The sequence below is a fragment of the Burkholderia sp. RS01 genome, from assembly GCF_039748055.1.
Classification (GTDB): domain Bacteria; phylum Actinomycetota; class Actinomycetes; order Actinomycetales; family Micrococcaceae; genus Arthrobacter.
The window spans coordinates 56,584-108,161 of the sequence record NZ_JBDLAK010000019.1 but is presented as its reverse complement, the minus strand read 5'-3'; the positions used below and the strand labels follow the sequence as shown (position 1 = coordinate 108,161).

The following is a 51,578-nucleotide window of genomic DNA, read 5'->3' as shown; positions in this document are numbered from 1 at the left end:
GGGCATTACGGTGGATCATGAAGACCTCTTAGTCGTTGGCTGTGTGTGGTAACCACCAACCTAAGAGGTCTTCACCTATTCACGATGTAACCAACGTCCTGACTCAGTACAGCTAGGGCGTTGGCCGCCGTCGCGCGGCGGACGGCCCGCGGTATCTTGGCCGGGGCGGCGGGCTGCGTACTCCGGGAAATTTTCGGGTAGTTCCGGCCCGGAAAGACGGGTAGCTGCCTCGCGTGACTTGAGCACGCGGCCGGCCGTTGAATGGTCCTGGCAGGCAACGATCCAGATCGGCGGCGGGGGGCAACACCATGACCGGTTCAAGAGATCCGGCTGCGCCCGGCCAGCGGTTCACGGCGGCCGGTCCTGAAGCGGCCGGTCCTGCGGCGCCAGTTCCTGAAGCGTCCGGTCCTGCACCGTTCGGGAACGGGCCATGAACGCCGGGCTGGCATCGGCCGTGCAATTCGCGGGCTCGCTGCCGGGTTCTATACTGCTGACCCTGGGCCAAGCGCTCGTGGTCGTGTGCGCCTGCTTCGACATGGTCCGGCTGCTCTCGGTGCCTCGTTCTCACCGCCGGTACCTGGCTAACACGGTGTTCAGGACCCTCGCGCCGCCGTCGATCCTGTTCACGGCCATCAACGTGCTGATCGCCGCAGCGCGCGGCGCCTGGCCCGACGTCACTGCCGGGATGTTCGTGCTGGTGGTCGTGACCTACCGCTGGCGCACCGACAACGACGAGGACAACTGGTGGAAGGGCAAGGGCAAGGCGCTGGGCCGGTGGATCCGGACGCGGGCCGCGCTCCCGCCCGTGGCGTCGCCGGCCGCGGCGTACTCGCCGCCGTCAGTCGTTGAAGAGCCCCGCCAGGTCCTCGGCCGTCAGTGAACCGCCGGAGAGCGCATCGCCCTCCATGACGTCCGCGAAGAGCTGGGACTTCTTGGCCTTCAGGGCCATGACTTTTTCTTCGATGGTGTCCTTGGCGACCAGCCGGTAGACCATGACGTTCCGGGCCTGGCCGATCCTGTGCGTGCGGTCCACCGCCTGCGCCTCGGACGCCGGGTTCCACCACGGATCGAGCAGGAACACGTAGTCGGCCTCGGTCAGGTTCAGGCCGAAGCCGCCGGCCTTGAGGCTGATCAGGAACACCGGCGCCGCACCGTTCTTGAACTCGTTCACCACATCGGTGCGGTTCCGGGTGCTGCCGTCGAGGTAGCAGAACTCGATGTTCTCCTCCACGAGGCGCTCGCGGACCTTGCCCAGGAAACCCGTGAACTGGCTGAAGATCAGCGCGCGGTGGCCCTCGGCCACCAGGTCTTCGAGCTGCTCGAACAGTACGTCCAGCTTGCTGGACCTGACCCCGCTCAGGGACTCGTCCACCAGCGAGGCGTCCAGGCTCAGCTGCCGGAGCAGGGTCAGCGACTGGAAGATGGTGAAGCGGTTCTTGTTGACGTCCTCGATCAGGCCCAGGATCTTCTGGCGCTCGCGCTGCAGGTGGGTCTGGTACACCTTCTGGTGCCGCGGGTTCAGCACCACTTCCAGGATCTGCTCCTGCTTGGGCGGCAGGTCATGGATGACCTGCTCTTTGGTGCGGCGCATCATGAGGGGACGGACCCGACGGCGGAGCTTGTCCAGCTGCCCCTTGTCACCGTTCTTCTCCACCGGCTTTTGGTAATACTCGGCGAACCGCTTGGGGCTCGCGAACAGTCCCGGTGCCACAATCGAGGTCAGCGCCCAGAATTCCATGAGGTTGTTTTCCAGCGGCGTTCCTGTGATGGCCAGCTTGAAGCCGGCCGGCAGCTTCCGGGCGCACTGGTAAGCCTTGGACTGGTGGTTCTTCACGAACTGGGCCTCGTCCAGGACCAGTCCGGCCCAGTGCCGTGAGGCGTAGGCGTCGTAGTCGATCCGGAACAGCGCGTACGACGTGATGACCACGTCCGCGCCCGCCATCGCCTCGGCGGCGTCGGTCCCGCTTTTCGCAAACGTCTCGCCGATCGCACGCACCGTCAGTCCGGGCGCGAAGCGGGCGGCTTCGGCCTCCCAGTTGCCCACGACGCTCGTGGGGGCGACCACCAGGAAGGGAGTGCCGCCGTCGGGCGCTGTACCCGTACCGACGACGGACGGCGCCCCCTCAGCCGGCGGAGTCGCGCCAACCGGAGGGTGCTCCTTTGCGGCGCACATCAGGGCCAGCGCCTGCACGGTCTTGCCCAGGCCCATGTCGTCCGCGAGCACGCCGCCGAGCCCGTGCCGGTACAGGAAGCTCAGCCAGTTGTAGCCCTCCAGCTGGTACGGCCGCAGTTCCGCGTTCAGGGTGGCCGGCAGGGGCAGGCCGTTCACGCCGCCTTCCAGCAGCCCGCCCACCGCCTCGCGCCACGCTGCGGCCTGCTCGTCCACGATCCCCAGCTGCGCCAGCTCGTCCCACAGGCCCGCCTGGAAGCGGCTGATCTGCAGCGGGGCGTCCTTGTTGTCCTGAAGCTCGCGGGCCTCGTCGATCAGGGCGCGCAGCTGGTGCAGTTCCGGCAGGTCCAGCGAGAAGTACGCGCCGCTGGGAAGCAGCATGCGAGTCTGGCCCGCTGCCAGGGCGGAGAACAGCGCCGCGAAGGACACCGGCTGGCCCTCGAGGGTGATCACGATGCCGAGGTCGAACCAGTCCCGCTGGTCGGTCGCCTTCGTCGAAATCGCCACCACCGGAGCCTCGTCGGCCTCGCGGTAGTCCGCGATGTCGCCGGAGGTGTCCACGTCGACGCCGGGGGTGTCCCGGAGCCGGGGGAGGACCTCCTCGGTGAACGCAAGGGTGTCCAACCCGCTGAGTTCGGACGTGGCCGCGAGCCGCGGCGTGCCCCAGCCGCCGCTGGCCGATTCGCCGAGCTTCGGCACCACGTCCCACGGCTGGCCCACCGCTTCCAGGATCCGCGCCTCGGCGGGATCGTCGCGGTAGCCGTGATCGCCGGGGTGGCGCCACAGCGGCTGCGCGGTGACGAGGTTTCCGGATGTGTAATGCCACTCCCAGTGCAGCCGGACGCGGTGGTCCGCTCCGTAGTTGGCCAGCAGCGACAGCTTGGGCACGGCCAGGGTGGGCAGCTCCACCGATTCGTCGGCAGCAGTGACCCGGGCGGTCTGCTTGAGCTTGGGGTAGAAGCCGGTGAGGAAGCGGCCTTCGTCCCGCGCCGGGATATGCAGCGTGCTGCCCGCCGTCACGAACGTCAGGAGCTCCTCGCTGAGCCCGCTTTCCAGCGGGGCGAGCGTGATCACGGTGTCGGCGGCGACCCCCGGCAGCGCATCCCCGCCGGAGGTGAGGAAGATGCCGTGCGCCGGGCGTCCGATGGTACCCACCGACGCCGGGTCCACCTCGGCCCCTCCAACGCTGATGGTGGGCGCGAGCTCCAGCCCGCCGCCGTCGGGCGCGGTGCTGCCGAAACGGCCCAGGCTCAGGCCCACGGCGGCGGGATCGTCCGCGACCCGGACCGGCTCCTGCCCGCGGCTGTGGACCAAGGCGACGCCGATTTTCCTGGCCTCGGCCAGCAGACTCCACAGGTTCTTGCCGGCGAACGTGTTCATGCCCAGCCAGAGCGCGGAGGACAAGTGTGCCCTGTTCGCGGCGGCGGTGTGCGCGGCGAGGAAGGCCTGCATCCATTCCACATGGGCCTCGTTGCACTCACGGCGGAAATTCAGGTAGCTCAGGGTGTTCCAGGAGACGTCGCCGCGGATCCACTTGCCTTTGGCGCCCATGATCACGGGCCTGGCCTTGAGCTGGCGGACGCTGCGGAGGGGGTCCCTGCGCCCCGTGTAGGAGAAGTGCGGGGCGGGTTCCTCCACCTCGAACTGCAGGGCCAGCGGGATGCCGCCGGTGGACGGGGTGATGCCGGGCTGCGAAATCAGCGGGCTCAGGGCCTGTTCCCAGTCCGCGAGCTCGGGCTGCAGCGGCTCGCGGGATAACCGTGACACCTCGGACGGGGCCAGCAGTTTTACCCGGATCGCCGGGTTGTCCTCGGCGGCGAACAGCAGCGCCGCCACATGTTTGCAGTCCTTGCGGACAGGGCAGCTGCACACGCCCACCGTGCAGCTCCAGCCGCCGGCCTTCCGGACCAGCTTGGCGGTGGTCGAATACGGCACGTCTGATCCGCCGCGCACCTTGCCCAGCATCAGGCCGGTGGCGGCGTCGAAGGAAATCCCGGAGACGCGGCTGCCCATGGCATACGCGAGCCCGGCCGCGAGGGAGCGGTCGTTGATCGCGGGGGTCTGGATTGCCAGTGCCGCACTCTCGTCCGGTTGGGATGGCATGGTGCGCGCTACTTTCAGCAGGTCAAAAATCTGCAGGTTATCTGACCCATCTTAGTCAGCCGGCAGGGGCCCTGAAACTTCGCCTGACGTTCACCTGCCTCTCAACCCGCGGGCGGAGGCGGCGCGTACGTTGAAAGGGTCCTGAGCACCACCGGCTTTTCAGCAGTAAGGAATTCCCATGACTTCCAGCGAATACCCAGTCGTCCTGACCGTCGACGGCGCCAACGCCGGCAACGGGGAGGTTGTTGACGCCAACGTGACCGTGGTGAACACCATGTACCAGGAGCTGCTCAACTCCGAGGAAATCGCCCCCAACGCCCTGCGCAGCTTCTTTGTCGACTTCTACCTCGCCCAGTCGCTCGGCGGCGGGTTTGCGCAGTACGTGTTCACCGCACCGGAGCGCGAGGAAGTGGACGCCTACATCCGCGAAGGCCTCGAAGGGATGGGCGCCGCCGCCCACCTGGAGCTCTTCGACCGCACCGTGGAGGCCTTTGAGTCCCTGTCGGAGGAGGAAGAGGGGATCTACCTGGACGGCGAGTCCGACGACGACGCCGAGCTCCCGGAGGCAGTGCAGGCGATGGAAGACCTCGACGCCGAATTCGAGTCGCTGCTCGAAACCGAGGACATCATCGCGCTCAACGCGGCCTGGCTCCGGGCGCAGGAGGGCCTGCTGATCCTGAACGAGGACGAACTGACCGCCCACATCGCCAAGCGCGTCGCCCGGATCCCGGACCTCGAAGAACGGCGCGCCGAAGCCGAGGAGGAGGCACTGGAGAACGCCCCGGAATTCGAGGTCATCATCCGTGAACTCTGCGACATCGCCGGCTATGAGCTGCAGAAAATCACCATGGGCGACCCCAACTACGAGCACAACGGCGAGACGGTCCTGGCCTGGCACTTCAACACCGACCACGGCGACTTCGTCATGCTCGAGGAGGACGACGAGGCGTTCATGCTGAACCCCGTGACCAAGGAAATCGTGGCAGCCGTGGAGTTCGAGGAGCTGGACGAGGACCTGGTGGACGCCTAGCGCCGGGCGGCAGGCCGGCGTCGGGCGGTTCAGCCCGGCGGCGGGCTGCGGCGGCCCCCCTGAGGGGGGCCGCCGCGCGGGGGTTAAAGGTTTCCGCAGGGTCGCCTCCCGATACTGGCATCCACATCGGGCCATGGACCTGATGTGCATCACCGACGGGCTGGGGTTCAGCCAGGTGAAGTCTGGGGCCTTTGGAGGGGAGCTTTTCCATGAAATCTGCAAAAAATCGTCAGCGCTTGGCGGTCGCCATCACGGCCGGTGCGCTGGCCGCACTGGCCGTACCGACCGTGGCTGTTCCGGCGTTCGCCGTCGTCAACCCGGTGCCTGTCGCGCCGCACTCAATTATTGTTTTCCCGGTCCGGGACTTTGTCTCAGCAGACGGCTACGCGGCCACTGACCGGCCCACCATCCAGGTGCTGCGCGCCAACGCCGTCATCGGCACGGCATCCAACCTCACCCCGCAGGACGACCCCGGCACACCGGGCTTTGACGGGCTCGTGGAAGTGAACCACCCCGGCGGAGGATGCTGGGAAGGGGTCACCCCGGACATCCGCCCGGGTGACGTCGTGCGCGTTCTCACGGCGCCCGACGTCGGGGACCAGACTTCAACGGCCAACGTCACCGTCACGCAGCCGGCCACGAAGACCGCTGCCGGGACCGTGGTGATGAAGGGGACCGCAGTCGCCCCCGGCGGCGGGCAGATTCCCGTCGATCAGCTGGAGGCCAGGATCGTTGCGGGCAACCAGTCGTTCGCCCTCAACGGGAAGCGGACGCTCCGTGCCAGCTCCGCCGTCGGCGACGACGGCACCTTCGCCTATGACGGTCCGGGCCTCACCACCTGGACGGCAACGTGGAACGGGCTGACCGGCGTCGGCGCTGACGGCATTTCCGACGCGGACAGGGCATCGAACCCGACAAGCTCGCAAAGCCGCAGCCTGTGGCTCGGCGCCAATCCCGCGGTCGGCACCGAGATCACCATCTACGAAGACGGCGAGATCGCCGGTCCGTCCGCGCCCTGCACCGCGCCGCTTGCCAAGGGTCCGTCCGTTCCTGACCTGACCGCCGTCTCCGACACGGGCAGTTCCACCACGGACAACGTCACGCGCAGCACCACGCCCACCTTCACCGGAGCCGCCGCGCTGCCTGATGCCACTACCGTGAACCTCTACATAGACGGCATCGCCAGCGGAAGCGCAGCAGTAGCCGCAAACGGCAGCTACTCGGTCACGTCCAGCAGGGCCTTGGCCAACGGGCGCCACACCGTCACCGCCGGTGAAGTTGCGGGCGGTGGAACCGAGACCATGTCCGCGGCGGGCCTCACGGTCACGGTCGACACGGTGGCGCCGGTCCTCACGTCGAAGGTCCCGGCTGCCGGCTTCCTGGGAGCCAGCCAGTCCACCAACATCCTGGCAACCTTCAACGAACCGATCGCCGGCCTGAGCACGTCGTCGTACACGGTGAAGAACTCGGGCGGGGCGACCCTCGCGGCCGCCGTCAGCTGGAACGCGGCCACCCGGGTCGCCACCCTGAACCCGGCTGCGAATTTTGCCGCCGATGCCAGGTACACGGCGGGCCTCACAGCCGGAATCAGGGATCTCGCCGGGAACACGCTGGTCCCGACCTCCTTTGCCTTCACCACGGGCCCGCGCCCGGTGGTGACCGCGAAGTCGCCGGCAGCCAACGCGACGGGGGTCAGCCGCACGGCCAACGTCACGGTGACAATCAGTGAAAGGGTCACGGGTGTAGCCAACGGCACCTTCGCCCTCCGCAACGCCGCAACGGGGGCGCTTGTGAGCTACGCCGTCAGCTACAACGCCACCACCCGGGTGGCAACGCTGAACCCGAACGTGACATTGGCGGCCAACACGAGGTACACGGCCACGGTTTCCGCGAGCATCAAGGATGCGGGAGGCAACCCTCTCAGCGGACAGTCCTGGAGCTTCACCACAGGACGGTAGTACATCGAGACATCCGGCCCGGCGCCGCCCGAGAGGCAGCGCCGGGCCGGACCCATGCCCGCGCCGTGGAGCTGCCAATGTCCCCGCTGGTTGCGCCTGTCGAAACCCCGCGGACCACACCTTCCCAAGGTGACGCTTGACACATGCAAAACGTTTTGTGTATGGTATTTCACATCAAGCCCAAAACGTTTTGCAAAGGATGTCGATGACGACGCGAGTAGGGATACGCGAGGTGGCCAAAGCTGCCGGGGTCTCAGTGACCACTGTGTCGCACGCCCTGAACGAGGCCACCAGCTCGCGGGTCAAAGCCGAAACCCAGCAGCACGTACGGGACGTCGCCAGGAACCTTGGCTACGCCCCTAACCGGTTGGCCAGCGGACTGCGCAACCAGCGCTCCCAGATCCTGGGCCTGGTCAGTGACGAGATCACCACCACTCCGTTCGCCGGTGCCATGATCCGCGGAGCGCAGGACGCCGCCTACGAGCGCGGCTACGTGATGATGGTGGTCAACTCCGGCCTGGACAGCGAGCTCGAACACCGCGAAATCAGCATGCTTCAACAGCACCAGGTGGACGGCGTGGTGTACGCCAGGCTGTACCACCAGAGTGTGCAGCTCCCGGAGGAGCTGGCCGGCATGCCCACCGTGCTCCTGGACGCCGTCACCGAAGACCCTGCCGTCTCCTCCGTTGTCCCCGACGAGGTCAACGCCGCTGAAACCGCGGTTGAAGCCCTCATCCGGGCCGGCCACACGCGGATCGGCATGATCAACAACGTGGACGACATCCCTGCGACGCACGGCCGCCTCGACGGATTCCGCAACGCGCTCCGGCGCCACGGAATCGAGCACGATCCGAGGCACCTGGTCATCGGCGTGCCCGAGACCGCCGGCGGCCGTGAAGCCGCGCTGGAACTTCTCAGCCAGCCGGGACGTCCCACCGCGCTGTTCTGCTTCAGCGACCGGGTTGCCATGGGCGCGTACCAGGCAGCAACGGCGCTGGGGCTCCGCATCCCGGAGGACGTCTCCATCGTGGGCATCGACAACCTTGAGCTCATCGCCGGCTCCCTGTGGCCGGGGCTGACCACCGTGGCCCTCCCGCACTACGAGATGGGCCGCTGGGCAGTCAACCGGATCCTCGATGACATCGAGATTCCGGGCGCACCGGCCGAACAGGAACGGCTCACCTGCCCCCTCATTGAACGGGGTTCAGTGGGGCCGCCCCGGTCCGGGACCTAGCCCGGCAGTACCAACCGCCAACCGTTACACCACCCGGCGTCCGCACAAAAAAGAGACGCAGCCGTTGCACCGGCCGCGTCCCTTCCGGACCCCCGGGCCAATCATCCACGCGCAAAATCAGCAGAAAGACTGGACCATCATGAACAAGCGATTCACACGGATCCTGGCCACCAGCATAGCCGCGGCGGCACTCGTGGGCAGCCTCGGCGCCTGCGGCAAGGGCAGCGCCTCCGCCACGTCCGACGCCAGCGAGATCACCATGTGGACCCACAACGCGGGCAACCCGGAGGAACTCGCGGCCATCAAAGCCGTGGTGGATTCCTACAACAAGAGCGGCGCCGCCAAAGCGCAGATCAAGGTTCAGGCGTTCCCGCAGGAGTCCTACAACGACTCCGTGGTCTCCGCGGCGGCGGCCGGCAAGCTTCCGTGCATCGTGGACATCGACGGACCGAACGTGCCGAACTGGGCCTGGGCCAAGTACCTGACCCCGCTGAAGCTCTCGGCCGACCTGTCCAAGAACCTGCCCAGCACCGTGGCCAAGTGGGAAGGCGAAACGTACGCCGTGGGCTACTACGACGTCGCCCTCGCCATGATGGCCCGGGCCTCGGACCTGAAGGCGGCCGGCGTGCGCGTGGCAACGGTCGAGAAGCCGTGGACCAAGGAGGAGTTCCAGGATGCGCTGACCAAGCTCAAGGCGCTGGGCAAGTGGCAGTACCCGCTGGACATGGGCACCGCCGGCTCGGGGGAGTGGCTGCCGTACGGTTACTCGCCGTTCCTGCAGTCCTTCGGCGCGGACCTGATCAACCGCGACGGCTTCCAGTCGGCGGACGGAACGCTTAACGGCGATAAAGCCGTCGCGTGGGCCGAATGGTTCCGCGGCCTGGCGGACCAGGGCTTCATGGCCAAGAAGAGCGGCAAGGACTCCACCCAGGACTTCCTGAACAACAAGAGCGGCCTCCTGTACACCGGCTCGTGGGCGGCTGACAAGGCAAGGAAGGCCCTCGGCAAGGACCTCGTGGTCATGCCCACCGTGGACCTCGGCAACGGCCCGAAGATCGGCGGCGCCTCCTGGCAGTGGGGCGTGACCAGCGGCTGCAAGAACGCCGACGCCGCCATGGACTACCTTTCCTACTCCCTGAAGCCGGAAAACCTGGCCGCCGTGGCAAAGGCCACCGGAACCATCCCGGCCACCGACGCAGCCGCGGCGCTGCTCCCGGCGTTCGCCGAAGGCGGCGCCAACCGGATCTTCATGGAATTCTCCCGCAACTACGCGGTCATGCGGCCGGAAACGCCCGCCTATCCGTTCATCGCCACCGAGTACGGCAAGGCGGTCCAGGACATCCTGGCCGGTGCCGACCCCAAGACCGTGCTGGACAAGGCGGTCAAGGCGATTGACGCCAACATCAAGTCCAACGGCGGCTACAAGAGCTAGCCAGCCGCCCCAACGGCACGACGACGGCGGACGGCAACTGCCGCCGTCGTCGTGCCCCGGCACTGACTGTCAACGGAGACTCCCATGACAACCACCCAGCTTCCCTCCCGACGCCCCGCTGTTCCGGCGACGTCCGCATCCCCCGCCGCCCCGCGCCACCGGCGCCATGGCTATCTGCGCGAACAGCTCAGCGGCTGGGGCATGATCGCGCCGGCCGCCGTCCTGCTCCTCGCCTTCGTGTTTCTCCCCGCCATCCTCGGCTTCGGCCTGGCGTTCACCAATGCCCGCCTCATTTCCCCGCGGCCCGTGGAGTTCGTCGGCACGGACAACTTCGCCCGGCTCTTCGCCGATCCCACGTTCTGGCGCGCGCTCCTGAACGTCAGCTACTTCGCCGTCGTGGTGGTGCCCGTCCAGTCTGCCCTCGCGCTGGCCATGGCGCTGCTCATCAACAAGAAGTTCCGCGGCGTGAACTTCTTCCGCACCGTCTACTTCCTGCCCGTGGTCACGTCCATGGTGGTGGTGTCGCTGCTGTGGCTGTTCATGTACCGCAAGGACGGGCTGATCAACGAGCTGCTGTCCACCTTCAGCTTCGGACTGATCCCGGGCGCTGACTGGCTCAACGATCCCGCCACCGCCATGCCGGCCATCATCGCGCTGTCCATCTGGCAGGCCGCCGGGTTCCACATGATCATCTGGCTCGCCGGGCTGCAGAGCATCTCCGGTGAACTGTACGAGGCCGCCCAGCTGGACGGCGCCAGCCGCTGGCACCAGTTCCGCTACGTGACCTGGCCTGGCCTCAAGCACACCCGGAGCCTGGTCCTGGTGACCATCACCATCCAGGCGCTCGGACTCTTCGACCAGGTCAGCGTGATGACCCAGGGCGGACCGCTCGACTCCACCACCACCATCATCTACGAGGCGGTGCGCTCCGGCTTCAAGCAGCAGGAGACCTCGTACGCCTCGGCCATTTCCCTTGTTTTCTTTGTCCTCGTGCTGCTGATCTCCGCGGTGCAGCGCTACCTGACCCGAGAGAAGGACTGACGTGAAAAACGCACTTCGACTCAGCTCGTTCGGCACCATGCTGGTGCGCATCGTGTTCGCCGCCGTCGCCGCGTTCCCCATCGTCTTCATGCTGGTGTCCTCGCTCAAGCCGGACCAGCAGATCTTCGGTGACATGTCCTCCGTCTCGGCGTTCCTGCCGATCGGCAACATCTCGCTGGACAACTACACCGCGGTGTTCGACCGCGTCCCGGCAGCCCGCTTCCTGATCAACTCCATCGGCGTCTCTGCCGTCACCGTGGTGCTCGGAATCTTCATCAACAGCCTGTGCGCCTTCGGCCTGTCCCGCATGGAGGTCCGCGGCAAGCGCGTCGTGTTCACGGCCATCCTGGCCACGCTGATTGTGCCGTTCCAGACGCTGGCCCTCCCCTTGGTCTGGTGGGTGAACCAGCTGCCGTACTTCGAGCTCAACGGGTTCAGCCTGGAGGTTTCGAAGGGCTGGCTGGACACCTACCAGGTCCAGATCATCCCGTTCATTGCGAACGCGTTCTCCATCTACCTCTACCACCAGTACTTCGAGTCCATCCCGAAGGAACTCGACGAGGCCGCCAGGATCGACGGCGCCGGCTGGTTCAAGATCTACCGCCAGGTGGTCATGCCGCTCGCCGGCCCCGCCACCGCCACCGTGGCCATCCTGACGTTCCTGCCTGCCTGGAACTCCTACCTCTGGCCGCTCATGGTGGTCCAGTCCGAGGAACTGCGCCCGGTGATGATCGGCATCCAGTACTTCTTCCAGCTCAACGTCTCCTGGGGCGAAGTGATGGCCTACGCGTCCCTGATTACGGTGCCCGTGGTGATCCTGTTCATCGCGTTCCAGCGCTCCTTCATCAACAGCATCGCCTCCAGCGGTGTCAAAGGCTGATTCCGTTTCTAGTTCGAAAGCGAACCATGACTTCCCTGAACACCACCGCCGAGATCGACTGCCGGTACCGGCCCAAATGGCACTACGCCGCGGAACGCAACTGGCTGAACGATCCCAACGGCCTCGTGTACTCCAACGGCGTGTACCACCTCTTCTACCAGCACAACCCGCATGCCGACGTCTGGGGCAACATGTCCTGGGGCCACGCGACCTCGGCCGATCTGCTGCACTGGGACGAACAGCCCGTCGCCATCCCCTGCGACGAGCAGGAGGCCATCTTCTCCGGCTCCGCCGTGGTGGATGTCCGCAACACCAGCGGGTTCGGTGTGGAGGGAGTGCCGCCGCTCGTGGCCATCTACACCAGCGCCTATTCGCCAGCCTCCCCGCTCGCGGGCCGGCAGGCGCAGTCCCTCGCCTACAGCACGGACGACGGCGCCACCTGGACGAAGTTCGCGGGCAACCCGGTGCTGGACCGGGAGTCCGCGGACTTCCGGGACCCGAAGGTCTTCTGGTACGACGGCGCGGCCGGTGGCTACTGGGTGATGGTCGCCGTCGAGGCACTCAAGCATGAAGTGGTCCTCTACAAGTCCCCGGACCTGAAGTCCTGGGAGTACCTCAGCACCTTCGGCCCGGCAAACGCCACCGACGGCGTCTGGGAGTGCCCGGATCTGTTCGAACTGCCCGTGGACGGCGACGCGCAGAACACCCGGTGGGTGCTGGTGGTCAACCTGAGCCCCGGCGGAATCGCCGGCGGTTCAGGCGGCCAGTACTTCATCGGAACGTTCGACGGCGTGGCGTTCCGTTCCGAAACCACCGTCACCGAAGGCCCGCAGGCCGGCGACAGCCGGATGGCCGACTACGGCTGGCTGGACTGGGGCCGGGACTACTACGCGGCCGTGTCCTTCAGCAACGTCCCCGGCGGCCGCCGCCTCATGATCGGCTGGATGAACAACTGGCAGTACGCCGCCGCCACGCCGTCGGACGGCTGGCGCAGCGCGATGTCACTGGTCCGGGAGGTACGGCTGGAAACCCGCGGCGGGCGTCCGGTGCTTGTGCAGGAGGCCCTGGATCCGCTGGCGGACGCCGGCACGGAGCTGCTCGCCGTGGACGGGCAGGAACTGGCCGACGGCGTCACCTGGCTTCCGGCTGCCGCCGCCGGGGACGTGCTGCGGATCGACGCCGAATTCCGGCCCGGCGCTGCCGGCAGGGTGGGCCTCGTGCTCCGCGCGGACCGGGATGCTGTAGGCGGGTTTGCCAGCGGCTCTGCCGGCGCGTCCGAACGGACCGTGCTGGCCTATGATGCGGCGTCGGGCGAACTCAGCCTGGACCGGACGGCGTCGGGCAATGTCGGCTTCCACGAGTCCTTCCCGTCAGTGGACCGGGTGGCCGTTCCCCTGCTTGACGGCCGGCTTCGGCTCCGGGTGTTCCTGGACCGCTGTTCGGTGGAGGTCTTCGCCCAGGACGGCCTGGCCACCATCACGGACCAGGTGTTCCCCGGCGATTCAAGCACGGCCGTCGGACTGCTGGCAGAGGGCGGCGCCGGCACCCTGGTGAGCCTCACCGTCACCGGCTAGGTGGCCCCGATCCGCGCACCACATAGCAACGCGGGGTCACTTACGGCCGCATGGGCACGCCCGATTGGGCCGTAAGTGACCCCGCGTTGCGGTACCCTGACCTACTCGAGACGACCCTGGATTTGCACGCCCCGGTGGGCTGCGGCCCATGCCAGGAGGGTGTTGGCTATGGGCCGCAGGTGCGGATGATCCTCATACTGGCCATCGATGAGTTCGTCGGCGTCGCGCATGCAGGCGCGGAGCTCGGCGTCGCTGGTAGTGCCGGCGCCTGCAGGCAGGCGCCGGCGGCCAGGATTGCTGGCTGTTACTTCATCATGGTGCCGTCGGGCGCCACCAGGTACCAGACGTTGCCCACGCCCTGGCCCGTGACGTCACCGGGGGCCTTGTCCTTCTGCCAAAGGTAGACCGGCATGCCATCGACGGTCACCTGCTTCTTGCCGTCGGCCGTGGTGATGGTTCCGACCTTGCCGGTCACGCCTTCAACCTTCGGGGTGTCGTTGGTGGTGATGACCGGCGGCCACTTGACCAGGCAGTCACCGGTGCAGTTGCTCTTTCCGGAGTCCTTTACGTCCTTGGTGAAGTAGTAGACGCTCATGCCCTTGCCGTCAACCACAATGTTGCCTGCGCTGGACGATGCCGTCTTAAGGTCCACCGTGGCCGAATCGCTGGACGTGGCCGACTCGCTGGCACTGGTGGCGGGTGAAGCGGTTGTGGTCGCCGGGGCGGCCGTGGTGGGTGAGGTGCCGGATCCGCCGCCACAGGCGGTCAGCGATGCGGCAAGGGCCAGAACTGCGAGGCCAACGCTCAGTTGCTTGTTCATGTGCTGCTCCTTGGCTCAGGCCGGCAGACTGGGAACCGGCGCTATCTGGAATGACGCACAAAGGTGAAGAATGGTTCAAAGGATTTGCGACTGTCTGAAATGAACTTTTCAGCGGCCGCCGACGTCGTATTTGCCAGGAACACCGGTTCGCGCGAACCGGCTTCATCGTGTCGCTGCAGGGAGGTCGTCATGCCACTGGATGAGGACGTGGTGGCCGCGATCTACCGTGAGCACGGAACAGCCCTGCGCCGATTCGTGCTCAGCGCCTCCCGCGATCCGCACCTGGCTGATGACATCGTGCAGGAAACGGTCCTGCGCGTCTGGCAGCAGGCGCCCAAGATCACGGGCAGCATGCGCAGCTACCTGTTCCGGACCGCCCGGAACGTCATGATCGACAACTACCGGAGATCCCAGCGCAGGCCGCAGGAGGCGGATGACCGGGACCTGGCGGACCCGGCGGAGGTCACCGGCCGGGTCGATGAGCTGTTGAACAGGGTGCTGATGGAGGAGGCGCTGCTCCGGTTGAGTGCGGAGCACCGCGATGTGCTGGTGGCGCTGCACTACCGGCGTTTCACGGTGAGCGAGGCCGCAGTCCAGCTCAACATTCCGAGCGGCACGGTTAAATCGAGGGCCTTCTATGCGGTGAAGGCCCTGCGGACAATTCTTGATGAAATGGGTGTGGAACGGTGAACGGCAAGGAACTCCATGAGTTGCTGGGGGCATACCTGCTGGGAGGACTGGATAACGCGGACAAGACGCGCTTCGAGGACCATCTCCAGCAATGCGGCCTGTGCCGCCGCGAACTGGCGGATCTGAAAAGCCTTCCCGGGCTGCTGGCCGCCGTGCCGGTGCCCGACGCCGTGGCGCTCGCCGTCCCTGCGTACCGGGGGCCCGGCTCGACCCCCGGTACCGGGGAACCGGCGGCCAGCGTTCCGCAGCCCGTCTTCGACGAACTGGCCGCCCGACGTCGGACTTCCCGACGGCGGATCGCGGCCCTGATCGGCGGGGTCGCTGCCGCCTGCCTTGCCCTGGGCTTCGCGGCCGCGCCGCTTCTGGACCCGGCGAAGAAACTGGACGCGAGCTATTCCGTGCAGGCGGACACCGGCATCCAGGTCACCGTGGGCATGGTGAAGAAGACGTGGGGCACTGAGTTGGACGTGGACGGACGGAGGCTGCCGCAGGACGGAAAGCTGTCGCTCTGGGTGAAGGACCGCACCGGGGCCGAGGACCGCGCCTGCGCCTGGATGGCGACACCCAGCGGCCGGGTCAAGGTCACGAGTGCCACGCCTGTTCAGTACACGAGCATCGCCAGCGTGGAGCTACGGAACGACCGGCAGCAGACCATAGCCGTCGTGGCCGTGCCGGGTGGCTGAGCGGGCCTGACTACATCCGTGCCAGTTTCGCCCGCACCACCATGTACACGCCGTAGCAGATGAGTCCGACGCCGACGGCGGCCAGGACATAGATTCCGAACGGCTGCTCACGCAGCGCCTTGAGCCCGCCGTCGAGTCCCGTCGATTCCTCCGGATGTGCCGTGACGGAGGCGATGACCACCAGCAGGCCGGTCACGAAGAGGGCCACGCCCTTGGCCACATACCCGGCGACGCCCAGCGCGGTCACGGCCGTCCGTGCGTTGGCCGAGCCGGGCATGTTGATGTGCTTCTCAAAGGACTTCTTGAACCCACGGATCGCGTAGATGATCCCTGTGATGGCCACGGCCGCTCCGATCAGCACCAGGAGCAGGACGCCGCCCGGCGCTTTCAGCAGGGTGACGGTCATGTCGCTGGCGGACTCCCTGTTGTCCTGGCCTGCGCCGCGTGCGTAGGCTGCCATAGTGAAGGCGAGGCCGGCGTAAACAGCGGCCTGCAGCGCGGCCTTGAGTTTCTTGGCCGTTTTGTCCTTTGCCGGCAGGTGCTCGAAGTCGAAAACGGCGTCACTGGTCTGCCACAGGGCCAGGGCCACGCACGCCGCGAAGCTGCCCCAGAGAAGCACAGGCCCGAAAGGCTGGCTGGCCAGCTGCCCGACTGCGCCGCTGACATCGGCCCGGCCGCCCTTTCCGGTGGCCAGTCCGATGGCGATCGTTCCGATCAGGAAATGCAGGACGCCGCTGACGGCAAATCCTGCCCTGGCCAGCATCTCGAGCGCGGGCGAATTCGTGGCATCCTCGGCCTTGTCCGCTGCGCTTCTCAGTTCTCGTTTGATGATCGTTCCTTTGCGCCGGCACGCTCCGTGCATCTCCCGCGGCTACCCGCCACACGTTTATCGTGCCACGGGACCGGGTTCCGGAACAGACGTCAGAGCGAGCAACTGCGGCAGGCTCCTGACCGGGTTGCCGGCCCGGCTAGAGCCGCCGGTAGCAGAGGTCGAAGATCAACCGTCCGGCCTCGTGCGCCTTGCTCTCGAAGCTGGTGCGGATGCGGCCCTCGAACCGCGGCGCCCACCCGCCGGTTTCGTCAATGCCCTCGTTGGGGCCGGTGTGCTCCGTGCTCACCGGGGCGCGGCCTTCCTTCACCGGTGCCCCGCCCACGAGCGATTCGACGCCGCTCTGCCAGACGTGGGTGAGGGGGCTCTCCGGACCGCGGCGCTCGCCGTCGTGCAGGTTCTCAAAGGCGGCGGAGCCGGCGAGGACGTCGCGGACGTGCACCGCATAGTTGGACCAGTCCGTGGCGATCCGCCAGAGGCCGCCCGGCTTGATCGCCCTTGCGGCGAGGTCGGCGAACTCGGGCTGGATGAGCCGGCGCTTGTGGTGCCGGGACTTGTGCCAGGGATCGGGGAAGAAGATCCACAGTTCGCTGACGGATCCCGGCGGCAGCATGGTGGCCAGGACCTCAGGGGCGTTGGCCTCCACGACCCGGACGTTGGTGAGTCCGCGGCTGTTGATCTTGATCATCGTGTTGGCCAGCCCGGGCGTGTAGACCTCAACGGCCAGGAAATCCTGCTCCGGGTTCTGCTCGGCGGCGTGGCAGATGGCGTCCCCAAGGCCCGAGCCGATCTCGACGATCAGCGGCGCCGTGCGGCCGAACTCGGCCTCGGCGTCGAACGTGTAGTCCGGGTGCACGGACGTGTTCGCAACGTGCCGCGGAACGTCCACCGCCCAGCGGTCCGAGTGCGCCTCCCAAGCAGCCTGGCGGCGTCCCTGGAGCCGGGTTCCGCGGCGCACAAAGCTGACCGGCCGCCCGCCGTAGGTGCCGAAGGATGCCTGGCTGCCGGGGGTGACGGGCCGGGGCTGGTTCGGGTTTGCGGGCTGCTGGTTTTCGGGCGGCTGGGGGGATTCCGGGGATTCACTCATCCCCTCCAGAATACCGGGACGGGCGGCGTCCAAATGGCGGTTCCCCGCCCAACCCTGCAAGCGTAAAGTGTTGCTATCCCAGCGGCCGGCCGCTCACCGGCCCACGCTTATGGCTGTCCGTGTCCGGAGACCAGCAGTCCCGTCAGGCAGCCGACCATTCCATATCACCGGGCCTTCAGGACATGCCATGGAATCATCAACGCCCGAGCCAGGGACAAAGGAAAATGCCGGAACCATCGCGATCCTGGGGGGAGGTCCGTCCGGGCTGGTGCTCGCGATTGCGCTGGCCCGCCGCGGACTCAGCTCAACAGTTTTCGAGCGTGACGTCCATCCCGACGCCGCCCCGCGCTTCAACCCGGACCGTTCCTACACCATCGACATCTCCGGGCACGGGCTGAAGGCACTGCGGCACATTGATGCCTGCGGCGAGTTCGACGACAGAATGATCAGGTTCAAGGGCCTCAAGATCCCTGGCAGGGGAACGGAGGAATGGACCCTCCCCGGATGGACCGGATCGCGGGGCGACATTCTCCGCGCACTCATGGCCGTCCTCGAAAAATACGGTGACCTGGTGACCACGGAGTTCGAGACGCGCGTGGAAAGCGCGGACCCGTCATCCGGATCCCTGACGGTGGCAGCCAAGTCCGAGCTCCCGACGACGAGGACGTTTGACCTCATCGTCGGCGCTGACGGGGCCGGTTCCACAATCCGCGCGGCCCTCCAGGAGCAGATCGCCGGGTTCACCGTCACGGCCAAATCCTTCCCCAACTACTGCACCATGATCGAACTCGACAAGGTGGGAAACCGCCTGGACGAGAACTACCTGCACGGTCTGTCGACGCGCCCCTTCTGCGTTGCCGGAGCCATCAAGGGTGACGAAGGGTCCCCTTCCGCCAGATGGTTCTGCGCCGTCGGGACGAAGAAGGAAATCAAATTCTCCTCGGCCGACGAAGCCCGGCGCTTCCTGCGGGAACGCTGCCCGCGCGTTCTCGAGTTCGCCGGTGACGGGCAGGTCGAGGCCTTCGCGCAGCGGACGTGCTATCACATCGGACGCAGCCTGAACTGCTCGCAGTTCCACGGCGGCAAAGCCGTGCTGATCGGCGACGCGGCGGCCCCCTACCCGCCCATCGGACAGGGCGTGAACGGCGCCATGGAGTCGGCCATGACGCTCGATCAGTGCATCAGCGCCGCGGGGAGCACTCCGGACCAGTTGCCCGTCGCGGCGGCAAGATACACCGCCGTGTGGAAACCGGAAGCGGACGCGGTGTCGTGGATCAGTGAACGGAGCCTGTTTGAAAACCGTTTCCACACGGTCCGTGCCCTCGCGACGTCGATGGTGGGCCTGAGCATCTTCGCGCAAGCCAAGAGCGCGGAAGTTCCCTACTCGGAGGTCAGGCGCAAGGCCGAACGGCTCTGGCCGCTCTGGGCACGGTGACGCGCCGCGGAGGGGAAAGCAGCAGGCCGGTGGCCCGGGGCTGCGCGGCGTCCTGCCAGAATGGGCACTGTGACGCCTACTGAAAATCCGCGGTCCGCCAGCACGCCCCGCACGGAAGCCCCGTCTGTCTCGGCCCCGTCGCTGTCCGCCCTTGTAGACGCCGAGATCGACGACGTTCCGGCGGCCGGGCCCACCCGCGTCGGCAGCCGCCGAGCGCTGGTGTACCTCGGACTGTGCCTGGTGCTGATCGGGCTGAACCTGCGGACGGTGTTCTCCAGCTTTTCGGCCGTGCTTCCGGAGGTGACGGCCGACGTCGGCCTGCCGGGCTGGGCGGTGGTGGTGCTCACCACCGTGCCGGTGACACTGCTGGGAGTGTTCGCGCCGCTCGCCCCGGTCCTGGCGCGCCGGTTCGGCGCCGAGCGCGTGCTGTTCGGCGCGATGGCTGTCCTGACCGCCGGCCTCCTCCTCCGCCCCACGGACGTCCCCGGCGCCGGCCATCTGCCGGCCCTGCTCGCCGGAACGGCAGCGTGCGGCGCGGCGATCGCGCTCTGCAACGTGCTGCTGCCCGGGCTCGTGAAACGCGACTTTCCGCACCGGCTGGGACTGATGGGCGGCCTGTACACCACCGCCATTTGCGCCTCCGCAGCCCTGGGCGCCGGGTTCACCTACCCCATCTTCACCGCGACGGGGCACTGGGTTTCGGCGCTGTGGTTCTGGGCGGCGCCGGCCGCCGTCGTGCTGTTGCTGTTCCTCCCGGTTGCCGCGCGGCAGCGGCACGGGCGGCACCAGGCCGTCCGGGACGGCGTGAACGTGTGGCGTTCCGCCGTTGCCTGGCAGGTCACGATTTTCATGGTGCTGCAGGCCATGATGTCCTTCAGCGTTTTTGCCTGGCTGGCGCCGATCCTGCGCGAGCGCGGCGTGGACGGCGGCACGGCCGGCCTGATCGTGTCGGCGTCGATCGTGCTGCAGATGCTCGGCTCGCTCTTCGCCCCCGCCCTCGCCGCGCGGTTCCGGGACCAGCGGGCGATCAACACGGTGGTGGCGCTTATGACCGGTGGCGGCTTCGCGCTGAGCATCTTCGGCCCGCCGGAGCTGATCTGGCTGTGGACCGGGCTGCTGGGACTGGGGCAGGGCAGCCTCACGGCCGTAGCCCTGACCATGATCATGCTCCGCACCCGCGACGGCCACACCGCCGCCCACCTCTCCGGCATGATGCAGGGCGTGGGCTACGGGCTGGGCTCCACCGGAACGCTCATGGTGGGCCAGCTGCACCAGGCCACGGGATCGTTTGCGGCCGCCGGGGTGCTGTTCCTGGGGGTGGGCGCGCTGGCCGCGGTCTTCGGGTACCGCGCGGGCCGGAACCGCTACATCGGCGGCTGACTGCACGCCGCGCCCCTCCACCAACGCGTTGAGCTATCAGTTGTTGCTGTTTTGAGCCTCCAGAACCGCAACAACTGATAGCTCAACCGGGCCGGAACCGGGCCGGAACCGGGCCGGAACCGGGCCGGGCCGGACGGGACGGGTCAGCGCGTCAGGTCCTTGCCCTTGGTCTCGGGAATGGTGAAGATGAACACCGCGCTCACGGCCAGCAGCGCCACCGCGTACACGTTGAACAGGTTGGGCAGCTGGAGTGTGGTGCCGAGCCACTGCTGCAGGTACGGAGCGGTCCCGCCGAACAGCGCCACGCAGATGGAATACGGCACGCCCACGCCCACGGTCCGGATGCTCGTGGGGAACAGCTCCGCGTAGACGGCGGGCACAATGGCGGCGCTCGCGGCGATGAAGATGAGCATCACGGACATGCTCACCGCCAGCTGCCAGGCAGAGTCCTTCAGCAGCCAGGTCATGGGGAAGTGCATGACGGCGGCTCCGATGGCCCCGGCCCACAGCACCTTCTTGCGGCCGATCCGGTCTGAGAGCTTGCCCCAGAACGGCAAGGCGGCAATGAACACGATGTTGCCGATGACGCCGGCCCACAGTGCTTCTCCGCGGTCAATCTTCAACGCGGTTGTGGCATAGCTGGGGGCCACCACGCCCCAGATGTAATAGATCACGGTGAGGCCAACCGTCAGGCCGATCACCTGCAGGGCCTGCTTGCGGTATCGGACAATCTGCGGCCAGATGGGCGCGCGCTTCTCCGTGGCGGTCTCCCCCTCGAAGACGTCCGTCTCGTGCAGCTTCGAGCGCATGATCAGCGCGTACAGGCCCATCGCGGCGCCGATCAGGAATGGGATCCGCCAGCCCCAGGCGTTCATGACCTCGGTGCTCAGCGCCATGTTCAGGACGGCGCCCAGCAGCGTGCCGAACAGGATGCCCACGGTGCCGGACGTGTAGATCAGCGTGGCCCAGAATCCGCGGTGCTCCTTGGGCGCCATCTCCGAGAGATAGGTCTGCGACGACGGCAGCTCACCGCCGTGGGCCAGGCCCTGCACCAGCCGGGCCACCAGCAGCATGAGCGACGCCCACGCGCCGACCGCGGCGAACGTCGGCGCGACGCCGATCATCAGGCTTCCCAGCGAGGCGAGCCCGACGGCGAGCGTCATGGAGGCCTTGCGGCCCACCCTGTCGCCGATCCAGCCGAAGAGGAACCCGCCGAACGGGCGGGCCACGAAGCCGACGGCGAAAATCGCCAGGGTGGACAGCACGGCTGATGCGGGATCCGACTTGCTGAAGAGCTGGCTGGCGATGAAGGGCGTGAAGGTCGCGTAGATGGCCCAGTCGTACCACTCGACGGCGTTGCCGATGCCGGTGCCGACGATGGTCTTCGCGGTGGACATCCGGTCCGCGCGCTGCGGGTTGATGATGGCGGTCATGGATTTCTCCCTGTGGTGGGTGGGCTAGGAAGCGGCGGTTGCAGTGGATGCGGGGGCCTGGGCGGCCAGTGATGCCAGGCGCGAGATGGCGAGTTCCGCATAGAGAGCGGCCCCGTCAGCCAGCACGCCGTCGTCGAACGTTGCGTACGGTGAGTGGTTGAAAGGCGAGGTGGCGTGGTCTGTGCCGGGAGGCACAGCGCTCAGGCCGATGAACGTGCCCGGCACCTCGGCGAGAACGCGGGAGAAGTCCTCCGAGCCGCCCAGCGGGGTGGCCCACCGCGACAGCCTCGATTCGCCGAAGAGCCTGGCGATGACGGTTTCCGCCGTGTGCGTCTCGGCCTCGTCCGTGATGGTGAGCGGATACTCCTGCTGGTAGTCCACGTGGACGTCGAGGCCGTGCGCGGCCGCGATTCCCTGGAGCAGCCGGGGCACGGAGTCCATCATCCGCTGCCGGGATTCGTCGGAGAAGGTCCGGATGGTGGCCTCGATGCGGGCGGTCTCCGGGATGACGTTGCGCTTGGTGCCGGCCTGCAGCACGCCCACGGACAGGACCACGGGATCAAACATGTTGAACTGGCGGGTGACCATGACCTGCAGGGCGGTCACCATTTCCGCGGCCGCGGTGACGGGGTCCTTGGCCGCGTGCGGGGTGGAGCCGTGGCCGCCGGCGCCCAGCACCGTGACAACCAGGCCGTCCGAGGCGCTGAGCATGACGCCCGGCTTGGTGCAGAACGTGCCGTGCGGCTCAAGGGAGGAAAACACGTGCATGCCGTAGGCGGCGTCCACGCGCCGGCCGGAGGCATCCAGCACGCCTTCCCGGATCATGTAGCTGGCGCCGTCGAAGCCCTCCTCGCCCGGCTGGAACATCAGCACCACGTCGCCGGCCAGCCGGTGCCGGCGTTCCGCGAGAAGCGTAGCCGCGCCGGCGAGCATGGACGTGTGGAGGTCGTGGCCGCACGCGTGCATGGCGCCGTCGACCGTGGAGGTGTAGTCCACGCCTGTCTTCTCCTGGACGGGCAGCCCGTCCATGTCGGCGCGGAGGAGCACCGCCGGGGCGCTGCCCGGCGTCACGTTCGCGGCGCCGCCCGTCGCCCCGCCGCGCAGGACGGCGGTGACCGACGTCGTGTCCTTGCCCAGCGTGATTTCGTACGGCAGGCCGTCCAGGGCCTGCAGGACCTTTTCCTGGGTCCGCGGCAAGTGGAGGCCGATCTCCGGCCCCCGGTGCAGGTCGTGGCGGAGCCGGGCAATATCGCCCTGCATCTCCCGGGCGTCTGCGGCAATCGGCACGTGTACTCCTCGTCTGTGGTTCCGGCGTTGTGGGTCTATTCTGAAGTGGCCTACTTCACAGGCCGCCAAAGTGCTGGAAAAATGCACTTAGGGTGCTGAATACGCAGGATTCGCGCAGAACGGAGGGATCGCCGTGGAACTCAGCGAGGAGGACCTTGCGCTCATCCATGCCCTGCAGATCGCACCGCGGGTGAGCTGGGCCGACGCCGCCGAGATCCTAGGCGTCCACGCCACCACGCTCGCGGCCCGGTGGGAGCGGCTGCGGGCGGCCGGCGCCTCCTGGATCACGGCGCACCTGATCGGTGACCCGAAACAGATGTGCCTCGCGTTCGTGGCCGTGGACTGCGAGATGAACCGCCGGGAGGACGTCACGGCCCGGCTCGCCGCGATGCCGGAGATCGTCACGGTGGAAGAGGCCGCAAGCAACCGGGACCTCATGCTGACCGTCATCACGGGATCGCTGGAGGAGTTCAGCACCAACGTGGTCTCCCGGCTGAAGGACATTGACGGCCTGCTCAAATACCAGACGTCACTGTGCACGAGGCTGCACACCGGCGGTGATTCCTGGCGGCTGAACGTGCTGAGCCGTGTGCAGCAGGCATCCTTCAGGGCACTCGCGAAACCCGGGCCCGCGGAGCCCGAGCGTCCCGACGCCGTGCAGGCGCCGCTGCCCGCGAGCCACCTGGCCCTGCTGCCGTTCCTCGCCAAGGACGGGCGTGCGACGGCGGCCGACATCGCTCGTGCGCTCGGCCGCAGCCCGGCAACGGTCCAGCGGCAGCTGAACCGCGTGCTGGCCAGCGGGATCCTGTCCATGCGGTGCGAGATTGCGCAAAGGTATTCGGCCTTTCCCGTGACGTGCCAGTGGTTCGTCAACGTCCCGGCCGGGCAGCACGAAGCCGCCGCGGCCGCCCTCCGGACCATTCGGAACGTGCGGCTGAGCGCCTCAACCACGGGGCCCACGAACTTCGTGATCATCATGTGGCTCCAGACCCTGGCCGACGTGATGGATGCCGAACTTGCCCTGCAGCAGAAGGTCCCCGGCATCGAACTGGTCGAAAGCGTCGTCATGCTGACAACCGTCAAGCGGGTGGGCTGGATCCTGAACCCGGACTCAACGGCGAGCGGCGCCGTCGTCGTTGCTGCCGGATCCGCCCAGCTGGGTAGCAGCTGACGCGCTTCTCAGCGCTGGGAACCGCGTGTGCTGCTACCTACTTGGGAGGGGGCGTGGGGCGTGCGGCGGCCGCGGCGGTGCCGGGGCGTGCGGCCGGGGCGTGGGGTCAGGTGCCGGGGTCGGGTTCCCAGCGGCGCGGGCCGGAACCCCCGGTGCCGAGTTCATCGGCCGGATTCTGCAGCCGGCAGGCCTTGAGGCTGAGGCAGCCGCAGCCGATGCACCCGTCCAGGTCTTGCCGCAGGTGGTGCAGGGCCTCGATGCGGGCGTCCAGTTCAGAGCGCCACAGCCTCGAGAGCCTGGACCAGTCGCGCTTGTTGGGAGTGCGGCCCTCCGGCAGCGAATCCAATGCCGTGCGGATGTCCTTGAGCGGAATTCCCACGCGCTGCGAGACGCGGATGAACGCCACACGGCGCAGCACGTCCCGGCCGTAGCGGCGCTGGTTGCCCGGGGTACGTTCCGAGGTGATGAGCCCGTTGCGTTCGTAGAAATGAAGGGCCGACGGCGCCACGCCGCTTCGCGCTGACAGCTCGCCGATGGTCAGGGCCGGGTGCGTTGCGCCCGCCTCGTGTGGCATGCTGTCCCCCTAGCTCCAGCGACGGCGCCGGCCGGTACCGTCGCCTACCGTGACCGCCCGCCCGTGACCAGCCCTATGACCGCCCGCCCCTCCTCGAGGCGCAGCCTTGACCTCAACCTTAGTTGAGGTTTTACGGTTGCTTCCATGACTACCGATCAGGCCGCCGTGCACGAATCCGCTCCGCCGCTTCCCGCCCCGCCAACCGCCGGGATCCTCCAGCGCCCCTACCTCCTGGTGACCGTTGGCGCGTGCGCGCTGGTGTTCCTGGCGGCTTTTGAATCCCTTGCCGTGACCACCATCATGCCGGTGGTGAGCCGCGAGCTCGGCGGAGCCGCCCTGTACGCGCTCGCCTTCGCCGGCCCGCTGGCCACCGGCGTGATCGGCATGGTGGGCGCCGGGAACTGGTCCGACCGCCGCGGTCCCGTGGCGCCGCTGTATGTCTCGGTTGCCGTCTTTGCCCTGGGCCTGCTGGTGGCGGGCACGGCCGGAAGCATGGCCGTCCTGGTGGCGGGTCGCCTGGTCCAGGGGCTGGGCGGCGGCGCCATGACCGTGGCCCTGTACGTGGTGGTGGCCCGCGCCTATCCTGCCGTCCTGCACGCTAAGATCTTCGCCGCCTTCTCCGCCGCTTGGGTCGTCCCGTCCCTCGTGGGCTCGTTCGCCGCCGGGCTCGTGGCGCAGCTGGCGAGCTGGCACTGGGTGTTCCTCGGCGTCGTGGTGCTTGTGCTGCCGGCGCTGGCCATGCTGGTTCCGGCGCTGCGCAGGGTCCGGTCCGGCCCCGAGGACCGGCCGGCACCGTGGGCCATCGGGCGGCTGGCCTGGGCTGCGCTCGCCGCGCTGGCGGTGCTGGGCCTGAACCTGTCCTCCGGGATACCGGTGGCCGGCCCGCTCGTGGCGGGGGCCGCCGTCGTGGTTGCGCTGCTGGCCGTCAGGCCGCTGGTGCCGCGGGGGACCCTGACCGCCCGCCGCGGGCTGCCCAGCGTGATCCTCACCCGCGGGCTCGCGTCCGCCGCCTTCTTCGGGGCCGAGGTCTACCTGCCCTACCTGCTCGTGGAACGCTACGCTTTCTCGCCCACGTTCGCCGGCCTCACCCTGACCGGCGGCGCGCTCGCCTGGGCCGCGGCCTCCGGGATCCAGGGGCGCCTCGGCGGGCGGCTGGGCAGTCCCGTCGCGGTCCGGATCGGCGCGCTGCTGGTGTTCGCCGCGATCGTCCTGGCCCTGGTGACCACAGCCTTCGCCTGGCCGGCCGCCGTCGCGATCTTCGGCTGGATACTCGCCGGCGGCGGCATGGGACTGATGTACCCGCGGCTGAGCGTCATGACCCTCGCCCTCTCCACGCCGGACACGGAAGGCTTCAACAGCTCGGCGATGTCCATCTCCGATTCCCTCGGCGGGGCCCTTGCGCTCGCCACCACCGGGATCGTGTTCACCGCGCTGACGACAACGGCGGCCTCCTTCGCCGGGGTCTTCGCCCTGACGGCGGTGATCGCCGCAGCCGGGGTCGCCATCGCGCCGCGGGTTGCGGACTGAGGCTCGGGCCGGGGACCGGCGCCGGCGTTTGCGGGCTGGCGCCGGCGTTTCAGAGGCGCGGCAGGACCCTGTAGTAGAGGTGGGTGACGGCGTCGCCCTGGATCACCCTGGTCTGCTCCAGTTGCACCGGCGCCGCGGCGAGGTTGTCGAAAAAGCGGATCCCCTCGCCCAGCAGCCAGGGCGCCAGGTTGACCCGGATCTCGTCCACGAGCCCGGCGTCGATGGCCTGCCGGATGACGTCGGGACCGGCCAGGCCCACATCCTTGTCGCCGGCGAGCGCCGTCGCGGCCTTGACCGCGTCGGCGAACCCGGTGGTGACGAACGTGTACGGGATTCCCTCGCGGGGCCAGCCGTCCGGAACGGAGTGGCTGAGCACCACGATGGGGCAGCTGATGGGGTGCTGCCCGTCCCAGCCGTGCGTGATGTCGAAAATCCTGCGGCCCACCAGCAGGGCGCCCGCGGTGGACATGGTGCGGCGCAGGTGCTCTGCGCTCGCCTCCGTGACGTGCCAGGTCATGTCCGGCCGGGCGGTGGGCACGGCCACCGGCCCGTTGCTGTACCAGTCGAAGAGGCCGTTCACGGAGTCGTCCGGGAGGGCGATGTAGCCGTCCAGGGACATCGTCATTTCAGCGACAAGCCTTGCCATGGATCCACACTCCTAGCGTCGGCATTTAGGGGAGATCGGCTTTTAGTCGGCGGCCTTCAGCCGGGTGGCGCGGAGGACGGCGTCGGCGAGGATGGCCACCTGCCCGTCGGGGCCGGTGGCTTCCCGTTCCCGGCTTTCCGCCACCTCCACGCTCCACTCAGGCGGCGCGATGCCGAGTTCGGCCACCAGCTGCTCAGCGGTGAAATACCTCTGCGTTCCCAGGTGGCTGTCGGTGTCGTGGCTGCCCGCTGCATGCCTGGCCCACGGCGGCAGGCCGTCCGGGTGGTGCCCCACCACAAGCAGCGTCCCGCCCGGCCGCACGGCGTCCGCGGCAATCCGGTGTGACCGCTGCCAGGGCATTTCCGTGGAGTGCAGGAATTGTGCGGAGACGAGGTCGAACCGCTCCTCGGGTACCCATGTTTCCAGGTTCCGCTGCAGCCACGTGACGCGGTGGCCGGACCTTGAGTCTGCCGCGTGGGCGGCCGCCCGTTCCAGCGCGACGGCGGACACATCCACCGCGGTCACCGTCCAGCCGTGCTCCGCGAGCCAGAGGGCGTCCGCGCCTTCGCCGCAGCCGACGTCCAGCGCGGTTCCGGGTGCGAGGCCGGCGGCTTCGGCGACGAGCTGCGGGTTGGGCCGGCCGCTCCACACCCGGGTCCGGCTCCGGTACATTTCGTCCCAAAGCTGCGCGGCGCTGTCGTGCCCTTCTTTGGCGCGGCCCGCTGCGGCCTGACCTTCGGGGGAGTGCTGGTGGTCGGTCATGGCTATTGGTCCTTCTTAATCCTGCGCCAGCCGCCGGCGCGGTTGGTGGCGATGATGGACCTGAACATGTCGGTCAGCGCCGGGGCGTTGATCGACTCGCCTTCGGAGAAGGCCACCGTGCGGCCCGTCTTGTTCTCGTGCCCTCCGGTGATGAGGTGCTCCGGGTCAGGGGTCAGCCCGCCGTCGTAGAGGAAAACGTTGACGTGGTCCTTGGCGGCGAGAAGCGCGCAGATGTTTCCCTGGAGCTCGAAGTAGGGCTGGCGGGTGCGCTTGATGGTTTCCGCCACCTCCGGATCGGCGGCGTGGACCAGCTCGCGGACCTCCCGGCACACGGCCTGCTGCCACTGGGGCAGCGCATCGATGTAGGCGTCCACACGCGGATCTGCGGTGTAGTCCATGGGGATACCCTGCCACAGAATCCCTGGCCCAACTAGGTCGCAGCACACGTCGTTTTCAGGGGCTGGAACGGCGCGAGCTGCTACCTAGTTGGGGGTGTATCAGGGCAGCTGCAGGACGATGTTCCGGTTCCCGTCCGCGAACACCGGATAGCTGCGCAGCGGGCCGGCGCCGGTGGTGGAGCATCCGGTATCCAGCTCAAAGGCGTGCTGGTGCAGCGGGCACATCACCACTGCCTGGTCGATGGTGCCGTCGGCGATCGGGCCGCCCTTGTGCGGACAGATGGCGGAGACGGCGCGGAGCGAACCGTCCCGGAGGCGGAACACCGCGATCTGCTCGCCCGCCACCCCAAACGCGCGGCCCTCGCCCACGGGAACCTGGTCCAGCGGGCCAAGGTGGTGCAGGCCGGCGCCCTGGCCGGCGCCCTGTCCGGCGCCCTGTCCGGGGCTCAGGTCGGTGCTCATCGGACCGGCACCTGGGGGAGGACCTCAAGGGGGAGCGAGGTGCGGAACTGGCCGGGCGTGAAGGGGTCGTCGCGTTCAGTCCACGGGTCAACGTAGGCGTCCACCGAGTCCTGCATGGCGGCGTCCAGCTGCGCGGCCAGGCCTTCCGCGTCGTCCACAATCACTGCCCGCAGGTGCTCGATCCCCACCCGCGGCACGAACGCGTAGGTCCGTTCCAGCCAGTTGGCGCGCTCGCGGTAGTACTGCATGAACCGGCCCGCCAGCAGCTTCACGGTCTCGGGGCCGTCCACCGTGGCCAGCAGGTCGCCCTTCCGGATGTGCGCGCCGGCCGCCCCGCCCACATAGATCTCCCAGCGGCCGCCGTCCACTGCCACCACCCCCACGTCCTTGACCAGCGACTCGGCGCAGTTCCGCGGGCAGCCGGACACGGCCAGCTTCAGCTTCGCCGGCGACTCGATGCCCTGGAAGCGCGACTCGATCTCGATGCCCAGCCTGGTGGAATCACCCGTGCCGAAGCGGCAGTACTCCTGCCCCACGCAGGTCTTCACCGTGCGGAAGCTCTTGCCGTACGCGTAGCCGGAGGGCATGTCGAGATCGGCCCAGACCTTCGGCAGGTTTTCCTTGGGAACACCCAGCAGGTCAATCCGCTGCCCGCCGGTCAGCTTCACCATGGGGATCTTGTACTTGTCCGCGACGTCGGCGATCCGGCGGAGCTGCTCCGGTGACGTCACGCCGCCCTTCATCTGCGGCACCACGGAGAACGTGCCGTCGCGCTGGATATTGGCGTGGACGCGGTCGTTGACGAACCGGGCGTCGCGCTCGTCAATGTACTCGCCGGCCCACATCATCTTGAGCAGCGAGGCCAGGCCCATCTTGGATTTCGCGTCCTCGGCGCCGCCCGGGGCCAGCGCGGCGAACACCGCGGACACGGACCGCAGCCCCCGCTCGCGGATGGCCGCCATCAGCGCGGCCTTCTCCAGCGGCACGCCCGGAACGTAGTACGCCGCCGCGGGCTCCTCCTCCACGGCGCCGTCGGCGGCCCACTCCACTACCTGCCGGACCAGCAGCTTGCACGAACCGCAGCCCTTGCCCGCCCGAGTGGCCTCCATGACTCCGCCCAGCGTGGTGCATCCACCGGCCACCGTATCCACCAGCGCCTGCTTGCTGACGCCGTTGCAGTTGCAGACCTGCGCGTCGCCGTCCAGTTCGGCCACTCCCGCTTCTTCGCCCGGGCCGCCGATGTCGAACAGCAGCGCAACGCGTTCATCGGGCAGCGGCAGGCCGCGGTCGAACGCCTGCGTCAGATATGCCACTTTGCGGCTGTCCCCGAGCAGCGTGGCGCCCACGATCTTGCTGTCCCGGATCACGATGGACTTGAAGACCCCGCGGCTCGGCTCCGAAAAGACCACGTGTTCATCGGTGTCCCGTTCGGGAGCCTGCAGCCCCATGGAGGCGACATCGACGCCGGCCACCTTGAGTTTGGTGGCGGTCCGGGAACCCAGGTAGGCCGCTTTCGGATTGGCGCCGGTGACGTGGTCGGCCAGCACGGCGGCCTGCTCCCACAGCGGCGCCACCAGGCCGTACACCTCGCCGCGGTGCTGAACACACTCTCCCACCGCGTAGATCTCGTCCTCGTCGGGCACGCGCATCTGGTCGTCCACCACGATGGCGCGCTCCACGGGCAGGCCGCTCGTGACGGCGACGTCCACGTTGGGCCGGATGCCGGCGGCCATCACCACCATGTCGCATTCGATGTCCGGCCTGTCCCGCAGCCGGACGCCGCGGACCTTGTCCGCGCCCAGCACGGCCGTGGTCCGGCTGCCCGTGTGGACCGTGATGCCGAGGGCTTCCACGCTGCGGCGCAGCACCGCCCCGCCGTCGGGCCCCATCTGCGCGTTCATCAGATGCCCGCCGGAGTGGACCACCTCGACGTCGATGCCGTGGCTTTGCAGCCCGCGCGCGGCCTCCAGTCCCAGGAGCCCGCCGCCGATCACCACGGCGCGGTGATTGTTGTCCTGCTGGGCGTACGACACCATGCCCGTGGTGTCGTCGATGGTGCGGAACGCGAAGATCCCGGGCAGCAGCCGCCCGCCCGGCGTGTACATGCCGTCCATGGGCGGCAGGTGCGAGCGGCTGCCGGTGGCGATGACCAGGACGTCGTACGGGGTGGCCCGGCCGTCGTCGGAAAACACCAGCTTGGCGAAACGGTCGATCCTGTCCACCCGGACGCCGGCGTGCAGCGTGATGTCGTTTGCCTGGTACCAGGCCAGCGAATTGAGAAAGATGTTGCCGGTGTCCTCCTCGCCGGAGAGGACGTGGCTGAGCATGATCCGGTTGTAGTTCCCGTAAGGCTCGTCACCGAACATGGTGATCCGGTACTGCACCGCCCCGCCGCGGGCCAGGATCTCCTCGACGGCGCGCGCGCCCGCCATGCCGTTACCGATCACCACCAGCCGACGGCGGGAATCAACGGTTTTGGTCCGGGAGGCCCGGCCGGCCAGCGCGGTCATCAGTGTTCCACCATGCCCATGTCAATCACCACGGCGCCGCTGACTCCGCTGTCCGCCAGGAGCCTGAGCTCGATCAGCGAACCGCCGTCGATGTCCTCCACCACCCGGAGCGGAACGTGGACGTCGCCCTTGGCCCCGATGGGGAAGTACCGCATGGGCACACCGTCCCGCATCAGCACCACTGTGACCAGCTCGGCGGAGGAGTTGCCGCCCCGGAAATACAGCGTCTGGTTGATCACGCCGTCGGGAACGTAGTGCGAGAGCTGGCTGTGGATGGGCACCGGCTTTTCCAGGCCGGCTCCGTCGAAGGGGAAGATGCCCTGGAGGAAGAGGTTCTTCAAGGTCACGGTCAGATCCTTTCGGCGGGGGATGCTGCACCGGTTGTCGGCCGGCCACGTGTCCATCCTTCGCCGCGGTTGTTACAGCGCCCGGCGGGCCATGTAATTTCCGTTTAACACCTTCCTCACCGTGGACGCGGACGCGGACGCGGACAACAACGAAGCCGCGCCGCGGAACACCGGAGTGTTCCGCCGCGCGGCTTGTGGTTTGGGTTTCTGGAAGCTAGGCCTTGGCCGCGGGCGACGCGGCGCGGGCGGTGGAGTCCGCCGTCCATTCCGCGATCCGGGCCTGCTGCAGGGGTGTCTGGCGGTTGAAGTACCAGGCCGCGCCCAACAGCAGGAACCACAGCGGGGCAACCACCAGGGCGAGCCGCGTGTCGTCAGCCTGGGCCAAGGCCACGAGCATGAACACGAAGAACGCCAGGACGACGTACGGCATGAAGGAACCGCCGGGCATCTTGAACGACGACGACGCGTGCAGTTCCGGGCGCCGGCGGCGGAACGCGATGTAACTGACCAGGATCATGGACCAGACGAACATGGTGAGGACGGACGCCACTGAGGTGACCACGGTGAAGGCGCCGATCACGGAGTCGCCCGCGTACAGCAGGACCAGCCCGGCCAGCAGGAAGATGCAGGAGAACAGGAGGGCGTTCTGCGGGACCTTGCGGACGCTCAGCTTGCCGAAGGATTTCGGGGCGTTGCCGTCCTGGGCCAGGCCGTAGACCATGCGCGAGGTTGAGTAGATGCCGGAGTTGGCGCTGGACGCGGCGGACGTCAGGACCACCAGGTTGATGACCACGGCGGCGATCCCCAGGCCGGCAAGGGTGAACATGCCGATGAACGGGCTGCTGGCGGGGTCGATGCTGCGCCAGGGGTTGACGGCCATGATGACCACGAGTGCGCCGACGTAGAAGAGCAGGACGCGGATGGGAATGGAGTTGATGGCCCGGGGGAGGTTCTTTTCGGGGTCCTTGGTTTCAGCTGCCGCCGTGCCGACCAGTTCGATGCCGGCAAAGGCGAAGATGGCGATCTGGAAGCCGAGGATGAAGCCGAACATCCCGTGCGGGAACATCCCGCCGTCGTTCCAGATGTTGGCAAGGCTGGCCACCGCGCCGCTGGGCGAGGTGAAGTGGGTGGCGATCATGATGACGCCGGTGGCGATCAGGGCGATGATCGCCACCACCTTGATGATCGCAAACCAGAACTCCGCTTCGCCGAAGGCCTTGACCGTGGGAAGGTTCAGCAGGATCAGGACCACTGGCGTAATCAGCGCGGGAATCCACAGGGGCGTGCCGGGGGCCAGCTTGTCGACGTAGCCGGCGATCGCCACGATGTCGGCCACGCCCGTCACCACCCAGAAGAACCAGTAGGACCAGCCCGTGAAGAATCCGGCCCAGGGACCCAGGAGGTCGCCCGCGAAATCGCTGAAGGACTTGTAGTTCAGGTTGGAGAGCAGGATCTCGCCCATGGCGCGCATGACGAAGAACAGCATGAAGCCGATGATCATGTACACGAAGATCACGGAAGGCCCGGCCAGGGAGATGGTCTTGCCGGAGCCCATGAAGAGCCCGGTGCCGATTGCGCCGCCGATGGCCAGGAGCTGGATGTGGCGGTTGCTCAGGGCCCGGGCGAGGTGCTCGCCCTTGCCGGCTGCGGCAGTTTCTGTGGGGGATTGAACGGGAACGGTGGTGGTGCGTTCAGACATTAAGTCTTCTTCCTTGTCACAGGTGCCGGCAATTGCACGAGGCGCACTGCCGGCCGCGTTGATCCGCCAACAATGTGACGGAACTAACAATTTGGGGATGGGTTAAGACTAGGGCGGGCGGACTGCCCCGCGGACTGTTATCCGGAGGCGCCGGCCGTCCGCACCATCCGCGCCATTGCCCGCGAAGTTCCCGGCGCTCCGGCGCGGGAAAGGGCATTCTCCCTGCGTAGGCGGGATGTGCGGACTGTGCCCAGGCGGGGCCGTGGCCGCCCGCCGGGATGCGGGCCGCCGCACGGGTGGTCGACATATGTTCAGCATGACAGCCTCAAATGTCGCCCGATGTCCGATGTAATGTTCGTCACAGTCCGGGGCGGCGGCTGGGCAGATGAAAGGAGCGGGGGCGGCTGATGCTAGACTGGTGGAACTTGATGTGCAGTGATGCCCACTTTGTTCCGGTCCATCAACCGGAATCCCGCAAAGGACCCGTCCTTGTGGGGAGTGGGTTTTTTTCATGTGAGAGGCACATCCTGCGTCGATGAACGCTATTTGGTCCCAGCCGCATTATGCCGGCCGGTTGATCACCTGACTTTTCCTCGGCGACCCCCTGAGCCAACCGGCATCGGGGGCCGATATCCGCTTGGATACCGCCCGAAAGACCCTGATAAAACACATGACTACTTTCGCTGCCCTCGGCACGCCCAAGGCGCTTGCCGACACCCTGACAGCCCAGGGAATTGTTGAACCGTTCCCCATCCAGGTCAAGACCCTCCCGGACACCCTGGCCGGGCGCGACGTCCTGGGCCGTGGCCGCACCGGCTCCGGCAAGACCATCGCCTTCGCCATCCCGCTGGTTGCCCGCCTCGCCGAGCGCGAAGCCAAGCATTTCCGCAAGCCCGGCCGTCCCATGGGCCTGGTCCTTGCACCCACCCGTGAACTGGCCACGCAGATCAACGCCACCATCGAACCGATGGCCAAGGCCATGGGCCTGAACACCACCGTGATCTACGGCGGCATCTCCCAGGCGCGCCAGGAGAAGGCCCTGCGCGCCGGCGTCGACATCGTCATCGCCTGCCCGGGCCGCCTGGAGGACCTCATCCGCCAGCGCATCCTGACCCTCGAAGCCGTTGAGGTCACCGTGCTGGACGAGGCCGACCACATGGCCGACCTCGGATTCCTGCCCGTGGTCAAGAAGCTCATGGACATGACCCCCACCCAGGGCCAGCGCCTGCTGTTCTCCGCCACCCTGGACAACGGCGTGGACAAGATCGTCCAGCGATACCTGTCCAACCCGCTGACCCACTCGGTGGACGATCCGCAGGCCGCGGTGACCACCATGGAACACCACGTTCTGGTGGTCAACGACCAGACCATCAAGAAGCAGCTGATCGTCGAGCTCGCCTCGGGCGCCGGCCGCCGCGTGCTCTTCATGCGCACCAAGCACCACGCCCGCAAGCTGGCCAAGACCCTCACCGACGCTGGCATTCCCGCCGTCGACCTGCACGGCAACCTGTCGCAGAACGCCCGTGACCGCAACCTGGCCGAGTTCTCCTCCGGCGAGGTCCGCGTCCTGGTGGCCACCGACGTCGCCGCCCGCGGCGTCCACGTGGACGACGTCGAACTGGTCATCCACGTTGACCCGCCCACGGAGCACAAGGCGTACCTGCACCGCTCCGGCCGTACGGCACGTGCCGGTTCGGACGGAACCGTGGTCACGCTGACCCTGCCCGAGCAGCAGTCCGACGTCAAGAAGCTGATGAAGGCTGCCGGCGTCGAGGTCAACTTCGAGCGCGTCACCGCCAACTCGCCGCTGGTCGCCGAACTGGTGGGCGAAATGGCCGACAAGATTGATCCGCGCACCCGCGCCGCACTGCTCGCGGCCAAGGCTGCGCAGCACGGCGGCGGCACCTCCACCGGTGCCAACGCAGAACGCAAGCGCGCACGCCGCCAGGCTGCACCCACCACGGGTGGCCGCGGCGGACGCGGGGGACGCGGCCGGGTATCGGCCGAGGCTCCCCGCACCGACCTGCCCCGTGCCGAGCGCCGCGCCGTGGCCTACGAAGGCCAGGCCGCAGCCCGCAACGCCGCAGACCGCGTCATCGAGCAGAACGAGGACCGGGCCCAGGCAGCAGCAGCCGCACGCCGCAACGCCCGTGGCCGTGGCACGGCGTCCACGCATCGCAACGACGTTCCGGCGGCTGGCGGCCGTTCATCGGCCGGCCGCGGTTCGGACGGACGTTCCGAATCCCGCATCACCCGCAGCGATGCTCCCCGTGGCGGCACCGGCCGCCCGGCCACCGGCGGCCAGCGCAGCGGACGTCCGGCAACGGGCCAGCGTGCCGCGGGCGCCCCTGCCGGCACCGGCGCACGCACCGGCGGAGGCAACACCGGCGCACGCACCAGCGGCGGCAGCACCGGCGGCCAGCGCGCTGCAGGCGGCAACAAGGCTGTTTGGTCCTCCAACACCGGCGGCACCTCGGGCGGTTCCTACGCCGGCGGCGGCAACGGCCGTTCCGGCGAAGGCCGTCCGGCACGCAGCGGCCCCCGCCGCGCATCGGCTCCGGCATCGAACGAACGCCGCGGCCGCTAGGGTTACGGTTTTCCGCTAGTCAAAATGACGGACGCTACGGGGATTCCCGTAGCGTCCGTCATTTTCCGCAGCGCCAGCCCTGATCCGCCGCGCCAGTCACGATGCGCAGCGAGCAAAGGCGCAGCCCTCACCAGCCGCGGGACCGCCACTCGGCCAGGTGCGGGCGCTCCGCACCCAGCGTGGTGGGCTTGCCGTGGCCCGGATGCACCACGGTGTCGTCCGGATACACGTTGAACAGCCGCTCGGTCACGTCGCTGAGCAGCTGGGCGAACCGCGCAGGATCGTTCTGCGTATTGCCCACGCCGCCCGGGAACAGCGAGTCCCCGGAAAAGATGTGGGCGGGGCCTTCCGGATCCTGGTAAACCAGTGCAATGGACCCCGGCGTGTGCCCGCGGAGATGCACTGCCGTCACGTCGAAGCCGGCGAAGTTGCCGACGTCCCCGTGGTCCAGCAGTACGTCGACCGTCACCGGAAGTTCCGGCGCGTCGTCGGTTCCCGCGGCAGTCCGGGCCCCGGTTGCCTCCACCAGGCCGGGCAGTGCCCTGACATGGTCCCAATGCTGGTGTGTGGTGGCCACCAGCTCCAGCTTCGGCGTCGCCGAGGTGTCTGCCGAGGCGTTCGCGAGCATCGACTGAATGGCAGGAAGATCGTCAGCGGCGTCGATCAGCAGCTGCGCACCGGACGTCCTGGCGGTGAGCAGATACACGTTGTTGTCCATCTCGCTGACCGAAATGCGGCGGATGGTGATGTCCCGGAGTGAGTGAATAAGCGTGTCCATGCGGTTCAGTCTACGAAGCTGAGCCAACACGGCACGTCGAGCCAAGACAGTGCGCTGAGCACAGTGCCGCCGCGCCCACCGCGGATTCCAGTATCGGAATGCGGAGGAGCGGCGGTTTTGTGCGTTCAGTTGCCGGCGCGGCCGGCCACGTCCGGGATGTCGGGCCTACTCGCGTCCCTGAGACACCCACTGCGGATTGGCGGACCGGGAGCCGACGACGGCGTCCGCGGCGCCGTCGAGCACGTCCAGTTGAGCGGCACTGAACCCGAGCGACAGGGCGCCCAGGTTTTCGTCGATGCGGTGCGCTTTGCGGGTGCCGGGAATCGGGACCACCGGCAGGCCGAGCCGCCTGCCGTGGGCCAGCAGCCAGGCCAGGGCCACTTGGGCCGGAGTTGCTTCCAGCTCGGCAGCCACGGACCGCACGGCCTCAACAACACCTTCGTTGGCGTGCAACGCTCCCTCGGCGAAGCGCGGAATGTTGCGCCGGAAGTCGTTGTCGCCCAGCCGGGATGCGTCGACCGTTCCGGTCAGGAAACCACGGCCGAGCGGCGAATACGGCACGAACCCCACACCCAGTTCCGCGGCGGCCGGAACCACGTTCCGTTCCACGTCACGGCTCCAGATGGACCATTCGCTCTGGACCGCGGCGATGGGGTGGATGGCCGCGGCGTCGCGCAGTTCACTGGCCGTCACCTCGGACAGGCCCAGATGGCGGACCTTGCCCGCCTGCACCAGTTCGGCCATGGCCCCGACCGTCTCAGCGATGGGAACACGGACGTCCCGCCGGTGCATGTAGTAGAGGTCGATCACGTCGGTGCCGAGCCGCCGGAGGCTGCGGTCGGCCGCCTCCTTAACGTACGCGGCGTCCCCGCGGATATCGGTGTAGCCCGTGGACGGCGTGCCCACGAGGGAAAACTTCGTGGCCAGCTGGACGTCGCCGCGGCGGTCCTTGAGCAGCTTGGCGATCAGCTCCTCGTTGCTCCCGCCGCCGTAAATGTCCGCGGTGTCGATGAAGCTGATGCCCGCGTCCACCGCATGCTGCAGCGTGCGGAGCGCCTCGGCCGGGTCGACCTCGCCGTACACGGGGGTGAGCGCCATTCCGCCGAACCCAAGCGGACTCACGCGGAGGCCGTCGCCCAGGTGAACCGATGCTGCCGAGTTGTTCGTCATCTCAATCTCCATCTCCAGGGAAGTACCGTCCCAGCCAAGAACCAAGAAGGCCGGGCAGGTATTCCGGCAAGTCATTCCAGGGCCGGCCGCTGGATCTCACCGGTTATCGCTTCCGGCTAACCGGATTCCTCGGCGTTTCCCTGCGACCCGCCGGGCCGCTCAAAGGTGGGGAGGTTCAGTGCCGGTGCTTGGGCGGCCGGCCGGCAGCATCTTGAGTCCCGCGGCGCAGGCCACGATCCCGGCGATGAACAGCACCTTGAGGAGGCTGAAGGGCTCGACGCCGGTGGCCATGGCCCAGCCGACGGTCAGGGCCGCGCCGATCCCCACCCAGACGGCGTAGGCGGTGCCGAGGGGGATGGTCTTCACCGCCATGCCCAGGCCTTGCAGGCTGAGCGCGGCGGTCACGGCGAAAACAACCGTCGGCAGCGGCCGGGTCAGGCCGTCGGACTGGCCCAGTGCGGTGGCCCAGACGGCCTCCAGGACGGCCGAGGCGAGCAGGATGATCCAGGCCGTGGCAGGCTTCGTAAGCATCATGCCACCGCCTTCAGGCCAACCACGCACGCGGCGATCCCGGCGAGCAGCAGGATGCGCCCCGCCGTCGGCCGTTCCACCTTGGCCGCTATCGCATAGACGGAGGTCAGCACCACGCCCACGCCGACCCACACCGCGTACGCGGTTCCGGTGGGAATGGACTGCATGGCGACGGCAAGGCCGGCGGTGCTGGCAGCGACCGACGCGAGGAAGAGGGCCATCGGCGCGATCCGGCGCCGTCCCGAGGAGCGGGACGCGCGGTGCAGCGCTGCGGCCCAGACGGCCTCGAGCGCGCCCGAGAAAATGAGGATTAACCACGACATGACAGATCCTTTGGCCAGTCTTGTCGCGTGCCGGGTACTGAACCGTCGTCCGGAGGTCCGCCGAACGGGACCTTGGTCCTCAGCCTAGCAACGCCCGACGGCGGCGGCCACTGGTGGTGGCAAAGCTCACCGGAGCTCGGTGCAGGCCGCCGGCCGTCAGGGACTGCCCGCTGTCAGAGGGCGCCGCCGGCGGCCTCCGGGCCGGACGAATCACGGCCGCCGTCGCCGATGGTTTCCCGGGCTATGAAGTTCTCGATGTCGAAGAGGTTGTCTGCGCGTTCGGCGATGTTCAGCAGCGTGGTCATGGAGGCGACCTCCTCCACCTGCTCCTTTAGGAACCACAGCATGAACTGTTCACCCAGGGCATCGTCCTCGGCGCGGGCGGCGCGGAACAGGCCTTCGATGCTGCGCGTGACTTCCTTTTCCTGCTGCAGCGCGAGGGCGAGCGGTTCCGTGACGGATGCGAAGTCGTTGCGGACTGCGGGTACCCCGGGAATCTCCACGTGAACGTCACGGTCAAGCATGTACTGGACCATCATCATGGCGTGGTTGCGTTCCTCCACCGACTGCCGGTAGAAGTACTTGGCCAACTGGGGGAGGTCCTGGTTAGCGAACCAGACGGCCACGGCCACGTACTGCTGGGAGGCCGAGAATTCGTTGCCGATCTGGAGGGACAGGAGATCGTTGAACTTTGACTTGGTCATGGCCCGAGTCTAGGTTCGGGCGTCCCGGGCGGCCAGTGTGGAAAGGCTCAGGTAAGCAAGTGTAGGCTAGCCTGCCACCGGATCGATGGACACGACGGCCAGGAACCCGCGGCCCAAGATTTCGGGCGTCTGCGTGTCTGAACCGACGACGGCGTCATAGCGGTTGAGTGCCTCCGGTTCACCCGGCGCCGTGGCGGGTTCGGCTGCGGGTTCGGCTGCGGGTTCGGCTGCGGTGTCAGCGACGGCGACGGTGGCCTGGCCCTGGAGCAATATGCCGAGCTGACCCTCAAATACGGGATGCGCCCGCTTTTTCGAGAGCTCCACGATCGAGGTGTAGCCCTTGAACGCTCCGGTGCGGGTGATGACGTTCAGGTCGCGGATGTCGCCGGTGGGCAGGGCACTTGAGGTCGCAGCTTCGCCCGAGAACCGGAAGGGCCGGTACTTCTCGAGCGGGTGTTCGCCGCCGTCCACGGTCAGCAGCAGGAGCTCGCCGTCGATCACGGTCAGCACGCGCTCCATGCCCGGAAAGGCCGAGAAGTCTCCGGCTTTGGAGACGTCGGCGATGCTGACGCGCCAGTCCCACACGCCGTCCTGCGCAGAGGCGGCCAGGGGATGGCTGGCCAGCTCCCGGGTGACCCCGCCCCCGTTCCGCCAGGGTTGGGGTCTGAGGTCTGCGAAACGGATGATCTCCATCCGCCCAGCCTAGCCCGGGCAGGCCCTGCTGTGCGGCAGCCGCCTGCTCGGCCGCCTGTTCCAGCGGCCGGTTCCATTTGCCGTTGCCCGCGCCTTCCGCCCCGCGTAAAGTCGGCACAGCATTCCTACGCCGTTGGGGAACAGTTCAACTACAAGGAGCCGGTTTATGTTCGTCAAAGTGTGCGGGCTGAGTACGCCTGAATCCATCCGCGAGGCAGTGGACGCTGGCGCGGACGCGGTGGGTTTCGTCCTGACGGCCAGTCCCCGGGCAGTGTCTCCGGCGCAGGTCACCAAGCTGCTCAGCGAGGTTCCGGGCGGCGTAGCCGCCGTCGGCGTTTTCCGCCACGAGCCCGCGGCGGATGCCGTGGCCATTGCCCGCGCCGCCGGTCTGGACTGGATCCAGCTCCACGGCGCCCGCACTCCCGGGGACGTCAAGACAGCGCACGACGCCGGCATGAAGGTCATCCGGGCAGTCACCATGGATGACGCGCCGGACGCGTTCACCAGTTGGGGCGAGGAACTGCTGCTGATCGACGCCGCCGTTCCCGGATCGGGCGAGGCCTGGGACTACGGCTCCGTGCGCGCAAAGGGACTCGAAGGGCGTGAGTGGCTCCTTGCCGGCGGCCTGGATCCGGCAAACGTCGCAGAAGCAGCCCGGGCTGCCGGCGCCTGGGGCGTGGACGTCTCCTCCGGCGTCGAACTTTCCCGGGGAGTCAAGGATCTGGCGAAGATCCGCGCCTTCGTTACCGCGGCGAAGTCCTAAGGAAGTTGCTCTTGACCGCCATGCCCGGCGGTGGGATATTTAACTTGTTCGTTAATTAATGCATCGGTTAAACACCTTAACCGCTGGCGGGCCGGAATCCCGGCGAATCCGATGCCATCCCGTATGAGTCCGTATGAGATTCAGGAGTCCGACATGAGCACGCAGCAGGAACGCCAATCCTTCACCCTTTCCATGGAGCGCGAATTCGACGCTCCCCGGGACCTGGTCTTCAAGGCGTTTATGGACCCGCAAACCCTGTCCGCCTGGTTCGGCCCGGAGGGCGTGGACACTCCGCTGGACCGCATCGAGGTGGAGCCTCGGGTCGGCGGCGTGTGGCGCATGGTGATGGTCTATGAGGAGGACGGCGTCCCCAAGGAATCGCCTATCGATTCGGTCATCCAGGAATACGATCCGCCGCGGCTCCTGGCGACGTCGCAGTTGGACTCGGACCTTGCGGAGGGGCAAACGCACGTCATGAGTCTGCGGCTGGAGTTTGAGGACATCGGCGGGCGCACGCTGCTACGGCTGACCCAGTCCGGCTTCAACAGCCAGGAGTACGCCGACATGACGCGCAACGGCTGGGCGAGTTCCTTCACCCTGCTGGACGCTGAGCTCGGGAGGACGCGGCCGAAGAGTGATGCGGGGACAATTAACTCATGAAGACCATACTCAACATCATCTGGCTCGTATTCGGCGGACTCTGGCTGGCGGTTGGCTACTTTGCCGCCGGCGTCATCTGCTGCCTCCTCATTGTGACCGTTCCGTGGGGCATCGCGTCGTTCAGGATCGCGTCGTACACGCTGTGGCCGTTCGGCCGCATGGTGGTGGACAAGCCGGGAGGCAACGGCGTTTTCGCGCTGTTGGGAAACGTGATCTGGCTCCTCGTGGCCGGCATCTGGATCGCGATCGGCCACGTGGTCACGGCGTTCGCGATGGCCGTCACCATCATCGGGATTCCGCTGGCCATCGCCAACCTGAAGCTCATTCCGGTGTCGCTGATGCCGCTCGGCAAGCAGATCGTTCCCACCAGCACACCTTTCGTCACCACCTACCGCTGACAGGCCGGCAATGAATGGCAAACGACCAGCTCAGCATGATCTTCGCTGCCCTGGCGGACCCCACGCGGCGCGCCATCCTGGCGCGCCTGGCCGAGGGGGAGGCCACGGTCAACGAACTCGCGGAGCCGTTTGAGATCAGCCTCCCGGCCGTCTCCCGCCACCTGAAGGTATTGGAGGCAGCCGGGCTGATCTCGCGCAGCCGCAACGCGCAATGGCGCTCCAGCCGCCTCGAGGCCGCGCCGCTCGGCGCTGCCACGCAGTGGATGGAGACGTACCGCCGCTTCTGGGACATGAGCTTCGACAAGCTCGATGCCCACCTGAAGAGAATCCAGACCACGGAAAGGGAGGAAGGCCAAAATGTCTGAGCAACTGACCCCAATGCAATCCACGGCGCCGGACGAGTTGATGCTTGTCATCACCCGCCACTTCGAGGCGCCCATTCAAACCGTGTGGTCGGCCCTGACGGATCTTAACCAGGCGCCGGCATGGTGGGGGCCGCACGGGTTCCACGTCCCGCGCGAAACCATCGAGGCCGACTTCGAAGTCGGCGGACGCTACCGTGCCTGCATGGTCCAGGAGGAGACCGGCCAGCGGCTTTGGTGGAGCGGCATCCACACACGCATCGAACCGCCCACCACCTTCGAATACACCTACGCCTGGGACAACGAAGACGGCACGCGGGGCTACGAGACTGAAGTGGCCATCAAGCTGGAGGAGGAGGCCGGTGGCACCCGGATGACCTTCACCCAGGGCCCCTTCGAGTCCGTGGAAAGCCGGGACGGGCACGGCGGCGGCTGGGGCGAGGCCTTTGACCGGCTGGCAACCCACCTGAGGTCCGCCGCATAGCGTCCGGCGCGGCCCGGCCGCAGGCCGTCACTGGCCGGCTGACTCGAGTTCGTCCCGGAGGTTCCGCCGCGCCGCTTCCAGCCACAACTCGCGGGCACGGCGGCTGTGGAATAGCGGGTCGAGTTCCAGCAGCCCGCGCACGACGGCGGCCCGGCCGGCCGCGAAGTCGGCGTCGCCTATGTGCGCGTAGTCTTCGCGGACGGCGGCCACGTACCTGGCGTAGGGCTCCGGTTCGCCGCCGAGAACCGACAGGTCCGCGTCGCAGAGGAGGGCGCCGTCGTCGTCCCCTGCCGGAGGCCGGTGGTCAGACGTCAGGCGGACCAGCCGTGCCACCTCCGCAACGTCCCCGGCGGGGAGTCCGGCCTCGGTGAGCCTGAGCTCGGCGAGGCGGGCCGACTCCTCCTCGTCCAGGCCGGCGGCGCCGCGGTAGACGGCGTCGTGGAACCAGGCCGCGAGAACCACGGTGCGCGGGGGTTCTGCGGGTTCGGTGAGCAGGTCCAGCGCCTCGAGCACCGCCAGCAGGTGCGTGCAGCCGTGATACCGGCGGTGGCTCTCGCTCCAGCGGTCAAGAAGGTCCAGGAACAGGGCATCGTGGCCGGCCATCACCGTGTTCCAGCGGTTCAGCAACGGGGTCTTCAGCGATGTGTTGCGCTCGCGGGCGGGGATCCTGAGTCCGCTGGCGATCAGCTTCCGGACCAGGATCCGGGCCTCCACGGGAATGGCGCCCGCCGCTACGAGCGCATCGTAGCGGCGCTCGGGCACATCGTAGTGGTCGCCGTCGAACGCCCGCTCCGGGATCTCAGCCGCGGCGGCAAACGCGTGCAGTTCTGCCAGCGAGGCGTCCGAAATCAGGTGCGAAAAGTGTGTTCCGTGCGCAGGCCAGAGAGGCGGATCCAGGTAAACGGCCATGCAGGAAGTCTAGTCCCCGGGCCCCTGGGGTTCCCGGCAGGCGGCCTGCCCGCCGCCTGCCGTTCTGGAATTCGCGCGGGACGTACTACGACGCCCTGACGACGACGTCGTCGATGTATTCGTCTCCCATCTGGCGGGCGTGCTCGGCACCCAGCTGCACTGCGCTCAGGCTCGAGACGCCGAGGTTGACGACACTGCTGGAATACTCGGCTGCGCCGTCGAACCACACCTTGATTGTTGACTGGCTGCCGTTGGCGGTCACCGTCATTTGGGCATGGTGCCAGGTGTTCAACGGGATGCTGGAGGACTTCAGCTTGGTGTAGGTGAAAGTCGTCCCGTCCGGGTTGGTGACGCGCAGCCAGAGCTGCCCGTTGCTGTTGTAGCGGTAGATGTCCGCGATCCGGTTGCCGCCTGAGAAGAACCGAAGGTACGGGACATCGTTTCCGGCCACGCCTGCGGTGGTGATGTTGAACCAGCCGTCGGCGCTTGCTGTCTTGGTGCCCGAACTCAGTGGCGCCGACATTTTGGCGATAGATCCGGAGTCGGCGGTCACATGGAGTTTGACGGAGCACAGCCCCTTCTGGTGCTGTGAGGAGGAGATGTTGGCCGTTCCGGTTCCCGCGGTGGTCTTGACGAAGGGAACAATGGAACCTTCGAAGCTCGTGGCGGCCACCACGTTCGTTCCGGCCAGCGTACTGGTTGGTTTGGCTGTGCTGGTGCTGCACGTGACCGCGTTGGCGGCCTGTGACGAGGCGAAGATCAGTCCACCGGACAACATCACGCCGACGGCACCTGCTGTGCCCAGTTTCTTCAACTTGCTCATTTGGTAGTCCTCACTATCTTGTTTGTGTCTTTGGTAACCGGCCGGTGGGCCGGTCCCGGCGGAGCGGCCGGGCAGGCCATGCCAGGAGCGAAACGCCATTACAGCAGCTGGATGAGCTTGGCCAGGAGCGAGACGCAGATGAGGGAAAGGAGGGCCGCAGCGGTGTAAACCGCGGCTTTCGGCAGCGGGGCGTCCGGCCGAACTATGCGCAAGGCATCACACGTAACCAATGCCACGACGGTGGCAAATCCTGTCAGGAAGATGATCATCGCGCACCTGCCAGGGAGTCGCGGGAGCGCTGGACGCCGAGCGCCAGTAGTCCCAGAGTGATCAGCGACAGGAGGCACACCGCCGCCGGCGGCGACCAGATCCGCGAAAAGACCATGGCCGTGGAGATGATGGTGGCGAGCGCGAGGCTGGAAGCCACGGCAATGGACACAGCCAGCGGGAGGGTGCCGCGCGCCTCGGGACTGTCCGGCGGCCCGAACCGAAGAAGCATGACCAGGGCTGTGCCGGGGCCTGCCAGGATCAGCAGCCCGATCACCAAGAGCCTCAGGCCCTCCGGCCCGAAGAAGGAGAGCGGTATGGCGGCGATGGCAATGCCGCCCACCGCATACGTCACGTACTTTCTATCAAATGCCATTGCCTGCTCCTTTGATGTGGAAGACCACGCCGCCGGCCTCATCGAACACTTTCGTCCAGCCGGGGCTGGCGCCGCACGTTGCAATGAAGTGGTCAAGGTCCCCGGGGGGCGTCGTTTCGAGAAGTTCAGCCGCCCGTTTTTGGCTTGTTGTGATGATCAGGTAGGCGCCTGACCGCTGTGCAATTCTGTTGGTTGCATCGCACGTCAGCGGGGCGGCGTCGGGCCGTGGCTGGGCCGCCAGAAGCTCCCGGTAGTCGTACTCGGCGTATTTCTGGAACTGCCACGGGGTGTTGCGCACTGCCTCGATGAGGATTGATCCTGTCGGGGCTGTCGCGTAGAGCTTGTTGACCAGCGAGATTTCTTCCGGCGTGAACTTCTCCATGCTGTCATTGCCGTAGCGGGTCACCACGGTGGCGCCGGCCAGAACAGATCCCAGCATCAGCAGGGCAATGATCCGTTTCCAGCCGGGCGCGCCCTGCCTGTCCGGGATCAGGATGAGTACGGCCAGGCAGGCAGCGAACGGCAGGCTGAAAAGGTACAGGCGAAGAAGCAGTTCGCCGCCGTATGGCTGCCCGGGAATCAGGGCCAGCGGTGCGAGCGCTCCCACTGCGGCAGTGAGCCACGCGGTCCGCCGCCGGTGGGCCATGAAAGCCCCCACTGCGGCCAGGACCCAGACCAGCGCCACCTCGGCAAGCCGCGTGTAGACCACAAGCACGTGGGCCTCGCTGCCGTTCACGCGTTGTGTTACGGCGCCGAGGGTGTTGGCCTGGACGTCGCCGAACGATCCGAACAGCTGGGACAGGTGGCCCTCGAAGTACGCAGAGGCCGCGAACACCAGCCAGCCGATCGGCAGGACCGCGGCGAGGATGGGCAGGTAGCGCAGGCGCAGCCGGCCGGTCAGGACGAAGAGGGCCAGGATGGGGATCACCGCGAAGGGGGTGAGCTGGTGGGACGCCGTCATGGCCAGGAGGAACCCGGCGCAGACCACCAGCAGGACGGCAGCGTCCGCCGGAGGAGGGCTTGCCATGCCCTGATGGGGCACGGTGGGGTCAAGTTTGGCCACGGTGTGGGCCAGTGACCTTGTGAACGGCTTGCTGCCGGTGGGCCAGGCCCATCCGCTGAAGACGCTCAGGAGACAGGCGAGCAGTGTGACGAGCAGCAGGAAGGCGTACGCCTGCGGGGACAGGTAGTCCTGCCCGACCCAGCTGGTCAGGAAGAAGATCCAGACCCCCGCCCACGCCTGCCGCGGCTGCGACGTCAGCCGCGTTGCCAGTGCCAGCAGCGGGGCCATCAGCAGCAGGTTGATTCCCAGCGGCGCCCACGTTGCAACACCCATCAGGTCCCGGACTCCGGTGGCGCCGGACACGAGCCCCAGGAGGTCGAAAAAGCCGGGCCAGTTGAAGTACGCGTCAAGATTCGTGTCCAGCTGGCCGGACTTGGCGATGTGGTCGGCAATGCCGAGGTGCCGGTAGCTGGCCTCGAGGCGGGGCAGGCCGTGGATGATGGGATCCGCGGCATGCAGGATAACCACGAGGACCATGACCTGGCCGGCCAGCAACGTCGGTGTGTACCGGCGCAGATTCAGGCTGGCCACGAATCCTGCCAGGCTGAGTGCGAGGGCAACGTAGTAGGCGGGCGGAAGTGCCTCGACGAGCCCCGTCCCGCCGATCCGCGCGGGATCCACGCTCAGCAGGCTCCAGATTCCCAGCGCCAGGGCCACGGCTGCCAGCCCGGCCAGAGCGCCAAGCTGCCAGGGACGCGACGATTCATGACGGACGACGGCGGGAGGCTGGGTGCCGCCGTGCTTGGCGCCGGCATGCTTGATTTCGGCATGCTTGGTGTCGCCATGCTTGCCGTCATGACGCCCGTCGTGCTTGGCACCGCCGTGCTTGGTTTCGCCGTGCGTCGTGTCGGCGTGACGGTGGGGTGCGGGTGACAGTGGTGTCGTCGGTGCGGACGACGTGGGTTCGGGTGTCATGGTTTCTCGATTCCAGTCGACTGGTTGAGTGCCGCTGGCTGGACCTCGACGGGGTCAGCTGCGGACAGGGCTAAGCTCAGCTTTCTGAGGCGGAAGACTGCGATCAGCGCGGCCGCGGCCTGGGCAGCGGACCACAGCGCGGACACGCCGGTGAGGCCGAACTCCTGGGCAGTGAACGCGGCGGGCGCCACCACCAGGACGGCAGCGAGGACAGCCACGGCCGTGGCTTCAACGAGGCGCCCGCGGGCGCGGCAAATGCCGAAGTAGACCTGGGTCACGCAGCTCAGCAGCAACGCCGGCACCAGGACGGGCAGCAAGATCCAGGCCGACGAGTACTGCGGACCAAGGACGCCCAGAAGGAAGGGACCTGCCACGAGCAGGATGGCGCCGGCCGAGAGCGTGAGGGCCAGGCTGGCCCTGAGTGCCGAGGACACCATGCCTGTTTTTGGCCTGGTGCCGGCCAGCGCGGTCTGCAGCGAGAATCCGGCGGACTGCGGGACGAAGAAGACGGCGGATGCCATCATCCACACGATGTACCAGGAGGCCGTTGAGGCCGGCCCGAGGGTGGCGGCAACGATCAGCGGAAGCAGATAGCCGGGGGCGCGGTCCGCCAGCATCAGGGCGTGGTTCGGAAGTCCCGGCTTCAGCAGTGCGACGGCGGGACCGGGCCGGAGCCCGCCCCTCCAGTCAGGCGAGACGCCGGCACGGCGGAGCTGGCGCAGTCCCACGAACACGCTGGCCAGGGCTCCGGCAGCCACGGCACCCACCACCACCGTCAGTTCGCGGAGCCCGGCGGCCAGCGCGACGCCCATCGCGGCGAGCTGCACCAGGCTTTGCACGAGGCTCCGGACCAGGGCACGGTCGGCGCGCTCCTGCGCGACTCCCACATGGTCCAGCTGGTAGGCAGCGGCTGCAAATACGGCCGTCGCTATGAAAATGCCCGTGACGAGCGGATCGTTCCAGGCCCGGCCGACGCCCGACCCCAGCGCGAACGTCACGGCTGCCATGGCGCCGGCCCCCACGACGGTGGAGACGCCCACGGTCAGCAGGCTGCTGGCAATCAGGCGGCGTCCGCCGTCGGACTGCCCTGGGAGGAGGGTGAGCGTCGCCGGCCCGACACCGAGCATCCCCAACTGAACCGTCAGCAGCGCAGCGGCCACCACGGCGGATCCCATGCCGATTTGCTCGGGCGGCAGCATGAGCGCCGCGAGAGCCCAGAACAGGAAGCCCGTCATCATGGGGGCTACCCTGGCCGCCGTCAGCCAGGCGGCGTTGCCGCTCACGGACAGCCCGGCACCGCGTGGGCGCAGGATCTCGCCGAACATGGAGCCGTAGTTATAGAGCATGAAGCCTGCCCAATAGGGAAGGAATCGCGGCGCGTGCAGCAGGGAAAGGCCCGTTCCCCGGACGGTGGCCAACAGCGGCAATGCCAGCATCCAGCCGGCGCGGGCGGGGTGCTTGCGGATGGTGCGGGCCATTCCGGCGCCGTCCTGGACCCACTGGTCGCGGGCGGCATCGAACGTGTCGGCGAACCTGTGGCGCACGGCAGTCGTGCTGGAGACGCCCAGCCGGTAACCGGCCTCTTCGAGCCGTATCCTCAGCTCGATGTCCTCGCCCGAGCGGAAGGTGTCGTCGAAAGCGACGGACAGCAGCACCTTTCTGCGCATGAGCGTGGCACAGACCCCGAACCACGAACGGACGCGGCTGTGGTTGTGGTGCCAGGCCAGGGCCGCGCCCCAGTAGCCCGGACCGTCGCTCTCACTGACAAGCCCGAACTGAAGTCCGTCGTAGCCGCAGACCTTGAATTCGTCCAGGAGTCCGCCCAGGGCACCCGGCGGAACCACCACGTCCGCATCGATGAGCGCCACGAGATCGCAGCTGGCGCTCTGGACGCCGAGCATCCTGGCCGCGGGGAGGCCGCGGCCTTCGTCGGAAATGACCCGGGCACCGAGTGAGCGTGCGATCTCGGCAGTGGCGTCAGTCGAGCAGCCGTCCACGACGATGATTTCCCGGGGCCTCTCGCTGCGGATGGACTCCAGGCACTCGCGCAGCCAGCTCGCCGCATTGCGCGCGGGAACCACCACCGACACCTCAAGATCGCTCACGTGGCCCCGCATCTCATTCCTCCAGCGTCGAACTGATCAGGTTGGCCACGTAATCCGAGGTCCGGTCCGCGGACCACGCGGCGGGGATCCGCAGGAGGGAGCACGGGACCCCATCCAGTGCCCTCCGCACCACAGCCGCCTTCTGGCTGAAGAATTCCTCGAGGGGGACGAGCCCGGTGGCACCCAGGGCTTCGATGAGCCTGCGCGAGACCATGGGCAGTTCCGAATGAAAGTTCCCCACGATGCGGGAGGTCATCCACTCAGGGCTGCGCATCTCGTGCCGTGCGTCGGAGCCGTCGTACCGTTCCAGGAATATCGCCAGCCGGGTCGGTGATCCGGATGAGATGCGGTCCGTTCCAAAGACCTCTTCCGGATGGACCATCCGGTGTTCCGGCGACCAGCGGCGGGTGAACGCCGCGGTCTTGGGATACCTGACGATCACCGGATGGACGGCCGTTGCCAGCTTGGCCACCGAATTCGTGAGCCAGCCCGGCGCCAGGGGCTTCCGGGCGCCGCTGAAGACGTCCGGGTAGATGGTCCGGTGATGGGGCTTGAGGAACATCGGTTTCGCGTAGCCCATGAGCCTGCCGTCAGCGTCGAGGAAGGCCCAGTCATCGGCCATGAACCGCACGCCCGGAATCGCGGTGAGCTTGGCGACCGTGCTGGTCTTGCCCACTCCGCCCCACGCCGGCAGCAGGACGCCGGAACCGCGGTAGTCCACAACCGCCGCATGGACCATGGCTGCGTTTTCCCTGATGCAGAGCCGGTCAAGCAGCGGGATGACGGCCGTCAGCAGTTCGCCGCTGCCTTGGATGGCGTAGCCGTCCCGGGTCTCGATGATGTGCACGCGGTCGGCGGGTAGGTAGAGGGAGCCCGCCGTGAAACGGTATGCGTCCTCGGCGTGTGACTGGTTTGCCACCGCCGTCGTTTCTCCGCTGATGTGCAGCCGCAGCGGTGCGCTGGATCCGCCCAGGAACGGAGCGAGCATATCCCGCAGCTGCGATTCGCCGGGCGTGCCGGAGGCCACATCGATGCCCACGAGGCCGTGGACGTCGAAGCTGGCACCCCTTGAAGGGACGGACTCCTTCATCACGTCTTTTTCGGACTGGCTCATGACCGGCGCAATCCGGCTGTTCCGGCGTTGTGGGTGGGGATGGGGTTCAGATAAGTGTGCATCAGTTGATTTCCCTCCAGCTGGCGTGTGGCGCGTGTGGTCCGGCTGCCGGGCTTGCCGGCTCGGTCGGAAGGCTGCGTCCCCGCAGGTATCCGAACGTTGTCACTGCGAGTACCGCGATGACGGTCAGGGCCCTGCTGAAACCGGCGGGATCCTTCCCCCGGAGCTGGTCCAGGATGCCCGAGGCCACTGCGCGCGGCAACATCCTGCGGACATACCGGCGTTCGGCTCCGAGCGCCCTCTTATGCCCCACGATCTTGCTGACCTGGGCCTTCGACATGCCTTCGGACCAGGAGCGGCGCAACATGTAGCTCAGCGTGCCCCGCTGGACAGGAACGAAGTGGCGCACCAGGGCCGCAGGTTCGTACACCACGCGGCCGCCGGGCGAACCGATGACCGCCCTGATGCAGATCTCCGTCTCCTCGCAGCCGAGCGGCAGGGAATTCTGGCGGCCGAGTGAGGTGTTGAATCCGCCGACGACGTCCAGGACCTCGGAGCGGAAGGACATGTTGGCGCCGATGACGTTGCGAACCTCTGCCGCGACCTTGGGCATGCCGCGGTACGAGCAGCCGACGATCCAGTCGAGCTCTTCGGCGAAGTGCGCGGGCCGTTGCGTTTCCCACATCGGCACAACGCGTCCGCCGACGGCCAGGACATCGTGGTCGTCATACAGTGCGGTCAGCCGTTCCAGCCAGTCCGGTGCGGCCTCGGCGTCGTCGTCGAGGAAGGCTACGATGCCTGCCGTGGCGGCGGCCGCTCCGGTGTTGCGGGCGCCGGACAGGCCCTTGGGGCCGGTATTTTCCAGGATCACCACATCGGAAACCGTGAAGATGAGCCTCTTGTAGAGGTCCATGTTGTAGTCGACCACGACGATCGTTTGCTGGGGCGGCACCGTTTGGGCGCGGACGGATTCGACGGCGGTCATCAGCATGTCCCAGCGGTCTTCCGTGTAGGAGCAGATCACCACGGAAACGGCAGGCAGTCCCTCGGAGTGATACATGTCATTCACCCGCCATGAGTCCCAGGACCGTCTGGGGATCGGTCGGGACGTGCGGAAGGGAGATGTTGGGGTACTTGTATTTCACGCGCCGCAGGGCTTCTGCACGGGCGCCGGCCGTGGGCGCGTCCCACCCGATGCATTCGCGGGCCAGGGTCCGCAGCACCCGCCACCCGTCGCGGAACGTATGGAGGTTCGAGTTGCCGGAGATCCTTGTGAGTTCGTTGCTCGGAACCTCGGCAATCCGAAGCCCCGCCCGGGAGGCCCGGACGATCAGCTCCGTCTCGATTTCAAAGCCGTCCGATTCCAGCTCCAGGATCTCGAGGCATTCGCG

At 67.6% G+C, this 51,578-nt stretch carries 49 protein-coding genes and 1 riboswitch (1 of these 50 running past the window's edge); of the genes, 20 read left to right on the top strand and 29 right to left on the bottom strand.

Going from position 1 to position 51,578, the window contains the following annotated elements; all coding sequences use genetic code 11:
• Positions 1-430: 430 nt before the first annotated feature.
• Entirely contained in the window at positions 431-880 is a 450-nt protein-coding gene (locus ABFP37_RS17160; RefSeq protein ID WP_347034293.1) for a hypothetical protein, read from the top strand.
• Here the strand turns inward: ABFP37_RS17160 and ABFP37_RS17155 are convergent.
• On the bottom strand, positions 839-4,273 hold the full coding sequence (locus ABFP37_RS17155; protein WP_347034292.1) for a DEAD/DEAH box helicase: 3,435 nt from the start codon (positions 4,271-4,273) through the stop codon (positions 839-841). The genes ABFP37_RS17160 and ABFP37_RS17155 overlap by 42 nt on opposite strands.
• A gap of 178 nt (positions 4,274-4,451) precedes the next feature.
• Between ABFP37_RS17155 and ABFP37_RS17150 the strand changes: the two genes are divergently transcribed.
• The 7 genes from ABFP37_RS17150 to ABFP37_RS17120 all read left to right on the top strand — a co-directional run bounded on the left by ABFP37_RS17150 (position 4,452) and on the right by ABFP37_RS17120 (position 13,422).
• The gene (locus tag ABFP37_RS17150; RefSeq protein WP_347034291.1) at positions 4,452-5,303 is read left to right on the top strand and encodes a hypothetical protein; all 852 of its coding nucleotides are present in this window, start codon (positions 4,452-4,454) and stop codon (positions 5,301-5,303) included.
• Between the two features lie 209 nt (positions 5,304-5,512).
• Positions 5,513-7,261 carry an Ig-like domain-containing protein gene (locus tag ABFP37_RS17145; RefSeq protein ID WP_347034290.1) on the top strand — a complete coding sequence of 583 codons (1,749 nt, stop codon included), beginning with the start codon at positions 5,513-5,515 and terminating at the stop codon, positions 7,259-7,261.
• A gap of 205 nt (positions 7,262-7,466) precedes the next feature.
• Positions 7,467-8,495, top strand: coding sequence for a LacI family DNA-binding transcriptional regulator (locus ABFP37_RS17140; protein ID WP_347034289.1), 1,029 nt, complete (start codon positions 7,467-7,469; stop codon positions 8,493-8,495).
• A 139-nt stretch (positions 8,496-8,634) separates the two neighbouring features.
• Positions 8,635-9,927 (top strand): sugar ABC transporter substrate-binding protein, encoded by a 1,293-nt coding sequence (locus tag ABFP37_RS17135; RefSeq protein WP_347034288.1) that lies wholly within the window; start codon positions 8,635-8,637, stop codon positions 9,925-9,927.
• Between the two features lie 84 nt (positions 9,928-10,011).
• Positions 10,012-10,968, top strand: a complete 957-nt coding sequence (locus ABFP37_RS17130; RefSeq protein WP_347034287.1) for a sugar ABC transporter permease — start codon at positions 10,012-10,014, stop codon at positions 10,966-10,968.
• Between the two features lies 1 nt (position 10,969).
• Positions 10,970-11,848 (top strand): carbohydrate ABC transporter permease, encoded by an 879-nt coding sequence (locus ABFP37_RS17125; RefSeq protein ID WP_347034286.1) that lies wholly within the window; start codon positions 10,970-10,972, stop codon positions 11,846-11,848.
• Positions 11,849-11,874: 26 nt separating this feature from the next.
• Positions 11,875-13,422, top strand: a complete 1,548-nt coding sequence (locus ABFP37_RS17120; protein ID WP_347034285.1) for a glycoside hydrolase family 32 protein — start codon at positions 11,875-11,877, stop codon at positions 13,420-13,422.
• 304 nt (positions 13,423-13,726) lie between these two features.
• Here ABFP37_RS17120 and ABFP37_RS17115 read toward each other — a convergent pair whose 3' ends face one another.
• Positions 13,727-14,242 (bottom strand): hypothetical protein, encoded by a 516-nt coding sequence (locus tag ABFP37_RS17115; RefSeq protein WP_078027016.1) that lies wholly within the window; start codon positions 14,240-14,242, stop codon positions 13,727-13,729.
• Positions 14,243-14,431: 189 nt separating this feature from the next.
• On the opposite strand from ABFP37_RS17115, the gene ABFP37_RS17110 reads away from it, so the two are divergent.
• Positions 14,432-14,932, top strand: a complete 501-nt coding sequence (locus ABFP37_RS17110; RefSeq protein ID WP_078027100.1) for a sigma-70 family RNA polymerase sigma factor — start codon at positions 14,432-14,434, stop codon at positions 14,930-14,932.
• On the top strand, positions 14,929-15,615 hold the full coding sequence (locus ABFP37_RS17105) for a zf-HC2 domain-containing protein (protein WP_078027017.1): 687 nt from the start codon (positions 14,929-14,931) through the stop codon (positions 15,613-15,615). The genes ABFP37_RS17110 and ABFP37_RS17105 overlap by 4 nt, the downstream gene beginning before the upstream one ends.
• A 10-nt stretch (positions 15,616-15,625) precedes the next feature.
• On the opposite strand, the gene ABFP37_RS17100 is transcribed toward ABFP37_RS17105, so the two are convergent.
• Positions 15,626-16,477, bottom strand: coding sequence for a DUF1206 domain-containing protein (locus tag ABFP37_RS17100; RefSeq protein WP_347034284.1), 852 nt, complete (start codon positions 16,475-16,477; stop codon positions 15,626-15,628).
• Between the two features lie 106 nt (positions 16,478-16,583).
• Positions 16,584-17,531 (bottom strand): tRNA (guanosine(46)-N7)-methyltransferase TrmB, encoded by a 948-nt coding sequence (gene trmB / locus ABFP37_RS17095; protein WP_078027019.1) that lies wholly within the window; start codon positions 17,529-17,531, stop codon positions 16,584-16,586.
• Between the two features lie 187 nt (positions 17,532-17,718).
• Between trmB and ABFP37_RS17090 the strand changes: the two genes are divergently transcribed.
• Together ABFP37_RS17090 and ABFP37_RS17085 are read left to right on the top strand one after the other, a co-directional pair.
• Positions 17,719-18,966, top strand: a complete 1,248-nt coding sequence (locus ABFP37_RS17090) for an NAD(P)/FAD-dependent oxidoreductase (RefSeq protein ID WP_347034283.1) — start codon at positions 17,719-17,721, stop codon at positions 18,964-18,966.
• A 69-nt stretch (positions 18,967-19,035) separates the two neighbouring features.
• Entirely contained in the window at positions 19,036-20,346 is a 1,311-nt protein-coding gene (locus tag ABFP37_RS17085; RefSeq protein ID WP_347034282.1) for an MFS transporter, read from the top strand.
• Between the two features lie 143 nt (positions 20,347-20,489).
• Here the strand turns inward: ABFP37_RS17085 and ABFP37_RS17080 are convergent, their stop codons facing one another.
• Both ABFP37_RS17080 and ABFP37_RS17075 read right to left on the bottom strand, forming a co-directional pair.
• The gene (locus tag ABFP37_RS17080; RefSeq protein WP_347034281.1) at positions 20,490-21,779 is read right to left on the bottom strand and encodes an MFS transporter; all 1,290 of its coding nucleotides are present in this window, start codon (positions 21,777-21,779) and stop codon (positions 20,490-20,492) included.
• Between the two features lie 24 nt (positions 21,780-21,803).
• A complete protein-coding gene (locus tag ABFP37_RS17075) occupies positions 21,804-23,066 on the bottom strand; it encodes a M20 family metallopeptidase (RefSeq protein ID WP_347034280.1) in 1,263 nt (420 codons plus the stop codon).
• A gap of 133 nt (positions 23,067-23,199) precedes the next feature.
• On the opposite strand from ABFP37_RS17075, the gene ABFP37_RS17070 reads away from it, so the two are divergent.
• The gene (locus ABFP37_RS17070; protein WP_347034279.1) at positions 23,200-24,237 is read left to right on the top strand and encodes an Lrp/AsnC family transcriptional regulator; all 1,038 of its coding nucleotides are present in this window, start codon (positions 23,200-23,202) and stop codon (positions 24,235-24,237) included.
• Between the two features lie 106 nt (positions 24,238-24,343).
• On the opposite strand, the gene soxR is transcribed toward ABFP37_RS17070, so the two are convergent.
• Positions 24,344-24,811 (bottom strand): redox-sensitive transcriptional activator SoxR, encoded by a 468-nt coding sequence (gene soxR, locus ABFP37_RS17065; protein WP_347034278.1) that lies wholly within the window; start codon positions 24,809-24,811, stop codon positions 24,344-24,346.
• Positions 24,812-24,955: 144 nt separating this feature from the next.
• On the opposite strand from soxR, the gene ABFP37_RS17060 reads away from it, so the two are divergent.
• Positions 24,956-26,338, top strand: coding sequence for an MFS transporter (locus tag ABFP37_RS17060; RefSeq protein WP_347034277.1), 1,383 nt, complete (start codon positions 24,956-24,958; stop codon positions 26,336-26,338).
• A 49-nt stretch (positions 26,339-26,387) separates the two neighbouring features.
• Here the strand turns inward: ABFP37_RS17060 and ABFP37_RS17055 are convergent, their stop codons facing one another.
• The 7 genes from ABFP37_RS17055 to cycA all read right to left on the bottom strand — a co-directional run bounded on the left by ABFP37_RS17055 (position 26,388) and on the right by cycA (position 33,162).
• Positions 26,388-26,984, bottom strand: a complete 597-nt coding sequence (locus ABFP37_RS17055; protein ID WP_347034276.1) for a dihydrofolate reductase family protein — start codon at positions 26,982-26,984, stop codon at positions 26,388-26,390.
• Positions 26,985-27,026: 42 nt separating this feature from the next.
• The gene (locus tag ABFP37_RS17050) at positions 27,027-27,746 is read right to left on the bottom strand and encodes a class I SAM-dependent methyltransferase (RefSeq protein ID WP_078027028.1); all 720 of its coding nucleotides are present in this window, start codon (positions 27,744-27,746) and stop codon (positions 27,027-27,029) included.
• A 2-nt stretch (positions 27,747-27,748) separates the two neighbouring features.
• Positions 27,749-28,144, bottom strand: a complete 396-nt coding sequence (locus ABFP37_RS17045; protein WP_078027029.1) for a DUF1801 domain-containing protein — start codon at positions 28,142-28,144, stop codon at positions 27,749-27,751.
• Positions 28,145-28,243: 99 nt separating this feature from the next.
• Positions 28,244-28,606, bottom strand: coding sequence for a Rieske 2Fe-2S domain-containing protein (locus tag ABFP37_RS17040; protein WP_347034275.1), 363 nt, complete (start codon positions 28,604-28,606; stop codon positions 28,244-28,246).
• Positions 28,603-31,116, bottom strand: a complete 2,514-nt coding sequence (gene nirB / locus ABFP37_RS17035; RefSeq protein ID WP_347034274.1) for a nitrite reductase large subunit NirB — start codon at positions 31,114-31,116, stop codon at positions 28,603-28,605. The genes ABFP37_RS17040 and nirB overlap by 4 nt, the downstream gene beginning before the upstream one ends.
• Entirely contained in the window at positions 31,116-31,463 is a 348-nt protein-coding gene (locus tag ABFP37_RS17030; protein ID WP_347034273.1) for a hypothetical protein, read from the bottom strand. The genes nirB and ABFP37_RS17030 overlap by 1 nt, the downstream gene beginning before the upstream one ends.
• Before the next feature lie 214 nt (positions 31,464-31,677).
• Positions 31,678-33,162 (bottom strand): D-serine/D-alanine/glycine transporter, encoded by a 1,485-nt coding sequence (gene cycA / locus ABFP37_RS17025; RefSeq protein ID WP_078027032.1) that lies wholly within the window; start codon positions 33,160-33,162, stop codon positions 31,678-31,680.
• Between the two features lie 670 nt (positions 33,163-33,832).
• Here cycA and ABFP37_RS17020 point away from each other — a divergent pair.
• The gene (locus ABFP37_RS17020) at positions 33,833-35,749 is read left to right on the top strand and encodes a DEAD/DEAH box helicase (RefSeq protein ID WP_347034272.1); all 1,917 of its coding nucleotides are present in this window, start codon (positions 33,833-33,835) and stop codon (positions 35,747-35,749) included.
• A gap of 127 nt (positions 35,750-35,876) precedes the next feature.
• Here ABFP37_RS17020 and ABFP37_RS17015 read toward each other — a convergent pair whose 3' ends face one another.
• The 6 genes from ABFP37_RS17015 to ABFP37_RS16990 form a co-directional block, all read right to left on the bottom strand.
• Positions 35,877-36,527, bottom strand: coding sequence for an MBL fold metallo-hydrolase (locus ABFP37_RS17015; protein ID WP_347034271.1), 651 nt, complete (start codon positions 36,525-36,527; stop codon positions 35,877-35,879).
• Positions 36,528-36,692: 165 nt separating this feature from the next.
• Positions 36,693-37,697: an aldo/keto reductase gene (locus ABFP37_RS17010; RefSeq protein WP_347034270.1), complete on the bottom strand. Its 1,005-nt coding sequence runs from the start codon at positions 37,695-37,697 to the stop codon at positions 36,693-36,695.
• 159 nt (positions 37,698-37,856) lie between these two features.
• Complete coding sequence (locus tag ABFP37_RS17005; RefSeq protein ID WP_347034269.1) at positions 37,857-38,231, bottom strand: multidrug efflux SMR transporter; 375 nt, start codon at positions 38,229-38,231, stop codon at positions 37,857-37,859.
• Entirely contained in the window at positions 38,228-38,551 is a 324-nt protein-coding gene (locus tag ABFP37_RS17000) for an SMR family transporter (protein ID WP_078027035.1), read from the bottom strand. The genes ABFP37_RS17005 and ABFP37_RS17000 overlap by 4 nt, the downstream gene beginning before the upstream one ends.
• Positions 38,552-38,560: 9 nt before the next feature.
• Positions 38,561-38,627: riboswitch (guanidine-III (ykkC-III) riboswitch) on the bottom strand.
• 97 nt (positions 38,628-38,724) lie between these two features.
• Complete coding sequence (locus ABFP37_RS16995; protein WP_078027036.1) at positions 38,725-39,255, bottom strand: ferritin; 531 nt, start codon at positions 39,253-39,255, stop codon at positions 38,725-38,727.
• A 66-nt stretch (positions 39,256-39,321) separates the two neighbouring features.
• Positions 39,322-39,948 carry a HutD family protein gene (locus ABFP37_RS16990; protein WP_347034268.1) on the bottom strand — a complete coding sequence of 209 codons (627 nt, stop codon included), beginning with the start codon at positions 39,946-39,948 and terminating at the stop codon, positions 39,322-39,324.
• Positions 39,949-40,114: 166 nt separating this feature from the next.
• On the opposite strand from ABFP37_RS16990, the gene ABFP37_RS16985 reads away from it, so the two are divergent.
• From ABFP37_RS16985 to ABFP37_RS16965, 5 genes are all read left to right on the top strand, one after another.
• Positions 40,115-40,711: a phosphoribosylanthranilate isomerase gene (locus ABFP37_RS16985; protein ID WP_347034267.1), complete on the top strand. Its 597-nt coding sequence runs from the start codon at positions 40,115-40,117 to the stop codon at positions 40,709-40,711.
• Positions 40,712-40,864: 153 nt separating this feature from the next.
• The gene (locus ABFP37_RS16980; RefSeq protein WP_347034266.1) at positions 40,865-41,371 is read left to right on the top strand and encodes an SRPBCC domain-containing protein; all 507 of its coding nucleotides are present in this window, start codon (positions 40,865-40,867) and stop codon (positions 41,369-41,371) included.
• Positions 41,368-41,769: a YccF domain-containing protein gene (locus ABFP37_RS16975; RefSeq protein ID WP_347034265.1), complete on the top strand. Its 402-nt coding sequence runs from the start codon at positions 41,368-41,370 to the stop codon at positions 41,767-41,769. The genes ABFP37_RS16980 and ABFP37_RS16975 overlap by 4 nt, the downstream gene beginning before the upstream one ends.
• A 14-nt stretch (positions 41,770-41,783) precedes the next feature.
• On the top strand, positions 41,784-42,134 hold the full coding sequence (locus ABFP37_RS16970; RefSeq protein ID WP_347034264.1) for a metalloregulator ArsR/SmtB family transcription factor: 351 nt from the start codon (positions 41,784-41,786) through the stop codon (positions 42,132-42,134).
• Positions 42,127-42,615, top strand: a complete 489-nt coding sequence (locus ABFP37_RS16965) for an SRPBCC domain-containing protein (RefSeq protein ID WP_347034263.1) — start codon at positions 42,127-42,129, stop codon at positions 42,613-42,615. The genes ABFP37_RS16970 and ABFP37_RS16965 overlap by 8 nt, the downstream gene beginning before the upstream one ends.
• Positions 42,616-42,642: 27 nt before the next feature.
• Here ABFP37_RS16965 and ABFP37_RS16960 read toward each other — a convergent pair whose 3' ends face one another.
• The 9 genes from ABFP37_RS16960 to ABFP37_RS16920 all read right to left on the bottom strand — a co-directional run.
• On the bottom strand, positions 42,643-43,524 hold the full coding sequence (locus tag ABFP37_RS16960) for a DUF4031 domain-containing protein (RefSeq protein WP_347034262.1): 882 nt from the start codon (positions 43,522-43,524) through the stop codon (positions 42,643-42,645).
• A gap of 85 nt (positions 43,525-43,609) precedes the next feature.
• A complete protein-coding gene (locus ABFP37_RS16955) occupies positions 43,610-44,347 on the bottom strand; it encodes a hypothetical protein (RefSeq protein ID WP_347034261.1) in 738 nt (245 codons plus the stop codon).
• A 98-nt stretch (positions 44,348-44,445) separates the two neighbouring features.
• The gene (locus tag ABFP37_RS16950) at positions 44,446-44,616 is read right to left on the bottom strand and encodes a hypothetical protein (RefSeq protein ID WP_185982378.1); all 171 of its coding nucleotides are present in this window, start codon (positions 44,614-44,616) and stop codon (positions 44,446-44,448) included.
• Entirely contained in the window at positions 44,613-44,990 is a 378-nt protein-coding gene (locus ABFP37_RS16945; RefSeq protein ID WP_078027044.1) for a hypothetical protein, read from the bottom strand. Before ABFP37_RS16945 ends, ABFP37_RS16950 begins: the two co-directional genes overlap by 4 nt.
• Positions 44,980-46,968: a hypothetical protein gene (locus tag ABFP37_RS16940; protein ID WP_347034260.1), complete on the bottom strand. Its 1,989-nt coding sequence runs from the start codon at positions 46,966-46,968 to the stop codon at positions 44,980-44,982. Before ABFP37_RS16940 ends, ABFP37_RS16945 begins: the two co-directional genes overlap by 11 nt.
• A complete protein-coding gene (locus ABFP37_RS16935; protein WP_347034259.1) occupies positions 46,965-49,073 on the bottom strand; it encodes a glycosyltransferase in 2,109 nt (702 codons plus the stop codon). Before ABFP37_RS16935 ends, ABFP37_RS16940 begins: the two co-directional genes overlap by 4 nt.
• Before the next feature lie 13 nt (positions 49,074-49,086).
• On the bottom strand, positions 49,087-50,187 hold the full coding sequence (locus ABFP37_RS16930; RefSeq protein WP_347034258.1) for a hypothetical protein: 1,101 nt from the start codon (positions 50,185-50,187) through the stop codon (positions 49,087-49,089).
• Between the two features lie 61 nt (positions 50,188-50,248).
• Positions 50,249-51,247 carry a glycosyltransferase gene (locus ABFP37_RS16925; protein WP_078027047.1) on the bottom strand — a complete coding sequence of 333 codons (999 nt, stop codon included), beginning with the start codon at positions 51,245-51,247 and terminating at the stop codon, positions 50,249-50,251.
• Position 51,248: 1 nt separating this feature from the next.
• Positions 51,249-51,578 carry the final stretch of a glycosyltransferase family 2 protein gene (locus ABFP37_RS16920; protein ID WP_260680999.1) on the bottom strand. It continues 465 nt past the right edge of the window, so 330 of the gene's 795 nt are visible here — the last part of the coding sequence; the start codon falls outside the window, past its right edge; it ends in the stop codon at positions 51,249-51,251.

What these genes read in the sequence shown, in the direction of transcription:
- ABFP37_RS17160 (WP_347034293.1), top strand. Translation starts at nt 431, where the DNA reads ATGAACGCCGGGCTGGCATCGGCCGTGCAATTCGCGGGCTCGCTGCCG.
- ABFP37_RS17155 (WP_347034292.1), bottom strand. Translation starts at nt 4,273, where the DNA reads ATGCCATCCCAACCGGACGAGAGTGCGGCACTGGCAATCCAGACCCCC.
- ABFP37_RS17150 (WP_347034291.1), top strand. Translation starts at nt 4,452, where the DNA reads ATGACTTCCAGCGAATACCCAGTCGTCCTGACCGTCGACGGCGCCAAC.
- ABFP37_RS17145 (WP_347034290.1), top strand. Translation starts at nt 5,513, where the DNA reads ATGAAATCTGCAAAAAATCGTCAGCGCTTGGCGGTCGCCATCACGGCC.
- ABFP37_RS17140 (WP_347034289.1), top strand. Translation starts at nt 7,467, where the DNA reads ATGACGACGCGAGTAGGGATACGCGAGGTGGCCAAAGCTGCCGGGGTC.
- ABFP37_RS17135 (WP_347034288.1), top strand. Translation starts at nt 8,635, where the DNA reads ATGAACAAGCGATTCACACGGATCCTGGCCACCAGCATAGCCGCGGCG.
- ABFP37_RS17130 (WP_347034287.1), top strand. Translation starts at nt 10,012, where the DNA reads ATGACAACCACCCAGCTTCCCTCCCGACGCCCCGCTGTTCCGGCGACG.
- ABFP37_RS17120 (WP_347034285.1), top strand. Translation starts at nt 11,875, where the DNA reads ATGACTTCCCTGAACACCACCGCCGAGATCGACTGCCGGTACCGGCCC.
- ABFP37_RS17115 (WP_078027016.1), bottom strand. Translation starts at nt 14,242, where the DNA reads ATGAACAAGCAACTGAGCGTTGGCCTCGCAGTTCTGGCCCTTGCCGCA.
- ABFP37_RS17110 (WP_078027100.1), top strand. Translation starts at nt 14,432, where the DNA reads ATGCCACTGGATGAGGACGTGGTGGCCGCGATCTACCGTGAGCACGGA.
- ABFP37_RS17100 (WP_347034284.1), bottom strand. Translation starts at nt 16,477, where the DNA reads ATGCACGGAGCGTGCCGGCGCAAAGGAACGATCATCAAACGAGAACTG.
- trmB (WP_078027019.1), bottom strand. Translation starts at nt 17,531, where the DNA reads ATGAGTGAATCCCCGGAATCCCCCCAGCCGCCCGAAAACCAGCAGCCC.
- ABFP37_RS17090 (WP_347034283.1), top strand. Translation starts at nt 17,719, where the DNA reads ATGGAATCATCAACGCCCGAGCCAGGGACAAAGGAAAATGCCGGAACC.
- ABFP37_RS17080 (WP_347034281.1), bottom strand. Translation starts at nt 21,779, where the DNA reads ATGACCGCCATCATCAACCCGCAGCGCGCGGACCGGATGTCCACCGCG.
- soxR (WP_347034278.1), bottom strand. Translation starts at nt 24,811, where the DNA reads ATGCCACACGAGGCGGGCGCAACGCACCCGGCCCTGACCATCGGCGAG.
- ABFP37_RS17060 (WP_347034277.1), top strand. Translation starts at nt 24,956, where the DNA reads ATGACTACCGATCAGGCCGCCGTGCACGAATCCGCTCCGCCGCTTCCC.
- ABFP37_RS17055 (WP_347034276.1), bottom strand. Translation starts at nt 26,984, where the DNA reads ATGGCAAGGCTTGTCGCTGAAATGACGATGTCCCTGGACGGCTACATC.
- ABFP37_RS17050 (WP_078027028.1), bottom strand. Translation starts at nt 27,746, where the DNA reads ATGACCGACCACCAGCACTCCCCCGAAGGTCAGGCCGCAGCGGGCCGC.
- ABFP37_RS17045 (WP_078027029.1), bottom strand. Translation starts at nt 28,144, where the DNA reads ATGGACTACACCGCAGATCCGCGTGTGGACGCCTACATCGATGCGCTG.
- ABFP37_RS17040 (WP_347034275.1), bottom strand. Translation starts at nt 28,606, where the DNA reads ATGAGCACCGACCTGAGCCCCGGACAGGGCGCCGGACAGGGCGCCGGC.
- nirB (WP_347034274.1), bottom strand. Translation starts at nt 31,116, where the DNA reads ATGACCGCGCTGGCCGGCCGGGCCTCCCGGACCAAAACCGTTGATTCC.
- cycA (WP_078027032.1), bottom strand. Translation starts at nt 33,162, where the DNA reads ATGTCTGAACGCACCACCACCGTTCCCGTTCAATCCCCCACAGAAACT.
- ABFP37_RS17020 (WP_347034272.1), top strand. Translation starts at nt 33,833, where the DNA reads ATGACTACTTTCGCTGCCCTCGGCACGCCCAAGGCGCTTGCCGACACC.
- ABFP37_RS17015 (WP_347034271.1), bottom strand. Translation starts at nt 36,527, where the DNA reads ATGGACACGCTTATTCACTCACTCCGGGACATCACCATCCGCCGCATT.
- ABFP37_RS17010 (WP_347034270.1), bottom strand. Translation starts at nt 37,697, where the DNA reads ATGACGAACAACTCGGCAGCATCGGTTCACCTGGGCGACGGCCTCCGC.
- ABFP37_RS17005 (WP_347034269.1), bottom strand. Translation starts at nt 38,231, where the DNA reads ATGATGCTTACGAAGCCTGCCACGGCCTGGATCATCCTGCTCGCCTCG.
- ABFP37_RS17000 (WP_078027035.1), bottom strand. Translation starts at nt 38,551, where the DNA reads ATGTCGTGGTTAATCCTCATTTTCTCGGGCGCGCTCGAGGCCGTCTGG.
- ABFP37_RS16995 (WP_078027036.1), bottom strand. Translation starts at nt 39,255, where the DNA reads ATGACCAAGTCAAAGTTCAACGATCTCCTGTCCCTCCAGATCGGCAAC.
- ABFP37_RS16990 (WP_347034268.1), bottom strand. Translation starts at nt 39,948, where the DNA reads ATGGAGATCATCCGTTTCGCAGACCTCAGACCCCAACCCTGGCGGAAC.
- ABFP37_RS16985 (WP_347034267.1), top strand. Translation starts at nt 40,115, where the DNA reads ATGTTCGTCAAAGTGTGCGGGCTGAGTACGCCTGAATCCATCCGCGAG.
- ABFP37_RS16980 (WP_347034266.1), top strand. Translation starts at nt 40,865, where the DNA reads ATGAGCACGCAGCAGGAACGCCAATCCTTCACCCTTTCCATGGAGCGC.
- ABFP37_RS16975 (WP_347034265.1), top strand. Translation starts at nt 41,368, where the DNA reads ATGAAGACCATACTCAACATCATCTGGCTCGTATTCGGCGGACTCTGG.
- ABFP37_RS16970 (WP_347034264.1), top strand. Translation starts at nt 41,784, where the DNA reads ATGGCAAACGACCAGCTCAGCATGATCTTCGCTGCCCTGGCGGACCCC.
- ABFP37_RS16965 (WP_347034263.1), top strand. Translation starts at nt 42,127, where the DNA reads ATGTCTGAGCAACTGACCCCAATGCAATCCACGGCGCCGGACGAGTTG.
- ABFP37_RS16960 (WP_347034262.1), bottom strand. Translation starts at nt 43,524, where the DNA reads ATGGCCGTTTACCTGGATCCGCCTCTCTGGCCTGCGCACGGAACACAC.
- ABFP37_RS16955 (WP_347034261.1), bottom strand. Translation starts at nt 44,347, where the DNA reads ATGAGCAAGTTGAAGAAACTGGGCACAGCAGGTGCCGTCGGCGTGATG.
- ABFP37_RS16950 (WP_185982378.1), bottom strand. Translation starts at nt 44,616, where the DNA reads ATGATCATCTTCCTGACAGGATTTGCCACCGTCGTGGCATTGGTTACG.
- ABFP37_RS16945 (WP_078027044.1), bottom strand. Translation starts at nt 44,990, where the DNA reads ATGGCATTTGATAGAAAGTACGTGACGTATGCGGTGGGCGGCATTGCC.
- ABFP37_RS16940 (WP_347034260.1), bottom strand. Translation starts at nt 46,968, where the DNA reads ATGACACCCGAACCCACGTCGTCCGCACCGACGACACCACTGTCACCC.
- ABFP37_RS16930 (WP_347034258.1), bottom strand. Translation starts at nt 50,187, where the DNA reads ATGAGCCAGTCCGAAAAAGACGTGATGAAGGAGTCCGTCCCTTCAAGG.
- ABFP37_RS16925 (WP_078027047.1), bottom strand. Translation starts at nt 51,247, where the DNA reads ATGTATCACTCCGAGGGACTGCCTGCCGTTTCCGTGGTGATCTGCTCC.